Origin of the sequence: Ferrimicrobium acidiphilum DSM 19497, from assembly GCF_000949255.1 — a bacterium.
GTDB classification, from domain to species: domain Bacteria; phylum Actinomycetota; class Acidimicrobiia; order Acidimicrobiales; family Acidimicrobiaceae; genus Ferrimicrobium; species Ferrimicrobium acidiphilum.
The window spans coordinates 1-44,995 of record NZ_JXUW01000026.1 but is presented as its reverse complement, the minus strand read 5'-3'; the positions used below and the strand labels follow the sequence as shown (position 1 = coordinate 44,995).

Sequence of the window (44,995 nt, the reverse complement as noted above, 5' to 3'; positions counted from 1 at the left end):
CCCCGGGAGACGATCCCCTCGTCATCGACATCGACTCTACTATCTGTGAGGTATCTGGGTATCACAAGCAGGGAGCAGCCTATGGCTATACCAAGAAGTTGGGCTATCACCCCATACTCGCGGTTCGCTCTGACACTGGTGAGGTACTTCATTGTCGAATGCGAAAGGGTTCAGCCAATACACAACGGGGAACCAAACGCTTTGTTCAAGAACTCATCGCTAGGTGTCGACGCATCGGTGCAACAGGCAAGATCACCATCCGCTTTGACTCTGGGTATCAATCAGATGCGACCTTGAAGGAGTTAGAACGTCTAGGCATCTCTTACACCATGGCGGTTCGTGCAAACGCCAAGGGGATAAAGTCGCTGGTAGAGGAGATCAGTAAGGACTCCTGGGTAGCTATTGACTACACCGAGAACGGTGAGGCCCAAGTAGCCGAGACCACCTATAAGGGCAGACGTCTCATTATCCGTCGTACCCGCCTCATTGGTGACCAGGCAGAGCTCTTTCCTAACTGGAGATACTTCGGGTTTGTTACTGACTTGGAAGGTTCAGCTGTTGAGGTGGATCAGTTCCATCGGAACCGAGCACGGATTGAACTCTCCATCAAAGATCTCAAAGAGGGGGCAGGACTAGAACATATCCCCTCTGGTAAGTTTCATGCCAATGGAGCATGGCTAGCCCATGCGGTCCTTGCCCATAACCTCACCCGTCAGGTGAGCTACCTTGGTACCATTACCCCTCGAGAATCCATGGTCATAGCTCGTAGCTTTCGTAACCACTTCATCTCGCTTGTCGGACGACTCGTCAACCGATCGGGAAAGATGATACTGCGTACTCCGGCTCGTTGGCCATGGGCCAAGGCCTTCATAAGAGCACTCATCACCCTTAGGGCACTCGAACCGGTTCCCATCTAGGGAACTACCTCCGACTCGAAAGCGCGGTCGGGCAACACTCTCCATGCGCCCCACAAATGAAACACCAAATCAGATCCTTAACCCACCACGCCTAACTCTGGGTCAGAACCGATCCAGAACCCCGGGTTAAATCAACGGAACGAAATCACAGCCCAAGGGCCACCGCCACGCCCCGACACCGGGGTGCGTCGGTGGATTCAGGTTTAGTAGAGAATCATGATTTCCGGTTTTCATGATTTCATGGCCGGGCTGCTTGTGTTCTTTGCCAGAGCTGCAATGCGCTAACTGTGCCGAGTGTTTTGGATCGTGTGAGGGCTGGCGACGAGCGGGGGGGGGGTGAGCCTCGCGAGAAATTGCGTGATGAACTGGCAAAACTGTATCGGATCAAAAAAAGGCGGAGCGATAGGGTTGCCAGGTGTTATACTTGTATATAACTAATTCAATGGAGGTGCGTAATGCACACGACAAATCTTCGCAGGGTTGGAGGCTCAGTCATGCTGGCCGTTCCTCCTGCTATTCTCGATTTGCTGCACCTACACGCTGGTGCGACGGTCGGAATTGGAGTAGATAACGGGCGGATGGTAATAGAGCCAGCACCACGAGCGCACTACACCTTAGGCGACCTACTGGCCCAATGTGATATGTCACATGAACTATCTCAGCAAGACCGGGAATGGCTCGATGCAAAACCTGTCGGCAATGAGTTGCTTTAGTGGAGCGTGGCGATATCTACCTCGTGTCGCTTAACCCGACATCGGGGCACGAACAGCAAGGCACGCGTCCAGTACTGGTGGTGTCGGCGACCGCGTTTAATCGGCTGACGCGGACTCCTATCGTGTTGCCGATCACCACCGGAGGTAACTTTGCCAGGACTGCGGGGTTTGCCGTGTCGCTCCAGGAAGCGGGCACGAAAACCACCGGCGTAATCCGCTGCGATCAGCCACGTGCGATCGATTTAGGAGCCCGCAATGCCCGCAGGCTGGAAAGTGTACCAGCGCTAGTTATGGACGAAGTGTTGGCGAGGCTAATCCCGATATTCGAATGATTCCCGGTTATCATGATTGACCTACCATCCTTGCCAGGATAACGCAAGGCGTAGCCTTGCGGCGGCAGCGTGAGCGTAGCGAGCGGGGAGACAGTTTTCAACAAGTTCGGCTACCTAATACTAGGTTTTTAAAACCAATAGGAGTAGATATATAGGCGGTCGCGATTTGTGCGCTGTGAGCTGGGAGAACACAGGGACAGGCGCTAGTTCGTATGCGCACGGGGCGCTAGTTCGTATGCGTGCCCTGAGCTGGGATTTGTGTAGGTTTTTGGCAAACTTACTGGGGCGCTAGTTCGTATGCGTGGATAACTGTGTTTCACACAGCCCATCGGTGGACAACTTGTCATGCGTCGAGCACGATCTTTCTGGTAACTGGTAAAGGCGAAGGCTTTAGAACCAAACCGCCTGCGGACGGCGAGACGTTGGCCTCGGGGTAGGCGAGGTGCACGACTGGGAGTGCCTTGATGACATTGGCCTTGAAGTTTCGCACACGACCGTACTGCGATCCAAACTGTTCAGAGAGTAAGATCCACGGAACCGTTGTAGTGCGGCGGATAGAGTAAAATCGATGCGCGAGCCAGGTATAAAGATCTAGGGCTAGGAGCGTGGGTCAGAATCCCTTCTTTGATCATGTTAGGGAATGCAATTCGGATCCCAATTATGGCGTTTGAGCTGGACTTATGGGTCATCTTATGCTAAAATAGTGGCTATGAGCTGCGATGATGTCACTATGGTACCGACTCAGGAACAGCTAGTCCCTCGGGGCAAAACTCGGATTCGTTCTACCAAGACCTTCCGCTCCTATGACCAAGACCAGATGCTCCTCATGCCTCCCTCCCTTGATGACTGGCTTCCAGATGATCACACTGCACGTTTCATCTCAGAGGTTGTCGATGAGCTCTTGGATCTCTCTGATATCTATGACTCTTATGCCGAGGCCTCTGGTGCACCACCCTATGACCCGGCAATGATGTTAAAGCTTCTCCTCTATGCCTACTCGACTGGAGTGACTTCCTCAAGAGAGATGGAGAGGAGATGCTGCGTTGATATCGCCTTTCGATGGCTCAGTGCCAACACGACTCCTGACTATCGCTCCCTGGCTCGGTTCCGTCGTCGCCACGAGGCCGCACTTGGTGATCTCTTTGGCCAGGTACTGGTTCTCTGTTGTGAGGCAGGACTCGTTACCCTTGGTAGGGTTGCCCTCGATGGGACTAAGCTTCGAGCCCGAGCGTCTAGGCGTAAGTCCATGAGTTATGAACGTCTTGGACCGAGGATCGAAGAGATCGAGGCCCAGGTAGCTACGATGCTCGCTGAGGCTGAAGCTACCGACTCAGCCGAGGATGAGGCCTATGGGGTTGACAAGCGAGGTGATGAGATCCCAGAGGAGCTTCGTCGTCGCGAGACCCGGATCGCCAAGATGCGCCAAGCAAAGGAGGCTATCGAGGCTGAGGCCCGTGTTAAGGCCGATAGGCACACCAAGGCCACGACCAGCAAGAAGGCAGAGCTCAACAAGCAGGCCCCAACCAACACCGTTGCCAAGACAGAGACCACTGTTGTTGATGATGATGCGAAGGTCGCCGGCTCAACCAAGGCCACTACCGAAACCGTTAGCCCAGCCAGCACCGATACTGATGCTACACAAACCCCAATACGACCAAACCCAAAGGCCCAACGCAGCTTCACTGATCCCGATTCTCGGATGATGAAGACTAACGATGGGTTCCAGTTCGCCTACAACGCCCAGGCAGTGGTGGATGAGGGCTCTCAGGTGATCGTTACAACCAAGGTAACCCAAGCCGCCACAGACGTCAACGAACTCATCCCTATGATTGAGGCGACTACGACAAGTCTCAAAGCAGCCAACATCACCCGTTCCCCACGGGTCTACCTAGCTGATGCTGGCTACTGCTCGGAGGCCAACCTTGGCCACATCACCAAGTTCGACATCAACGCTCTCGTCGCAACCGGACGCATGAAGCACAATGAATGCGTGAGTGATTCTCCACGCGGGCGGATCCCAAAGAACGCAACGCGAAGAGAGCGCATGGCCCGTCGCCTTCGAACCAAGTCTGGACGCATCGACTATGCAAGACGCAAAGCTATCGTCGAACCAGTATTTGGACAGATGAAAGTTAGACAGAAAGCGGGCCACCTACGCCTTCGAGGACTACAAGGAGCCGAGACTGAGTGGACGCTGCACTCAATCTGTCATAACTTACGAAAGCTCTCCAATGCAAGAGTGAATGCAGGGTTGGCGATGGCCTAGAGCGCAGCGAATCGGCCCGACTTGGGATCATTGACCCCAATTGAGAACCGAAACCGAGAACTCAAGACCACAATCCCAATTTTGGCAAATTTTAGGGCCCCACCACCGGATCTGGAAGGTGATTCAGACCCACGCTCCTAGCGGGCCTGCCTTAGCTTGCTGGACAAGCGCTAAGCCACGAGTGTCGAGCGGTACGGACGACACCTTGATCGAATCGCGGAAGGCGGGAGATATGGTGATTGTGTTGGGCCACAGGGTGTCGCTTTGGGTGGGCTTATCCGACCACCACAGGTCTACCTCTGAGCCTAGAACCACCGACGCACCCGGAGAATTGGTCCCCCAAAACTGAAGAAAGTGCCCCCTGAGCTGGTAGAATGGAAGTTAGAAAGCAGCCAAAACGACCAACCAAGGAGAACACTTTCTGTGACACAATCTTACCACACGCCAGAGGCTATCGAGGTTGCCTTTGACGACGAGAATCTGGTCGCCAATGCGGGACTCCTTCTAGTCTCCACGCTTGCTTCCAAGCTTGGTCTAGATGCTCTCATCTCCGAGCGGGTCGATCTCACCGGTCGAGTGGGTGGAGCCAATCCGGCGAGTAAGTCATTGACCCTCATTCATGCGATGGTGGCGGGAGCCTCTCACATCGACCATATAGATATGTTGAGAGCCGGGTCATCTTCGAAGCTGCTTCCCTTTCGGGTAGTAGCTCCCTCAACCCTTGGTACTTATCTGCGCTCCTTTACCTCATGTCACGTTCGTCAATTAGATGAGGTGATTGAGGCAGAGCTTGCAAAGGCTTGGTCCTTTGGGATGGCCCCGGGAGACGATCCCCTCGTCATCGACATCGACTCTACTATCTGTGAGGTATCTGGGTATCACAAGCAGGGAGCAGCCTATGGCTATACCAAGAAGTTGGGCTATCACCCCATACTCGCGGTTCGCTCTGACACTGGTGAGGTACTTCATTGTCGAATGCGAAAGGGTTCAGCCAATACACAACGGGGAACCAAACGCTTTGTTCAAGAACTCATCGCTAGGTGTCGACGCATCGGTGCAACAGGCAAGATCACCATCCGCTTTGACTCTGGGTATCAATCAGATGCGACCTTGAAGGAGTTAGAACGTCTAGGCATCTCTTACACCATGGCGGTTCGTGCAAACGCCAAGGGGATAAAGTCGCTGGTAGAGGAGATCAGTAAGGACTCCTGGGTAGCTATTGACTACACCGAGAACGGTGAGGCCCAAGTAGCCGAGACCACCTATAAGGGCAGACGTCTCATTATCCGTCGTACCCGCCTCATTGGTGACCAGGCAGAGCTCTTTCCTAACTGGAGATACTTCGGGTTTGTTACTGACTTGGAAGGTTCAGCTGTTGAGGTGGATCAGTTCCATCGGAACCGAGCACGGATTGAACTCTCCATCAAAGATCTCAAAGAGGGGGCAGGACTAGAACATATCCCCTCTGGTAAGTTTCATGCCAATGGAGCATGGCTAGCCCATGCGGTCCTTGCCCATAACCTCACCCGTCAGGTGAGCTACCTTGGTACCATTACCCCTCGAGAATCCATGGTCATAGCTCGTAGCTTTCGTAACCACTTCATCTCGCTTGTCGGACGACTCGTCAACCGATCGGGAAAGATGATACTGCGTACTCCGGCTCGTTGGCCATGGGCCAAGGCCTTCATAAGAGCACTCATCACCCTTAGGGCACTCGAACCGGTTCCCATCTAGGGAACTACCTCCGACTCGAAAGCGCGGTCGGGCAACACTCTCCATGCGCCCCACAAATGAAACACCAAATCAGATCCTTAACCCACCACGCCTAACTCTGGGTCAGAACCGATCCAGAACCCCGGGTTAAATCAACGGAACGAAATCACAGCCCAAGGGCCACCGCCACGCCCCGACACCGGGGTGCGTCGGTAGATTCAGGCTTAGGGCACGTCAACGGGTGTGGAGAACGTGGCTTGGGTTGGCAGATGCTGCCAAAGCCAAAGCGTGGACTCGTCGACGGCTAGCGACACCTCTCCAAGGTTGCCAGAATTAACGTCGAGCCAAGCTGGATCATGTCGTCTTGGATGTTGCAGAGCGTGTTTAACCGGTGGCTGCGGGCGCGGTTTTTCACGGAAACGTGAACGCAATATGTCAGTCGCGAATGGGTGGTGGAGAAGTAGCGCCGGTCTGCTGGGACGAGGAAGATCTCCTAACGTAGACTGGGAATGACTGCGATGGAGGAATGATGAAGTTAGCTATGCAGGTCAACTATGCGGGCGATATTCTTGAGACGGTCGAGCAGGTGGTGACCTATGAGCAGGCAGGGCTTGACATCGTCTTTGTTGCAGAGGCCTACGGGTTTGATGCGGTGTCCATTCTGGGGTATTTGGCGGCGAGAACGACTCGGGTGGAGCTTGGACCTGGCATCCTGCCGATCTACTCGCGGACGCCTGCGCTGATTGCTCAGACGGCAGCCGGACTTGACTACGTCTCTGGGGGTCGTGCGGTTCTTGGGCTCGGGGCTTCTGGCCCACAGGTTATCGAAGGGTGGCACGGGGTCGCGTATGATCGGCCGATTGCACGGACACGTGAACTCATCGAGATCTGCCGGAAGGTTTGGCGTCGCGAACGTCTAGAGGCCGATGGGATCTATCAGATTCCGTTTCCAGGTGGTACTGGTCTGGGCAAGGCATTGAAGTTGATCACACAGCCGGTTCGTCCTCGGCTGCCGATCTATGTCGCAGCGATCGGTCCAGCGAATGTGGCTCTAGCTGCAGAACTAGCCGAGGGTTGGCTCCCGATATTCTATCTGCCCGAACAGGCGGAGGCTGTGTGGGGAGAGGCGGTCAAAAAGGGTTTGGCACGGCGTGATGGCAGTCTTGCCAACTTTGACGTTGTGGCAGGTGGCATGCTAGCGATCGGAGACGATGTCCAGCAGTTGTTGGAGCTTGCGCGCCCTCATATCGCCCTCTACGTAGGCGGAATGGGTGCAAGGACAAAGAATTTCTACAACGACCTCTTCCATCGTTATGGTTATGGAGACTTAGCGGAGCAGATTCAGGAACTGTACCTGGGCGGTGAACGTGAGAAGGCAGCGGCATGCATACCATTGGATCTGCTAGAGCGTCTCAATCTGGTAGGTGATTCGGGATTCGTGGAGGATAGGGTCAGGGCTCATGCTGGGGCAGGAGTGGGCACGCTCATGGTATCTCCTGTTGGGAATGATCCGTTGGGATCGTTTCGTCGACTGCGAGAGATTGTCGATCGGCTCTAACCTGTTTGCCAACATCGCGGTGACGTGGCCGCTCTTTATAGTCGTCGGCGAGGTCTATTTCGCGTGGAGGCTTTTCTCTGCTCGCTTTAGGCTTGTGACAGCAGATGATTGCGACCCATTGGCAGGAGTTGAGGTCGTCATCCCAGCCCACAACGAAGCTCTCCTCCTGCCGAGACTTCTTTCTGCGCTGGCTCACCAACAGGGTGTGGACTTCGAGGTGACGGTTATTGATGACCGCTCGACTGACGCCACCGGTCAGATAGCACTCAGCCATGGAGCCCGAGTCCTGCGTCTTGATCGGCGTCGCGGCAATAATCCGAAGGCCGGCGCCTTGAGTGCGTGGAGCCCCAGACCAGGCGTTGAGACAGTTGTATTCATGGATGCAGATGTCGACCTCGTGGCGGAGGATGCATTGGCGAAGCTGGTCGGTTTGGCTAGAAGCCACCCAGATGATCTCGTCAGTGTGCAACCCTTTCACCGCATGTTCAGGTGGTATGAGCAGTTTGCGTTCTATCCAAACCTGGTGTCATTGATTGCTTCGGGTGCGTTTAGCGCTCTAGGGCCCGGATCTTCGCGGGCCACTTTCGGGCCAGTTCTTTGTTGCCAGGTGGTGCGCTATCAGGAGGTCGGAGGGCATGTAGCGATTCTTGAGTCAGTCCTTGATGACCAGGCACTGGGTGAGCGATTTTGGAGATGGGGCGGTCGTACCATTCTGCTGGCTGGGCGTGGATGGATCGAGTTTCGGATGTATCCAGCAGGTTTTGCATCGTTGTTTGAGGGGTTCCGTAAGAATGTCGCACGTGGAGCACTCATGGTGCGTGGAGCTGGAGCTGGGGTGGCGATCTTGATGGTTGCGGCTCAGTTGTCGGCTCTGGTGGTGATCGCGACCTCTGCTTCGAAAGTTTTGCTATTGGCTGTAGCAGTGCTAGCTGTAACGTGTGCATCCAACACCCTGGTTGCACGTCGGATCGGGACGTTCTGGTGGTCGAGTGTGGTTCTGCAGCTCCTCTATCTTCCAGTCTTTGTCTGGATAGTGGCAACTTCTGGATTCGATCTTGTCCGTGGGCAAACCAAGTGGAGGGGTCAATCGATGAGGACCAGGCGCTAGATGTCCAATCTTGTAGCGGTGGCTATCGCGGTAGTGTTCTGGGTGGGCGCGAGTCTGTTGATCGGTCTCGTAGGATCGCGGCTATCGCTCGGGACTTTACGCTCTATCGCACGTGTAGCTTGGTGGTTAAGGGGACCATCGGTTGGCTGGTATCGCCGTCAACTTCAAATCGAGACCTGGAAGGACAGACTGCCTGAGGCGGGAGGATTCGGGGGCGGTATGTCAAAACGACACCTTTTGACTCGTCAACGGTCCGCGCTCGAGCGCATGTATCTCGAAACCGTTCGAGCGGAGCTGGTCCATACTGGCTTACTAGCGGTGCAATGGGTGCCCGTGTTGTGGCTGCACGCCGGCTTTCGCGTGCTGCCGGTAGCGTACGCAGTGATTGCGAATTTGCCGTTCATTGCGGTGCAACGTTATAACCGTCTACGACTCTCACGTATTGTCAGAGCTGATGATCACTGGAGCATCGACGAATAGATGTTCGCGGTAGAACTGCAACTCAGCGATGCTGTCGCGAATGTCATCTAGTGCGCGATGTGAGCTATCTTTGTTGGGAACGAGCTCGGTTAGCCCTGGGTACCATCGCTTTGCAAGCTCTTTAATGCTTGAGACATCAACCGAACGGTAATGTAGCCAGTTCTCTAGTTCGGGCATGTATTTAACGAGAAATCGACGATCGGTACCGATGGAGTTACCACATAGTGGCACCTGACGTGCGTTAGGGCAATGGCGTTTCAGAAAGGCTAACGCTTGGGCGCTGGCCTCGGCGAGTGTTGTCGTTGAGCTACGCACGTCGGCAAGCAGTCCGTTGGTCTCATGCATCTTGCAAACGACCTTTTCCATCTCCGCAAGTTCGGCTTCACTTGCATGAATGACGATTGGGCCAAACTCCTCGATTGTATTAAGATCATCGTCGGTAACAATCATCGCGATTTCTATGATCACGTGGCGCTCAGGGAGCAGGCCAGTCATTTCAAGATCCATCCATGCCAACATGACAGCCAGGTTACTCGCTGTGTATGCTGAGTGGGGTACCATTGATGTACGTCGAACAAGAAGGGACATATGGGTCGGACGGCGTCAGAGCACCCTTGGGTGATCGTTCCAACGTACAATGAGGCTAGCAACGTCGTAGATATCGTCTACGCGGTGCGTGAGGCCGTGCCTTCGTCGACTGTACTCGTGGTTGACGATAGTTCACCCGACGGCACAGCTGACCTGGTGGAGAAGGTTGGCGTGGATGACCCGCATGTGCGAGTGCTTCGCCGCCCAGAGAAGGATGGACTTGGCGCAGCATATCGTGCCGGATTTCACGAAGCTCTAGTTTCTGGAGCAAGCGCAGTCGTTGAGATCGACGCAGACTTCTCACATGATCCAAAGCTTATCCCGGAGTTACTTAATGGACTTGATGCTGGCGCTGGGCTGGCTATAGGGTCGCGTTATGTTGCTGGTGGCTCTTCAGAGGGGCTTCCCATGCCACGGTTGTTGATCTCGCGCCTTGGAAACCTATACGCTTCGGCGATGCTCGGTATCAGTGTGCGTGATGCTACCGCCGGATTCCGAGCCTACGACTCCGAGGTCCTTAAGTTGATCAACTTGGACGAGATTCGCGCCGACGGCTATGGTTTTCAAGTCGAGATGGCGTATCTTGTTTCGCAACTGGGCTTTCGTGTTATTGAGGTTCCTATAACCTTTCACGATAGGCGATCGGGTAGTTCAAAAATGTCTAGCCATATCGTGATTGAGGCGATGATGCTCTGTACGGTTTGGGGAATTGGTCGTCGTTTTCGTTGGCTGCGCCAGGGATCGCGGCAGGATAGATTGATCGATCAACTTGAGAAGCTGATCCGGATCAACAGGTGACCAATGTCGCTGTAAAGCTGCTTCACCCGAAGGCGCAGGTGCCGGTTCGGCAGCTGCCAGACGATGCTGGTGCGGACCTTACCCTCGTTGAGCCCCTAACGTTGCTCCCTGGTTCCAGAGGGCTAGCTAGAACTGGAGTTGCACTCGAGTTGCCCTCTGGGACAATGGGCTTGGTGATGCCGCGAAGTGGATTGGCGCTCAACCATGGGATCACAGTGTTGAATGCCCCTGGTCTCATCGACGCTGGTTATCGCGGTGAGGTAAGAGTGCTTTTGGTGAATTTAGGTGGTGAAACCGTAGACTTGGATCCTGGAGTTCGTATCGCTCAACTCGTGGTGGCGAGCTATTTGGGGGTTGATTACTTGGTGCGGGATGAATTGACTGAGACGCTACGCGGGACTGGTGGTTTTGGGCACACTGGCCACCGCTGACCAGGTTAAAACCGATCACCTTTCGACAACTGGGTGTATGTCGTTGAGATGAGCAACCCGACTCCAGTCATCGGTTATACTGTAGCTCGTAACGCGGACGTGGCTCAGTTGGTAGAGCATCACCTTGCCAAGGTGAGGGTCGCGGGTTCGAATCCCGTCGTCCGCTCCAGGAATAGTTCAGGTCTTGGACTCGATCGAGTTTCTTGTTTTTGAGGCTTATTGCCACAACAGTCTCCTCGGGTTCGCGGCCGAAGGACAGCCGTCGCGGGGTTCTGGTCGGCGGGTTACCGTGCTGATGGTATAGCGAACAGCTCTTGCCAACTATCACGCGGATCGAGACGCTGTGGCCCTCGTATTAGCAACTCGGGCTGGCGTCTAACGACGGGCGTGGCTGCCATCGAAGCAGGGGCGCTGGCCACTCTGACAGGGTGCTGACAAGTAGCTCGAACAGAGTCGGTCACCCGTAGCATCTGCGTGATGAGTTGTGAGTCCACTCACGGAGATGCACCCCCTTTGCAGAGCTCTCATCTTCGACTCCGCTCTAAGCAGTACAAGAGCTGTTTTCGCATTTTCGAGCATTGCCGGTATCACCAGCTCTGTCCGGATGATGACTCATTCCATCATCTGGACTCTCGCTTTGGACAATCCAAGAACCAACGGCGCACCCTCAAACCGGTTCAAGCAAGATGCCGCTTTGGCGATGCTCCGATCCTGCATGGGATGATCCTCTGGACGGATCCCACTCGATGCGTTTTGGCGCACGCTGCAATCGTGCAAGGAGCTTCCCTGTTACTGGGACTTCGGATTTAAGTGGGGAAATTAGTCGGGTATAGCCACGCACTAGGGGTGAGTTTGGGAGGGTCACAGGGGCTCTGCCAGAATGGGATTAGTAACAACTCATCACTGGAGGACCCCTGTGGAACAAAATCCTATCCGCATTGCAGAGATCTTGCTCGGTCTAAAGGATGTCAATTTGATTGGTGTCGAGGATCTGGGTAACGAAGATTCAAAGACACCCCTTCGGGTCCATATCGAGTGTCGAGGCGAGCGGCCAAAATGCCCAGTCTGTAATGGGATGAGTTATTCCAAGGGAGGCTCACTAGTAGAGCTGATTGATCTACAAAGCTTTGGCCGTCCCGTAAGGCTCATCTGGCACAAACGCAGGTGGGTGTGCAAGGATGAGACCTGCATCGCCCCGTCATGGAGCGATGTGGACACTAGGATCGCAGCCCCAAGGCTAAAGCTCACCGATAGGGCAGCTAGATTCGCAACCCGAGTGGTTGGTAGAGACGGGCGATCGGTGTCATCGGTAGCCAGAGAACTCGATTGTGACTGGCACACGATCAATGATGCTGTGATTGCCTACGGGACTCCCCTCGTTGAGGATCCAAATCGCTTTGGCAAGGTTCGTGCACTTGGATTAGATGAGACCCTGTTCTATCGCGAGGGTCGCTATCACAACCAGAAGTGGTCTACCTCAATCGTGGACGTTATGAGCGCAACCCTTCTCGATGTAGTTCCTGGTAAAGGAGGAGCGGAGCCAAAGAAGTGGATAGCTAGTCACTCCAGGGAGTGGCGTGATGATATCAAGTGGGGAACCCTTGACCTGGCTGGTTCCTATAGAGCGGTATTTAAAGAGGCGTTACCCAATGCTGTCCTGGTGGCCGATCCATTTCACCTCATAAAGCTCGCCAACACTCGTCTTGATGAGACGAGAAGACGAGTACAACAGAACATCCTTGGTCACAGAGGCAGAGGCGGGGATCCGCTCTATCGCATCCGGCGACTCCTGAATATGGCCAAGGAGAAACTTACCGAGGGTGCCAACGCCAAACTTACTCACCTACTTGAACTAGGTGACCCAGACAACGAGGTAGCTACCAGCTGGAGAGTCAAGGAGTCCCTACGAGAGCTCTATACCTATCGTGACCCAGATCTCGCCAGAGACCACCTCGATGCCCTTATCAGTGACTTCACCGATAACCAACGACCACCCGAGGTCCAGCTACTTGGGAGAACCTTGAAAAGCTGGCATGATGAGATCCTGGCCTGGCATAGGTCCTTTGTGACCAATGGACCGACAGAGTCGATGAACAACCTCATTAAGCGGATCAAGCGCATCGCCTTTGGGATGACGAACTTTGCGAACTTTCGCATTCGAGTACTCCTTAGCGCTGGTAAGCCTGACTGGTCACTGCTAGCTACGGTTACCCCGGTGACAACGCATATCTCTAGCGCACTTGGTTCGTAACCCGAACCAACTAACCCAATAAGTAAGACACCAGGGAGAACCCCTTGTCCCCTCTTGCCCGTTCACGGGTTGTGTAGTTTAGAACTCTCCACATGACGGTCCCAATCTGGCCAATCACCTCAGATGCGCTCAACGACTTATCGATTCCTGGTCGATCTTGGTGCCGGATTACCGCTGATTTCCGAAGATCCCTGTTACTTACCTCAACGTCGATCTTGGCACGGCTCGGGCTCAAGGTGCTGTCCACCTGCACCTTCTCGCTGGGAAGCTGCGAGGACAGCCTTTTATGCCGAGAACCGTGAGCGTTCAGAGTTGCCCATACGAGTCTCGTTTCACGTTCCTGATCGCGCTTACCTCGATTATGACGCGCGATGCGATCGTGCTCAACGGGCTTCCGCCTACCTGCCGTTGCATCTGTGTGATAAATGGTGAGTCACTCACTTAGATGCACCTTTTACAAGGTTCTCGTCTCGGACTTCATGCTCACTCGTCCAAGAGTCGTTCTCGCCTCGCCAAGCACGGCCAGTATTGCTACCGGTCTTACATGCTCTCTCCAGGTGATGAGTCAACCCATCATCTGAACTGCCGCCTGTACCAAATGGCCTGGGAACGAACAGGGCGCTGGACTCAACTAGCCCACAACTGATAACCGACCAGTCACAGATATTCAATGAAGCAATGTCATCTCTGTCTGCCTCAACGTGGCACCTATCACAGCTCAGTCTCTTGGCGAGCTTGGCTCCGACCAACCTGGTGGTGCAGCCGTGATGTAGTTGAGATGAAGGGAGGTAGCGATCAACTACTACCTTGACGTTGGCACGTTCTGTCTTGTAGTGAAGCGTTTCCAGTCGAGGGGGTGCGTTTACCCATACTTCGTTCATGGCTGCGATATTGAGGTCGGCAATCTTTATTTCGCCATAGGTGTCCAGCAGTTGACGAGTCACCTGATGGACGTTTTCACGGCGCAGAAACGTGGTTGCATGGTCTTGCGACAGAGGCGATTGAGCTTGGTTTTTGCCTGCTCGTATCCATGTGATCTAGGTATACGCCGTGAAGGCTCTCTCTGAGTCCGTCTAACTTCAGCTATTGATGCTCTGAACGGGGTTGGATTCGATCTTCATCGCCGTTAGTGAGAGCAACTAACGATTCTGAGTCCGAAGTCAACCTCGGCGTGCACGGTTGGCTTCGGGGGGCCTCGTTGGTTGGTGAGGCTATCTTGTCTGCGAGCCGACAGGAGATGAACAATCGGCGCCATCGTTTTAGAGATCGTACAGTTGAACAGCCTGGCGTTGTTCTTGGCTAGGGCCTACGCGATGAGTCGGCGCAGGTATCTTGCCTGTCCTATACCACCTATATGCCGTCTGCAGGTCTATACCTTGGGACAGTGCCCACTCATGTAAGTTCATCAGTATTTATTATGGTACATCTGTTCGTTGACTGGTGTGATCCTGTCCTTTAAAGAGTGGTACGGGTCATTCGACTTGTAGTAGTGCTGTAAGACGGAGCCAACGGGCAGTTCGCCGCTTTGTTAGTTAACGGTCGGTTGATGCCAGCTCCGGACCGGCATAGAGCCCAGCGGTAGCCGGAAACATCGATCGAACAATTTTGAAGTTTGAGACATCAACGGTGGCATCCATGTGAAGGTAGACGGCTGCATCGCGGAAGTACTTCTCGACACCAACTTCTAGCATGGCTCCATAGCCCCCATGGAGCTCAACGGCGTGTTGGCATACCTTGAATATCTCCTGTGATGCAAATACCTTTACCATATCGCAGAGGGTTTGAGAGTCTGGGGAACCCTCGTCCACGGCAAGGGCTGCATGGCGAAGCAGGGAGGCTACGGCCTCGAGCTTGGTTGCCATCTCTGCTATACGTATTGCAACTGCTTGATGCTTGATCAGGACGCGGCCCCCTTGTACGCGTTCGTGTACAAAGGCGACCGAGTCTTCATAGGCGGCAATGCCAATCCCCAGGTTTTTTGCGGCTTGGATAATTTTGCCTGGTTTGAAGTAGACACCGGCCTTGCCTAGCGCATCATTATGCGCGAGCAGGTGGTCGTTGGGTACTCGGCAGTCATCGAAGACAATTTCTCCGTTATTCATGAACCGGCCGCCTATAGTTTCGTTACAGCGAGTCACCTCTAGGCCCGGCGTATCACGGGGTACTAGAAAGCTCGAGGTCCCTTGTAACATGCCAGCAGACGAGTCTGTATTTGCATAGACGACATAGAGGCTCGCGTCGTATCCGTTAGAGATGAACTGCTTGCGGCCGTTGATCTTCCAATGGTCACCCTCCAGAACTGCTCGAGTGTCCATTGCCGCCTCTGGGACGTTGTAAGGCAACCACCTGTCTGATGCTCCTCTGGGTTCTGTCAAGCAGTGTGCCATCAGGAACTGAGGCTCTGCCATATAGCGAGAGAACCAATGTTCTTGCAGATGGCGGGGCGCGAGTTCGCGGAGAAGGACAGAGATTTTCCAGTTCTGAACAAGCTTGTCAGCCACACCCGAGTCACCTCGGGCTAGCTCTGTGGCTATAATGGCGAAGGTTTGAGACTCCGTTGTGGGATCGAGCGCTATGCCTCCAAACTCCTCTGGAACACCGAGTGAGCGCAGCCCTACAAGATCCGCCTGTTCTAGGATGTGAGGAGAGAGCCGTGTGTTGGGGTCGAACGACCACTCACGCTCTCTATTTTCACGGATGAACGGTGCGAGAACGTCATCGACATAGCGTTTGCAGGTGTCACGCATGAGTAGCTGCTCCTGCGAAAGATATCTCTCCTGGAAAATCAACTTTCCCCCTTGGTAGCGTGCACCGCCTCCGAAATACTATAGCTAGCTGCTGTCGGCTATTCAGCTGGTGGCGCCGTGCCTCCAACCCTCAGCCAAGTCTGTATCCTGAGTAGAGGTTGTGCGACGGCTGCGATGATCTGATCGCAACGTTGACCGAATGCGCTGTACTGGATTGGTTGCTAGGTATTAAGTACGTAGCAATCCGGAGTGGTGAGGAGCGTCGGGTTGCTCGGGTGCCGTCCGGTGTTCACATGCTATTGAAGCTGTGCACATCTATTTCCAGCCAGCTGTCATGACAATAAACGAATGGGCGTACCTGTGGCGAATGCGGCGATATCCTCGATCACCTGCTCAAAGAAGGTAGAGTAGTTGCGCTCGGTGACGTAGCCAAGGTGTGGAGTGGCGATCAGGTTGGGTGTGCTCCTGATTGGATCGTCTTTGGCGAGTGGTTCGTGATCAAAAACATCGAGTCCCGCTCCGGCGATTGTGCCCATCTGTAGAGCTTCGATCAGTGCTTGCTGGTCGACGATGGCCGCTCGAGACGTGTTAATCAATAGAGCAGTGGACCGCATCTGATTGAGTTCATGGCGGCCTAACAGGCCGTAGGTACCCTCTCCGAGAACAAGGTGTATGCTCACTATATCGCTAGTCGCAAGGAGTGCCTCTAGCGATTCCATCAGACTTGCGCCAGCTTCACTTGCCCGGGATTCCGTTAGGTGTGGGCTCCATGCGACGACCTCCATGCCGAATGCAGCACCAACACGGGCAACTCGGTTGCCGATCTTGCCTAATCCAATCAGTCCAAGACACTTACCGTACAGATCGACACCGAGGCTCGTCTGCCATAGCCCGTTGTTGCGTACCGATGAGACCTCCTCGACAATGTGCCTGCTAAGAGCGAGAATTAAAGCCCAAGTCAGTTCCGCTGGTGGTTCGGAATGACCACTGGTACCACAGACGACGATTCCCAATTGATTGGCGGCAGCGACATCGATCGATGCGTTACGCATTCCGGTGGTCACGATTAGCCGTAAGCTGGGAAGGCGCTCCAAAAGAGACTTGCGGAGCGGTGTGCGTTCGCGCATGACAACCAGGATCTCGTAGGGATATAGACGCGAAACCAGTTCGTTCTCGCTCTCTAGATGATCGTGGAAGGGATCGACTGATATAGTCGCCTGTAAGGAGGTCCAGTCCGCAGTTGAGACCGCCACATTTTGATAGTCGTCTAGAACGGCACAACGCATGGTGGAATCTCCTGTTCCTTGTCGAGTACAACCGGTCAACTACAAGCAGCGGTTGTGGCTTTGCTGTGGTTCGGCTTTGACCACGATCCTAGTCGACCCGCTGCTAGGCGTTCGAACGTGGCTGGGCTCAGGAAGCCAGAGGTAGCAACTGCTGAGGAATGATGTGCCATGATTAGATGTGATGAACCTGTTTGACCAACCGGGAGCGCAAGCCCCGTCTGCAAGGGTGGGGAGGATGTCACTTGCGACGTTCAGAGACGACCAGATCGTTCTTGCCGGTCGATGGCGGGGTACCCAGCGCCGCTGCAGTTGCCGTTCAGCTATAACAACTCAAGCCGTCGTCTATGCGTGTGCAGCACTCGGATGTTCCGATCTCACAAGATCTGTCGCCATTGTGGATCGGCCACTGAGTGATTAGCATGCCCTGCCACAAGCTACCGCATTCCATGATGCTATGCAGCATTTGAATTATGAGTCATTTTCGCCCAGCTCTTGAGAGGCGTGTTGTGGACGCGCCAATATAGGCCCACCCTGATCGTGCTCGCTCGCTGTGCCGTCTTCGGTTGCATCCTTCCAAATAAGGTCTCGATTGTTTGAGTGTGGAGGGTCTGATGGCCCGATTGAGGCGCCAAAGGCTATAGAGTGTAGCGCACGGGCCGTTGGCGCAGCTGGTAGCGCACTTGCATGACGCGCAAGGGGTCAGAGGTTCGAGTCCTCTACGGCCCACCGCTTGACACCGTCAAAGTATGTCGGTTCTGTACTGCTTGTTCTAGGATTCCTAGATTCGAGCTCCATGAACAGCTATTTTTGTCGAAGCTCGGCGCACTTCAGCTCGATAATAAAGATTTCGGAGCCCGATGTGTACTCTGGGTGCGGCAGAGGATCTATCGGTAGGGTTTTCTGAGCATGTTGTTGTGGGTTCTTGTAGCACAACTGCGCCCTCTGCCATTGGTATAATGCGCCAGTAGAGCAGATTCAGACAAGTATTTCCACTTCCGGGCCGACTAGTTGGTGCTAACGGTCGTTAACAGATCTGGATGAAACTTTGGGTTACTTGCAGTGTCGGTTCATTTCCACCGTGGATCGAGGATGTGCGATTACTGTTCCAGTAACATTGCGATGTGCGACACGCACGATATTCGATAAACATCATGCAACGAGAACTATGCGATTCGCAGAGCCGTGGATAGGTTGAGTGCACTTCAATCATTTCCGTGGCGTTCCCGGGTTGTCGGAGTGGGTCGTAGGTGGAGATCGGCGTCAGCCAGACGATCGGGCAGCTCGGAGAGATCCTGCTCCGCTATGCGTCAGTTTGCTTTGGGCTAGTCCGGCTGAGGTGGTAGAGAAGAAATGCATATGCAAATAGGGCAAGCGTGAATCCGAGTGCCATAATCAGCGAGAGTAGGTTTGAACGTCCGCCTCCGTTGACAAAAGCGAGTCCAGCGGCAATTGCAATAATAATACCTGCCACACCTACGATCGTATGGCCAAGTGCACCGGCCTCTGGCTGCTCGAGAGAGGCGTTGATCATCATGATGCCGTTGATCAGAAGGGCCAGTCCGATAATGACGTGGATGTAGAGCACGGCGATGGGATGAGAGGCACCCCAGGGATTGCGTGGCGCAATTGTGACGTACAATACATTCGCCGTTCCGAAGATGAATTCAATGAGTAGAGCAACAATCGAGGTGAAAGACAGTAGTTTCAGGTCGAGTGTACGTTTGCTCATGGGGCTAAATCCTAGTGGCTTAGGTCACATCTGGCAAGTCGGTCGCGACGATTTATACAGCAAAATATGGGGGTCCACGCTCAGGGCGGTGGATCTAGTACAGACCTGCTGTTGGCGCATCCCCGCGTGTTGCTTCATTGACTCGATAGATGGTAGCGAGGATGAACTCGACGTCGTACGGCTTAGTTAGACAGACAGTTGTGGTTTAGCACTTATGGATGAGATCGAACGTTTGTTCAAAGATGCCATCTTCTGAGCCGCAGAGCGTTGGTTACCACGATCAGGGATGAACTCGCCATCAGTGCTGCCGCGAGCATGGGATTCAAGATGCCAACTGCTGCCAAAGTAATGGCGACGACATTGTATCCGATGGCCCATGCAAAGTTTTGATGAATGTTACGAAGTGTGGCACGAGCTAAACCAATAGCGCCAGGAACCTTTAGAATGTCGTCACCGAGGATCGTGATGTCAGCGCTGGCCTTTGCGATGTCGGTACCGCCAGCGAGTGCAATACCTAGATCGGCCTGAGCGAGAGCAGCTGCATCGTTGATGCCGTCTCCTACCATTGCTACACGTTTCCCGAGAGCCTGGGCGTCTCGGATTGCTGCAGACTTTTCTGCCGGTTGTACATTGGCGCGGATTGTGTCTATCCCTAACGCTCTTGCTAGTGGCTCCGCATTGTTAAGCCGATCTCCAGTCAACATGACGATCTGGATTCCGTTGTCTCGCAGCGCTTGCACAAGGTCGGTAGCACCGTCTCTTAGGGTCTCACGTAGGGTAAATATCATGGGAGGCTGATCGTCGATCTGACACGCGACTGTTCTTGGTCCGTCGCTTGTTTGGATATTGAAGAACTGAGGTGTTGCTATGGTGATCGTGTGGCCATCTACTGTCCCGACCATGCCGGAACCCGGGAGTTCCTTCACGGCCTCCACGCTTAGCTGGGTGGTCGATAACGTGCCAAGAGCGCGTGCTACTGGATGTGTTGAAGCCTGGGCTATAGCGGCGATGCGTTCGCGTTCGATGGGTGACAGTTGAGCTGGTAGATGATCGAATGACAAGGTTGCATCGGTAAGCGTGCCGGTCTTATCGAGGAAAACGGTGTCGATTTTTGGTACCTGCTCGAGGACGGTAGGACTTTGGATCAGGATACCAGATCTGGCAGCTCTAGAGGTGGCGACAAGGAATGCTATTGGTGTGGCGAGACCGAGGGAGCACGGACATGCGACAACGAGAACGGCTATTGCTGCCACCAATGCCCTAGTCGCAGACCCTTCGGCTAGCCAGGCCAAGAAAGTAGCGATTGCTATCAAAATCACGATCGGCACGAATACCCTGGAGATACGATCACTTATACGCTCAAGATTGGCCTTCCTGGCCTGTGCTTGAGCCACCTGTAGGGTGAGCTGTGAGAGGAAGCTGCGCTGAGCACTGGTGGTCGCAACTCCCTCGAGAAGCTGGTCTCGGTTCAAGGACCCTGCCAGTACGTTGATCCCAGGTGCTACTGGGGTAGGGTCGGATTCTCCCGTGATGATCGCAGTATCAACCGTTGATTCTCCGATGGTGACCGTTATATCGGTTGGGACTACTTGACCCGGGCGCACTGTCACAACGTCCTCACGTAGAATCTCACTCGCTGGGACGATCATCTCGACACCTTGACGTTTGATCATGACATCACCAAGTATCTGCGCTTGCAGATCGTTGAGATCGGATCTCGCAACCGTTTTGGCCCGATCCTCGATCCATCGTCCGAGATAGATCACCGTCGGAACGATCGCTGCTGCATCAAAGAAGATCGGTTCGTGTCCAAGGCCGGCAAAAGTGACAGCCGTTGACCACACAAATGCAGTTACGAACCCCAATGAAACGAGAGAGTCCATGCCTCCTGTTAAGTGGCCAAGATCGCGTATAGCGGTGACCAAAAAGTCTCGTCCGACCAAGAGGACGACTACGGCCGCAAGGAGGAATGCTATCGGTCTGGAGATTGACCAGATCGATAGATCACTACCTAGTAGTATCGCGCTCAGAGCTGCACTGATTGCGAGCGGCCAAGTTGGGTGGTGAGTTTTCGGTGTTGGCCCTGCTTTGTCTTTCTTGACTGCGTCGTAGCCAGCCTGCCTAACGGCATCGACGATGTTATCGATGTCGAGTGCGTTTGGATCATAACTAATAGTTGCCTCTTCGAGTGCATAGTTAACCGTCGCATTTGCGCCAGGTAGGCGGTTTAGCTTGCGTTCGATTCGAGATGCACAACTCGTGCAGGTCATCCCGAAGAGATCAAGGTCGATCTGTTCAGTTGATGAGCTTGGCATCGTAACCAGCCTCATCGATAGCAGCGAGTAGCTCGTCAACCCCGAGGTCATCTCCTTCGACCTTCACCGTCTTGGTCTCAAGATCGACATCGACGGACTGCACGCCTGGAAGTTTGCTGACCTCTCCCTGGATCGCCAGCTGGCAATGATGGCAACTGACGGTGGGCACGCTAAATTGCATCATCTGGTACCTCAACTTTCTGTTATTTCTAGTCTATCCTTGCCGTAGTTGGTGGATGTAAGGAGCTGTTGGTGGAGCGTCCAAAGGCCGGTCTTCGGCGTATTGAGATCAGGGTTGTTCTGACGGCTTTTGGCCTGTCACTCGCAGCCGCGACGTCGCTTGGGTTCGCTCGATTTGCATACTCACTCTTATTGCCAACCATGCGTCTGGCGCTCCATTGGAGCTACTTTGCAGCCGGCGCGATGAACACAGTGAATGCGCTCGGATACCTTACAGGAGCGATCTTTGTCACCCGCATAACTGATCGTTTTGGTAATCGACGCTCTTTTGTTCTAGCAGGCGGTGGGATAGTTGCCTCACTTGCATTGACCCCTGCGAGTCCTCACCTTGTTCCGCTATTGACTCTTCGACTCGTCTCTGGTTTCTGCGGGGCGGTGATCTTTGTGGTTGGGTCCTCTCTTGCACAGCAGGCCACTGTCGGGCTGACAAGGACTGGGGCGGCAGCCATACTAGGCATCTACTTCGGTGGAGCTGGTCTTGGAACCGCGATCAGTGGCGCGATTATCCCTTCAATTCATGGATCCCCAGCCACCTTGTGGCGTCTCGACTGGGGAGTCTTGGCGGTTATAACTCTTGTGGCGATGGTTGGAGCTACCTATGCATCGTTGCAGGTAACCGATCCTCCAGTTCGATCGTCTGGGGAACGCCACCTTGGCCACTACAAAGCGCTCCTTCCAGCGCTCATCGCCTATGGGCTATTTGGATTCGGTTACCTCGCCTTTCTGACCTTTCAAGTTGCACTGATGGGTCATCTGGGACTCGCATCTTCAAGAGTGGTGATCTCCTACCTCATCTTCGGAGTCGTGGCTGTGGTGAGTGGCTTTGTGTGGTACCGGCCACTTGCCGGCCGCCACCCTGGGCGTGTAACCGCGCTTATTTACTTCTCCGGAGCGCTTGGGGCTGCCCTCTTTTTAGTATCAACCACCCTGCTTGTCGAGTCAGTGGCTGCAGTTTTGTTTGGACTCGCATTGATGAGCTGTTCGACTGCCTTCGGGGTCGTGACGCGTGCGGTGCTACCGCCCTCGCTCCAGACAGGTGCCATGGGGGTTGCAACTGTCGCTATCGCTCTTGGACAGAGTTTGGGACCACTCGTAGCTGGCCAGATTGCTGACTCACATCTTGGATTGACATGGGCTGTTGGTGCCGGCGCTGCTGTCATTGGCCTTGCCGCGATCGTCTCGCTCTTCCAGCGCACTGCAGCTGCCTAGCTGCTTTCGTGAGCCGCCTCTATGCAGGCAAATGCAGAGGAGTGAGAGGCTGTTCACGTCGGCTGGCATGACCGAAATGCGCGTCTGAGTTGTAACCTCCATTATCTGGACTTTTTCACCCGCTAGCTCTGGCAAGCACCAAAAATGGAATAGCGGATTGTACGTGAATTTGGCACATTACCTTAAGGATGTAGAGGTTGTTGCCTACAGCGCTCATCCGGTTATGCCGATAAGTTAGTTGGCTGACGGTGCTTGTAGAGTCGGCGAGTTGGGGATTATGTCCCCTCGAAGTGGTGGTGCGTCGATGAGTTGTCGGTTAAGTGGTTCTGAATACATCGACTCTGCCCAGTTGCCAACAAGACTGGTGACTGGTGTCGAGAACGTCGAGAGATTGAATGGTGTAGATAATCTTCAACTGTCAGGTCATTTGGGAGACAAGGACTTTGATGCGATAGTTGCATCGCTGGGAATTGGCTGTCATGTTCCTATAGCTGTTGTGAATATCGTAACTCCAGGCAAGCAAACGTATGCTGCCGAGATCGGAGTAGGGGAAAGTTCCACTAGCGTGCCTGACGAAGAGTCCTTTTGTGCTGAAGTCGTCAATACCGGACGGAGCCTGGTTGTGGCCGATGCCGCGACGCATCGGGTCTATCGAGCCAATCCGTTAGTGCGTGACCATGTGGTTGCTGCCTATGCGGGAGAACCGCTGGTTGACAACGGGATTGTCATCGGAAGTGTCGCGATCTTTGATTCTCAGCCGAGGGAGTTCACCAGCGATGAGCTAAGTCTTCTTCGCCATCTTGCTCAACTTGCATCTGCAGTCCTGGGGCTGCGGCGCGCCGCGATGACCGACTCGCTAACTGGTCTCCCAAATCGTGCCTGGTGTGTTGAATACATACAACGAGCCGTTGCGCAGCTGTTGGGTACCGGGCAGCTGCTCGCCGTGCTCTTTGTCGATCTCGATGGCTTCAAAGAGATTAATGATCACTTCGGTCATGCCGTTGGAGATCATGTCTTGAAGGTGATGGCTGCCGCGATGAGGAGTCATATCCGGCCTACAGATTCGCTCGCGAGACTCGGGGGTGACGAGTTTGTTATCATCTGTCCGGATCTTGGTGAACCGAGCGATGCGGTGCGGATTGGGGAGCGTTTGTTACGCGCGGCGGATGACTCTATGAGTTTTGAAACCGGTGCCGCCGCCAATATCTCTTTGAGTGTAGGGATTGCGGTGACTGGTGATCCGCATGAGAGCGTAGACAACCTCTTGCGGCGAGCAGATGGAGCCATGTATCGGGCGAAGCTCAGACTAGGTTCGGCGGTGGAGCTCGCGGTCGTCACTTAGCGATGTTAGGTTCTAGGCTCATTGACCGCATCCGTTCTGGCGAGGGCGGACGCTGATGAACAGAACAACTGGAGGCGGCGAGCGGATTCGAACCGCTGTGCAAGGCTTTGCAGGCCTCTGCCTAACCACTCGGCCACACCGCCAGTAATCTATAGGAGACTAATCGGGTCAGCAATATGAACCGATCGGGTTGGCTAAGTCCTTCAGATTGGAACAAGATAGAGCGTGAACAGACGTAGGGTGATAGGTTGGACGGTCGGAGTCGGTGCAATCGTTGTTGTGAGTATCGGAACATTGGCTGCGATTCCAAGTGGGGGTCAGAGGCCAGCGCAGATCCCTATTCCGACGTCGGCAACGACGGCGATGCCGCAGCTCCTGAAGCTGGGCCCAGCAGGCGAGATTCCCAAGAACATTGCAGAGACGGTTCTCATTCCGGTTGGCATGGTCGCCAAGGCTTATGAAAACCTAAATGCTGGGGGCGCTAATTTTGATGGTTATATCCTTTACCAGTCTAAAATGCGGCCGCGACAGGTTCTCGCGTTCTTTAAGGCATCACTTCCGGATGCAGGCTGGCATCTTTATGATGCAAGCGTCACCAAGGGTCAGGATGTGATCCTGGCCTCAAAGGCAGGGAACAACGGGTTCTACTGGGAGGTCGGCATAAAGGATCCCTATCCTGCCAAAAGTAGTGCTTCTGAACTTCAACTCCGGATCCTGCAGGTCAGCTTCTCGTGAGGATTCTCGTAGCTGGAGCTGGGCCAGCGGGATCGCTAGTGAGCATACTTTTAGCTAGAGATGGACACGACGTAGTGCTCGCAGATCGAGCCCAATTTCCTAGAGATAAGGCTTGTGGAGATGTGATTGGCCCACTCGCTCTCGCGGTGCTAGAGCGAGTGGGGGTCGATCTTGGTGCTGATCGGCACCACATTGGGTCGATGTGGCTCGGATTCGAGGGGCGTGAGATGTTGATGCCAGCTCGTCCTGGGCTTGGTCATCGGGGATTTGGCTTGACCATTCCCAGGCGCGACTTTGACGACCTTCTCTACAGGCAAGCTCTCTCTGAAGGTGCCGTAGCTAGGAATGGAGTAGTCAGCGGGGTTGCGAGACTGGGTAATCGACTTCGTGCGCGGATTTCCGATCAGAACGATGAGTTTGATGTAGTTATTGGGGCCGATGGTGCAAACTCAAGCGTTGCGCGCTCTATGAACATGACCGACCAGGGACGGATCCTCCTCGGTTTCGCGTTGCGACGCCACGTCCCAGGTTCTGCCAAGGCCGATAGGGTTGACCTGCTGCTTAGGAACGGCCCAGCTGCTACCCCTGGGTATGGATGGGTCTTCGATCAGGGAGACAACCAGCTGAATCTTGGTATTGGTATCGGTGTTGGCTCTGACCGTAGCCGTGCAAAGGGAGCGCGGGAGCTATTGGATCGTTATCAGCAGGATCTCGTTGATCGTGGTGTTGTAAAGCTCGGTGGTGGTCACCAGGAGATGGGAGGCTGGTTGAAAATGGGACTCGTCGGGACTCGAGTGGCTACCGATGGCGTCTATTTGGTTGGGGATGCAGCTGGACTCGTCAATCCATTGCAGGGAGAGGGGATCGCAGCTGCACTCGTTAGCGCTTCGTTATGCGCTTCGGTGGTCGACCGATCTGGTCCGGACGGAGCGGCAGCCTATCGATCTGCGATCCACGAACACTTCGGCGGCTTTCTCTCTACCGGCTATCTTGCCCAGAGCATTGCGCTCGGCCACCCCAAGGTCGCTGATTTAGCTATGCGGTCGCTGGTTCGCGCTGGCAGCCACTCTGAGCGCATCGCGAGCGCCTGGGGGATGTTTTGGAACGACCTAACCCAGTATTCTGGACCGCAACCAGGCTCTTTTGGCGCTTGGCTTGCATTGACCGCCGGTATGAGATTAGCCAGAGCGACCCGAGCGAGACTTAGTTGGGATGATTAGATCTGCGCTCAGAGGTGGCCGCAGTGGGTCGGATTGGCCCTGCCTGCTTTACCTTTTCGGGTTACAGCTTTGCTCTGAGTGACATCCTCCACCCTTACGAACGGGGCTTCCTAGGCTGCTCATGCAGCTTCGGCTGGTTGGCGCTTCACTGGGTCTGGGTGCTTGTTAGCGTGCGATGTCCCTCCACGTCCTTTAACCACACTTAGAACAACGTAGGCTCGTGTATGTGGGGTTGATGGCGATAATTTCTACTGGGGTTATGGCATTGGGGTTATGGCATTGATAGCTTTGTCAGTGAGCCGTCTGTGGAACATACCCCAGCCCTGTTCGAGGATAGACCTGTTGAGTCCGGACTTCTGAGCAACGTTCTTGCCTGGGTTCTTGACCGTGCCCGTGGTCGAACGGGTCATGTCCCTTGACCCCCAAATCCTCTAGGGCAATCAGGTCGTGGTCCACTCGATCCAGTCTTTGCGTTGATCGGTCTCCTTTGCTGATAGCTAGCTTTGTGGCATTGCGACGGTTGGAGCCTTTGGTCTGTCTAGCTAGTTTGCGTTGTAGTCGCCTCTTAGGTTGGCGCTCTCGGTTGGTGAGTAGTTTCATATCGAGAAACTTGCCCTTGGATGTAGCCACCGTATGAGTGACACCCATGTCCAGGCCGACTATCTCGCCGGTAGGCTCGCGTTCAATCTGTGGAGCTAGACGGGTGAAGCTCACAAACCATCGTCCGGCGCGATCTTTGGTAACTCGTGCGGACAACGCTGTCTCTATATCACGCCACTCACAGGTGACGCGGAACTTAACCCACCCACACTTAGGGATGAACGCCTGGCCCCACTTGCGGTTGAGCCGTCGAATAGACAGATCCCGTATTACAAAGCCTTCATTGATACCGGCTTTAGGCCAAATGGGGTGCCCGAAATGGTCTGGTCGTTTCCACCAGTTTTGAAATGCTTGATTTAGGTCTCGAAGAGCCTGTTGTTGAATTGTGGACGAGCCTTCTTTGAGCCAAGTTAGCTTGCGAGCCTCAGCGAGTTCTAGCATCTTGAGAATGGGTGGTGATCCTCTGTGATCGTCGGCGTCTCCATGAGTTGCGTTGTTCAAGTGCTAGATTCCAGACATAGCGAGCATCGGAGCAGTGACGCACGAGAACGGATAACTCCTGCTCTTGTGGATAAAGTCGCTCACGAATACTCATAGTATTGGTAGGGAGTCTGACAGACTTGACTCTGGGATGTAATCGAGGTCGCTCGACCCAGCCCTTACAGACGGGGCTTTGCGCTCCGGTTTGGTCAATTTATGGGATTGCCGGCAGGCCATCGATGCTGCGGGTGTTGTGGCGCTTTCGATAGGTCTTCAAGTCCTCCTCCCCTTTGGCGGCAATCCAGTTCTCAAGCCGTTCACGTTGACGCATCTGTGCCGCCATCGGTACTCCATAACCACAAGAGTTCGCGATGCTCGAGATCGTGATCAAGATAATGGCTCGAGCACCTTGACGACTGGGAAACTTGGTGATCAGCGAGTCATATCTTGAACCGCCGGGAAGCAGCGGTTGACCGCTACCGTAGATCCGGAGGATGTTTGGCACCCCGGCAAAAGAACAGAACATCAAGGTGATTCGCCCGTTTTCTCGAAGATGAGCGATCGTCTCCGCACCCGAGCCGGTCAGATCCAAATAGGCCACGTGACGAGGATCCGGAAGATAAAGGGTATCACGCAAGCCTTTGGGAGAACAGTTGATGTGGCCATGGTCGCTAAGCGGTGCTGTCGCAACAAAAAACAACTCCTGACTGTGGATGAAGTCTATGTCATCTTTTGTCAGCTCAGCGTGCGTAGTCATCTTCTTGACTTTAGCTATCGGCTGTGACCATGTGGGCTTACTCTGGCGAATTTTCCCAGTGAGAGGAGGCTGTGCAGGTTAGAACGTCTAGCTGCTAGCAGTGTCCACCGCGCTGAGGTAGGGGAGATCTGGCCCAAGTTGATGGCTGTTTGTATGGACCTCTCTTCGACGAGGTCTCCCAAGATCCTGGCTGTGATTGCGTTCCTTGATGGTGCTCACAGGCTGGCTGTTGGCGACGGGAGTCTTCTCGTCCTAGGCTTGAGGGAACAGCGCACACATGAAGGAGGGTTTCGTTGGTACAGAACCGTGAACAGCCTATGATCTGTTTCGCTGGACCGCTGGGCAGTTCCGACCATCGAGTCATCGAGCTTTTTGGGTTCACAGAGTTTGATCCCTTACCGATGCCATCGGTAGAGCAGGTCATCTTTACGGTATCTACCACACCTGGACTCCTGGGCGTGCTCCCTATCGAGAACTCCACGGAGGGCGAGCTAACTCTAACGCTCGATCGTCTGATATTTGACGCTGAGGATGCGATGATCGTCGGTGAGGCGGTTCTCGCCGAAGAAATTTGGGGTTTTTCCTTAAATGGCGAGGCGTCTGTGCATACAGTTATCTCTCATTCAATGATTCTGGACCTCTGTGCGGACTTTATTCGTCATCGTGGGATGAACGTACGCCACGCAATCTCAACCAAAGCAGCCTGTGACGAGGTCGTTAGTGCACGAGATGCGGGGCTCATGGCACTCGCACCACCGAGTGTTGGCGCCCAAGCGGGGCTTAATGCCGTTGCAACTGAGGTGGCTCAGGTGAGTGAGCTTAGAACACGGTATGCCTTGATCGCGAACACCCTTCCAGCACCTACTGGTTCTGACCGCACGATGCTGGCTATAGTTCCGCGGTTTGATGCTGTAGGTGCATTGAGTGAGATCGCGAGTCAGTTCAAGAACCATGATGTCAACATGACCTCAATTCTTTCGCGCCCACTTGCGGGTGAACGAGATGTCCACTGCTTTGTCGTCGTGGCTGATGGACACGCACACGTGGATCCGGTGCGTTCATTACTCCGTTCGCTCCTGCGAGCCGGGCACCAGGTTAAATTGATGGGTTGCTATCCTCGTTGGGCGGAAAAAGAGGTAGTGACACCTTCAACACAGCTACCTCGTGGAGTATTACTTTACGAAGATACCTCTCCGCCTGACGCTTAGATGGGAGATGTACGGTGTCTGTAGAGCCTCTAGACCGGGTTGGAATTGTCGGTCTGGGCCACATGGGTGCTTCTCTTGCTGGCGCACTGGCACCGCACGTCGCAGTGGTCGGGTATGACCTCAGCACAGCCTCGGTTGACTACGTGCGACGGCAGTTTGAGGTAGAGGTAACCAGGTCGCTAGAGGACCTTGTTCGTGCGAGTGATGTCGTTGTCATTGCATCACCTACACCATCGGTGCGACAGATCCGCGATGAGATCGACCGATTAGCGGGTGCCATGGGGCGACGTCCTGTTGTCTGCGATATAGCCTCGGTGAAGCGTGAACTAGCGCTCGATAGTCCTATGCCATCAACAATACGCTACGTGAGCCTGCATCCAATGACAGGGCGCGAAGGGAATGGAGCCAAGAGCGCAGACCCCTCTATTTTTGTCCACGCCAATTGGGCGCTGGTACTCACCGGCCATGAGGAACCAGGCGCGCTGGCGCTAGCGACTCGGGTACCTCTGATGCTGGGCAATGGAGTCGTCCCAATCGAACTGACGGATCATGATCGTGCCATTGCCATGGTGTCAACGTTGCCACATGTTAGCGCGGTGGCGCTTGGGCGCCTGGTGGGAGAGGGCGAAAGCCATGCTCTCCTTCAACTTTTGGCGGCGGGTTCGATTCGCGACAGTGTTCGTGTGGCGCGCACTGAACCAACTCGCATTGTCGAGATGCTCTATCCGAATCGCAGCCAGCTCAAGGCGGCGATTGACGCTTTGATCTCGGAGCTCGAGGCGTGCCGAGATAACTTGGATGATGAAGCCTGGCTGCTTGCTTGGACTCAGTCGGGTCATCGGGGAGCTGAGGGTCTGCTGCCCCGTAACGACTCCAAGAGAATGCATCGCGTTCCCCTTCCCGAACTGGCTTCGGAGTTCCAAAGGATGGCTCGAGTTGGAGGCGTGGTCGTAGAGCTCACCCAGTCAGCGGAGACGATCATGATTGTCTCAGTCGGTGGCGAGACGAGTGGAGACGAGTTGTCTTAACTCCCTGCCCAACCGACAGAATTCGTTGACGGTAGCCGAGTCGTTGTCAAGGAGCAAGCGCTGAGCGAGCAGATGCTGAGCTTGGTGCAATCTGATCAGATCCGGATCGACCAGCGTATCGGTGATTATGCACTCAGGGGCCAGATCGGCGGTTGCGCCTTCACTCGCGGCTAGCGAGAGCACGGCGCGTTCCCATCGGAAAACCTGAACCGCAGCCGCTATCATGGAGTGCGACAAGTCGGTGGTCAAAGGCAGTGGATTCGTGAGCGCGAGTACATCGGCCATGGACAATGGACGGCTGAGCGCATAACCTTGAGCGAGTCGTGCACCCAAGGTCCGTAAGACCGGGATAACTCTAGGGTCTTCTATTCCCTCAATGACGAGGTCGAAATCCATCAGCTGGCTCATGTCGATTGCTACCGTCATGAGCGGGAGGCCAACGTTGAGCAGATCTATTGGTTCAGAGAAGGCTCGGTCGAGTTTGATCTCGTCGAACGGGAAGCTCATAATACGCGATAGCGAGGCGTATCCAGCTCCGAAATCGTCGAGCGCCAAACGATGTCCAGCTGCCTTGAGTAGCGCCAAAGGTCCATAGGCGAGTGACACAAGGTCTTGCGTCTCAGTGATCTCAATTGTTAGCAGATGAGCTGGTATGCTTCGTGCTGCCCAACTGGCAATGATGGACTCTGCATAACCATCTTCGGAGACAAGGTCGGGCTCGATATTGACTGAGATGGGTAATGACACGTCGTAGTCTTGGATGTCATCGGCTACTTGGGAGAGGACAACCTCAAAGAGTGTGCGCCGCTCATCGCGTGCGAGCGAGTCGATAAAGTCCTCTGGGCCTACAATCCCTGCATGTGTCTTCAGTCGAACAAGTGCCTCTAGGTGGGCTATAGATCCAGTGGTGAGATCAACGATTGGTTGGTAACGCACCTCGAGATGGTTCCCGCCATCGCCGATTGGTGAGTATACACCAGTCATCGGTCTCGACTCCTGGAGTTGGCGAGATGATGCTAAGGCTAGGTTGAGGCCGGGTGTAGCGTTCATCGTGCGTGCCTCAACTAGAGCGGCCTCGGCAACACTTAGAAGTGCTAGAGAATCGGTACCATCGTGAGGGTAGACCGCGAGGCCGGCATGCCATGTCGGCGGGCTTGGTTGGCCAGCCAACGAAGCGCTAAGCTCAACCCCTCTCAGCTCACGTTCGACTATGGCGAGCATCTCGGTGCGCTCACTATCGCCCTCGACAAGGAGTGCGAAGGTTGCGCCACCGAGACGGGCGATGGTATCGGTCGATCGAGTGAGCGAGTCAAGTTGTCTAGCCAACTCCACTAGTAGCCGGTCACTGTCTCGAGGATCGCGTTCGGAGCTCGCCATTGTTAGTGTTCCGAGATCGAGGATGGCTATAGCGACGGTGGAATGTGATCGTTGTGCTCTTTGCAGACTAGCAGACATAGCATCAACAAAACCACGCCTATTCATTAGGCCTGTGAGTGGGTCATGGTGGCTTAACGCGAGGGCGGATTGCAACTCAGCACGTTGACGCCGGTGCAGGGAATCGACGGCACGAGCCTGTAGACGCTGACGTTGTCGTTCTATGGTCGCTGCTTCATTGGCAGTTCCATGTTTAGCTACCAAGTGCGCAAGTGACTCGATGAGGGCGAGGCTGACAGAGGGGGAGTAGCCAAGGCGTTGGAGGGTTACGGCTGTGAGCTCTGCACTTTTGCGGCTCGCAACCGGGTCTAGTAAGGAAGGTGTCAGCGCGAGGATTAGCGGGGTTGCCACTGTAGCTGCGAGTTGTGGCTCCAGTTGGTCCAGATTGGCGATCGTGGCCGTGATTACCTCTTCGACGAAGGCTGGATTGCCGAACCATGGCTGCAGTGGGTGGGTTCTATGCATATCACTCTCGATCCTTCTTGGTGGGTCATGCGGCCTATTAAAACGAGAGGGCAAGCCCTGCAAGCTAGAAGTGTGACATCATCCCGGTCCTTACGTTCCCGATTGATCAACGTATCTACGCCGGTTTTGTTAGCCCTTGCCCGATAGTCGCCATTCTACTTCGGCATTCCGAGAGGCGGCCATATGGAATCTGAAATTGTGGTCTTGTGTGTAGTTGGACAAGCTGTTACGGTGCTTGCATGCCTTAGCATCCATATGCCTGGTAGATCCGGCAGGATTTTGATAGGCTGCTCTTTGGGATAGGAAGGGGATGCTGATGGAATCGACCATGCAGCAAGGTGCACTAACGGTCGCGGGGATACTTCGGTATGGGTTGCATGCATTTCCGGAAGCGGAGGTGATCACCTATGACGGTACGCATGGAAGTCGAATAAGTTTCAAAGAGGTAGCTCAGCGGGCGGCGCAACTTGCCAACGCCCTAGCTGGTATCGGCATTCAGCCCTCAGATCGGGTGGGGACTTTTTGCTTTAATCATCACGAACACCTGGAGTCGTATCTCGGAATCCCAGCATCGGGTTCGGTGATCCATACTTTGAATGTACGTCTAGCCCCTGATCAGCTTCAGTTCGTCATTGACGATGCCGGCGATCGGGCGATCATCGTGGATGGCATCATACTTCCAATGCTGGCACAGGTGCTCGATGGATGTCCATCTGTTGAAACCCTGATCGTGGTGGGTGCGGTTCTAGATCAAGCGGTGCGAGAAGAGCTCAGCAAGAAGTTGCGAGTTCTAGACTACGAGGAGTTTTTGAGCGGCGCAGAGCCAACCTTCGAGTGGCCCGATATTGTCGAGACCGACGCCGCCATGATCTGTTATAGCTCGGGGACGACCGGGAACCCGAAGGGCGTGGTTTATTCGCATCGCTCCACTTACCTGCATGCGATTAGCGCGTTGCCCCTCTATGGCCAGCGCAGTTGGAACATCTTAGGTTCTAAGGGTGATATTGCCCTTATCGTCGTTCCTATGTTCCACGCCGCGGCATGGGGTGCGCCTTATGCTTGCTGGTTCACAGGATCGACCATGATCATGCCAGGCCGCTTTCTTCAGGCAGAGCCACTCGCATCTATGATCGAGATGTTCCGGCCAACGGTTTCATCCGGAGTTCCTACTATCTGGAATGACTTGCTTCACTATCTGGAGGAACATCCGACAGATGTATCAAGCCTGCGGATGCTTACCTCAGGAGGGTCTGCGACGCCTCGGTCTCTAATCCAGGAGTACCTTGATAAGTACGGTATCCCGGTAGTGTCCGGTTGGGGCATGACGGAGACCTCGCCGGTATGCACTTTGGCGATCCCACCATCGGGGACCCCTCGTGAGCGCTTGGTTGACTATCTAGAGACCGCTGGCAAGGTTGTACCCGGTGTTGAACTGCGGATCGTTGGAGAAAATCAGCAGGTGCAACCCTGGGATGGGAAGGCACTCGGGGAGATCGAGGTGCGAGGACCGTGGATCACGGCCGGTTACTTGGGTGGACATGGAGTTGAGAACTTCGATGATGGTTGGTTGCGCACTGGGGACATTGCCACCGTAGACCCCGAGGGCTACGTGCGGATTGTCGACCGCACCAAAGATGTGATCAAGTCGGGTGGTGAATGGATCTCCTCGATCGAACTCGAGAACGCCATCATGGCCCATCCCGCCGTAGCTGAAGCTGCTGTCATCGCGGTTCCCGATGATCGCTGGTTCGAACGCCCGCTAGCTTTTGTAGTTGTCAAGCCTGGCACCGATCTAGAGGTGGCTGAACTGAGAGAGTTCCTCTCCACTAGGGTGGCTAAGTGGTGGCTACCCGAGCGTTATTCATTTGTAGATGCCATTCCTCGCACCTCGGTGGGTAAGTTTCATAAAAAGGTACTTCGAGAGGGATATCAGTCCGGCGTCTATTCGATCCATGAGGTGGATCGATCAGAAGGATCGCGTTAGCAGTGCCGGCAGATGAGAGCCGAGATCGCATGCTCGCGGGCATTGACGATCTGCTATCACAGCTCGACGACGTCAGCTTCTCACAGCTGTTGCGCTTTAGGCGTCTCGACCAGACAAGGGTGAAGCAAGTACAGCAGGAGCTCGCCAAGGTGCGTCGTGCACTGATCAAAGCTCATCAGGTCTTAAGCCAGCTGGATTTGGAGATTGAGGAGAACTAAGCGTGACTCAAGTTGGTGATATTTTATGGCGACCTACCGACGAAGGTCTGTCGAGCCCATTGGGGCAATTTTTCGCAGCCGAGGGACCTCGGCTGGGAGTAACCAGCCGTTCCTATGACGACCTGTATCGGGCGAGTATCACACAGTTGGGTCCTTTTTGGCGCTCGGTCGCTCGCTTCTGTGGGTTTACGGGCGAGCTTGGCGATCGTGATCTGATTGGCCGATTGCCTGATTCAGTCTTTTTTCCTGATGGCAGCTTGAACTATGCCGAGGAGGCTTACGCGCGGTTCCGTGATCCAGCAGAGCTCCTATTAGCGGACGAATCCGGTGCACTCGAACACGTCGACGCCAGCGAATTTTGGCGCGCAGTCGCACAACTGGGTGTCTCCTTGAAGGCGGCAGGCGTCGAGGTGGGGGACCGGGTGGCAGGCTATCTTCCCAACATCTATGAGGCTGTGGTTGGACTTTTTGCGACTGCGAGTATCGGTGCAGTATGGTCGTGCACGTCGCCTGACTTTGGTGTTGGGGCGGTGGTCGATAGGTTCCGACAGATCGAGCCGAAGGTAGTCCTCGCCGTCAGCGAGTACCGTTATGGAGGTCGTCTGATCGACCGACGGGAGACGCTCGGGGCGATCCTAAGGGAGCTGCCAACGGTCACGACCGTCATATTTGCTGGTTCGTCTTTGAACCCTCCGCAGGGTAGATGGAAGGTCGTCACCTTTGATGAGGCCATCGAAGGTGACCACCCACTTAGCTTTGCTCGCGTGCCCTTTAATCATCCTTTGTGGATTCTGTACTCCTCTGGAACTACCGGCATCCCAAAAGCGATCATCCACTCCCACGGTGGAATAGTGCTGGAGCACAAGAAAGTGCTCGAGATCCAGAATGGGATCGCTGAGGGGAGTAGATTCTTCTGGTTCTCATCAACAGGTTGGATGATGTGGAATTTTTTGATGGGTGGCCTGCTGGTTGGTGCATCCATCGTTCTCTACGATGGTTCCCCAGGTTACCCTGATCTTGGTCAACTGTGGCGATTAATCGATCGAGCGGAGATCAACTTCTTTGGGGTCTCGGCTCCGTTTTTGCGAAGCTCACAGGTTGGCCACGTCGATCCTCAGTCGTTGATCAACGGAGACTCACTTCGTGCCATTGGTTCCACCGGCGCTCCGTTGACCATAGATGGGTTCGACTGGGTATATCAGCATGTTCGCGGTCCTGTACAGCTGATCTCAGCCTCCGGGGGCACCGATGTCTGCACAGCGTTTCTTGGGAGCTCTCCGATGCATCCGACTAGAGCCGGGCTGATAGCGGCACCCGCGCTCGGCGTAGCTGTAGCCTCTTTTGACGAACAAGGAGAGCCGGTGGTGGGCAAGATGGGTGAACTCGTTATCACCGAACCGATGCCCTCCATGCCGATTGGATTTTGGAATGACCAGGATCGGCACCGATACCATGACGCCTATTTCGCGCAGTATCCGGGCGTCTGGCGTCATGGAGACTGGGTGACGTTTTACGAGGATGGCGCCAGCGTCATCTACGGTCGTTCTGACTCGACATTGAATCGGGGTGGGGTTCGCATGGGAACCGCGGAATTCTATCGAGTAGTTGAAGCCATCGATGGTGTCAAGGAGTCATTGGTGGTTGACACGTCTGCGATCGATCACAGTGGTGAGCTCATTTTGTTCCTAGTCACAACCGACAGAGCGGATGATGAACTCGTCCAAACGGTGCGTTCTGCAATTCGTGAGCAGCTATCACCCCGGCATGTCCCCGACCGAATCTTCTTCGTATCTGACATACCAAAGACTTTAAATGGTAAGAAGCTTGAGGTTCCCATTAGGCGTCTGTTCCTAGGGGCTCGCATGGCAGATGTCGCCTCTGCTGATTCAGTGGCAAACCCCGCAGTGTTGGCTGAGTTCGAGGCACTCGTGGAAGGACGATTGCCGTGATCGCTGGCTGACATCGTCTAGCTTGACGATGCCCATGCGCCATCCGACCTCTGCGCTTGCGGACGCGGCTCACCTCCGCTTTCAGGCAACACCCTCTCGGCCACCGCGACGGCTGTGGGTTGGTTGCAGTGCCGATAACGCAGACTCCAACTTGGGCGTCGATGCGAGTGCAGCACGATGGTAACGCCAGCATGGAGCGGTGCATACTGCCGCGGTGTTTTTCTTGCTGACTATTGTAGCGAGCTAATTGGGTGTCAAGAGCTCATAGGTACGGGTAAAGGCAGGTAGCGAGCTGGACTCAGCTATGGCCATCTCGATCGGCGCAGTGAGGGCTTGGAGCTCTCCGAGCTCTGCGTCAGTGACTGCGTCGAACAGCGTCGCCATTAAGAGGTTTGTGCGTAGCTCCAATTCGCTTCGGAAAGCTCTTCCTTCTGGCGTGATGTTTAGGTCCTGGTCGATCAGGCCCCTTGCTATCAGCTCTTCGGAGCCTTCCATCCACTCAGCATCGGTATATCCACGCGATTTCTGTGCAGCCGAGCGTTCCTCAGCTCCGATGGCGACCATCAGAATGTGTGCCTGACATCCACCAATTTGGTTGACGGCTAGAAGATTGTTGTGACAATCGCCACGATACTCGCGGATGAGGGTCGCCGCATGGAAGAGCTTCGATACTGGGTCATCTAGTGGTTGCACCGACAGGTTTGCTGCGTAGAGGGGATGTCCAGAGGTATCACCGTTGTTTGCAGCCTTATCCGCGATCTGGCCGGCTCTGACTACAACCTCTTGATCTGGTGCTAGCGGTGATTGGTTCATGATTCGGTCCCAGGCGGCCATGAGGCCGTGAAAACGAGCCTCGACAAACTGATCCGGTGTGGCGGTCTCCCAAACGCTAGGGATGGCGGCGGCGACGTTACGGCCTGCAAAACTGTAAAAAACCGCGGTAACTATCCCGGGCTCAACTCTACCCAGAGGAGCTGCCCTGCCGCCGAAGTATCGAGCCCAGGAATCGGCAACGCCAAGTTGCTTGTAACTTGCACGACATTCTTTTGCGAAATAGGTGAGATCATGTAGACTCTCCAGTTGGGCCCAGGTCTGCAGCGCGCTTGCAAGTCGTTCATTACGATCCATGCTGCCTACGCTAGCAGCCAATGTCGGACATGGGCAGCGATCTTGGATTCTGAGTTGGTATTGAGCAGTGGTTGCAGGTGTTTTTCGATATCCTGGGTACATGCCTATATACAGTCTTGGTGGTCAAGTTCCAGAGATTGCCTCTACGGCCTTCGTACACCCAGATGCGGTGATTATCGGTTCGGTGGTGATTGGAGAGCAGGCTTCGGTATGGCCAAAGGCTGTCTTGCGCGGAGACTATGGGCGAATTGAAGTAGGAGATCGGACCTCCATTCAGGATGGTAGCGTCATTCACGCCACCGCAGAGTTGCCGACGGTGGTGGGAGCCGAGTGCGTCGTTGGCCATCTGGTACACCTTGAGGGCTGCATAGTTGAGGACCACTGCCTGATTGGTTCCGCATCTGTGGTACTCCACCGTGTGCGTGTCCATGAACACGCGCTGGTAGGTGCAAACGCAATGGTCACCAACGACACCGTAGTTCCATCGTTTGCGATGGCTCTTGGTGTTCCAGCTACGATTTTCCCAGATCGGGTGTCAAAGGGAGCTTTTGCCCAAGCGGTCGCACTCTATGTTGCCAACGGTCAGCGCTATCGGAGCGAGCTAGTTCGTTTGGCCTAGCCAGCCTTGCTGTAGGTTCGAAGCTAGCCTCCGCCATTGGCACGGAGCGGCTCGACTGTTTCGTCTAGCACATACTGGTAGATGGACATAACGGCTCACACCAGCGAGCTGTATGAGCGGTCAGCGACAGGGTTGTTGCTTTGGCGGCCGAGTTCTAGTTCGTGCGAAGGGCGGTTGCAATCCGACGCCCGGCGAGGTTATGCACTTCAATTGGATGATCGAAGGCTTGAGTTAGCGTCTCAGAGGTTAGTACGTCGTCACTGCTGCCGTACCACTGCCCGCTTTCGCTCATGAGCAATGCATGAGTTATAGAAGGAGGCAGGTCTTCGAGATGGTGAGCGACCATGACCAAGGCTCCATCTTGATGATGTTCATCAAGGATTCGTTCGAGTGCCTCTATCATCTGCTCTCTGGCCACTAGATCAAGATGTGAGGTAGGTTCATCAAGAACGGTTAGGCGAGGTGTCCCACTGAAGGCACGAGCGAGCATGACGCGCTGTCGTTGCCCGGTGGAGAGCGAATCTAGTGTGCGTCTGCCGAAGTTGGCCAGACCCACGAGGGTCAGAAGATGGTTGGCCTCCGCGTGATCGTCGTCGTCGAGCTTAAACCATTCGCTGCGGAGGCCAGAGAACTTTCCAAGGGCCACAACTTCGAGTGCAGTCATATCCGGCGACAGCCGCGTTATGAGCTCGTCAGAGAAGTATCCGATCTTTGGACGGAGTGCCCTGATGTCGGTGTTGCGTACGTCGATACCCAAGAGTTCCAGGGTTCCCCTGCTGAGCCGAAGGCGTCCGGCCAGCACCATGGCAAGCGAGGTTTTCCCAATGCCGTTAGGTCCCAAGATGGCTAGTCGTTGACTCGTATGAACTGTGGCTCTAAGGCCGCTAAAGACTGTTGTTTCACCGCGAACTAATTGAGCATTTTCCATGCGAATCAATGCGGTGTCGGTGGGCGCGTTCATAGTGTTATAGAGGCTATGGCGACAAGTGCGACAACCAGGCAGTTGAACTGGCGTCGATGGGTCGAGATCTTCTGAATTATTGGAATGGGCATAGCGATGTCCCATGGTGAATAATAGCAATAAAGATGAGTTTCGAGATACTTGAGTCCGCCGGGGTGGTTGACAAGAGCGTTGGCTTTGGCACTGTCTCGAAGCCAGGAGAGGAGGTGGCGGATAAAAAGCAGTCAGATATCGTGGACGGGCCATGAGTACCACCCAAAGGACAATACTGCTATAGCGGCTGGGTGGATACGGATCGTAGTACGCTGCTGGTGAGAGTATGTCTGGTGCCGAGATTGCCTTGTTCAACGTCATGCGGGAGATCGGATTGCCGGTCAAAATTAGTTTTAAGGCCATCGAGGGAATTACCGATACAGTTCGCGAGGGGTTGGTGTAATGCAGCGATCAAGTTCACTCAATATAGGCGTGCTGGGCAATAGTGGCGATACCGCGCTCGCGAGCCTTCTGGAACAACTAATGATAGCAACTGGTGCAATGGGCGTTATGGTGGCGCGCAAGCTCGAGTCGAAGTACATGATCGAGAGGGTTCGGGTAGTTCCAAGGATTCTGCGCGAGGGCGATATTATCGAATTCGAGAATGCTGTGGATCTTTCGGGTCCTGTGCCTGCCGATGCTGATGGCCCTGGGCGAATTTTCTCTGACTACATTGGGTTCTCGCCGTTGGCATCACTCTATCTAGTTCCATTTGAGGCGACGAGAGACGGAAACCTCACGACGGTTATCTTCTCGAATCGTGAGCTACGCTGCCCTAGGACTACTCTGATCGCTCTATGTAGGATGATAGAGATCACGATGAGTATGGGAGTTGACTACGAGCGACAGGTTCGCTCATTGGCCGACCAGCTTGCGATTTTAGGAGAACAGGCGTCGAATGATCCTCTCACTCAGTTGCTCAACAGACGCGGCTTCCTAGAGGTACTCCAACGTGAAGCGAGTCGGCTCGCCCGCAATCCAGCACCTATGGCGATCTTGCTTTTTGACCTCGATGGACTCAAGTCAGTTAACGATCTCTACGGTCATGAGGCGGGCGACGATTACCTGATCAAGTTCGCAAGGACATTACGAGATAATTTACGTGCGATGGATGTTGTTGGTCGTCTCGGTGGTGATGAGTTTGCTCTCCTTGCACCGCAGACCGATAGAGCTAACGCTGAAGAGTTAGCGCGCCGTCTAAGGCGACTCTTCGATGCGCGCCGGCTTCCGGTCTCTATTGGAGTTGCTGCATCCGAGGGCGAGAACATGTCTTTAGCCGCCTTGCTTTCCCAGGCCGATCAGGCGATGTATGCCGATAAGGCACAACGCAAGGAGGCGACGGGCACCCAGGAACGATTGACCATCGATCTGACAGCGCTAGAGAACCGGCTAGAGACTCGGGTTTAGTCTTACCACTATCCTGCCGCGTACCTCTCCATGCAGTATGCGATCCGCATATGTGGGCAGGTCGTCTAGTCCAATCTCGGTTATCATACTATCGAGAAGCTCGGCGTCGAGAAGTTCCCCGATTCGCTGCCAGGCTGTCTCTCGTGCACTAAGAGGTGCGTTTACCGAGTCGATGCCGACGATGGAGACGCCGCGCAACAAGAATGGCATCACTGATGAGGTAAAGTTTGCTCCGCCAGCTAGCCCCACGGCGGCGATCGCTCCGGCGCTTTTGGTCTGCGCTAGCACCCGCGCAAGGGTTTGGCCGCCAACTGAGTCGATGCAACCAAGCCAACGTTCTGACTCGAGCGGACGCTCTGGACCAGTATCGAGGTCGCTCCGGGCAACAATGAATGAAGCTCCCAGATGTTTCAGATACTCTGCCTCTGTTGCTCTCCCGGTCGAGGCCGCCACTAGGTAGCCAAGCTTATGAGCTAGGGCAGTGGCTATAGAGCCGACACCGCCCGCTGCTCCGGTGACGAGGAGTGGATCTTCGGATCCCGGAAGTACGTTCATCGTCTCTAACCCCATTATCGCGAGCATGGCGGACAGACCAGCGGTGCCGATTCCCATGGCACGTCGCGGAGGGATTGTAGTGGGTAGCTTTAGCGCCCAGCTGGGGTCGAGCCATGCCTCTTCGGAGTACCCTCCCCAGTAGAGTTCTCCGATACGAAATCCTGTTGCGATGATCCAGTCACCTGGTGTGAAGGTGCCGCTGGTGTCTGAGACAACCTCGCCTACGAGGTCGACACCGGGTACGTGAGGGTAGCTACGTACGAGTCGTCCTATCCCCTTCATGACCATTCCGTCCTTGTAGTTCAACGTTGAGTAGCCGACACGTACCCTAAGAGGTCGCTGGACGAAGTCTGAGTTATCGAGTTCTTCAATAGCGAGTGTGGGTTGATCGCTAGACTCTCGGACAACAAGTGCTCTTACGGATGGCATCGCTAACGTCCTTTCGGCTGCTTCGGGCTCCTAAGGTAACTTAGTCCACGACTGTGGTCTATCGTTCCTTGCGGGTCGGGACACTTTCTGCTAACATAGCCACCATGGCTACGCGGTGGTCAACTCGTAGAGCGAGAACACTGGTGTCGGCGGACTAATTGGGGCCTGGGCCGGAACCGGTTGAGAGCATGTCGGTTGTGAATGCCTTGGTTGGTGAATGCCTTGGTTGTGCTGACTTTGGTCTGGCTTGCTCTCCTAAATTGAGTTGCGAGAGGCTCGTAGAGGAGCGTGCGTCAATGTTGCAACTGTCCCATGGGCGCAGCTGCTCGGCGGGCTTTGGGTTCCGAGTCCCGTTTTGGATGCGAGAGAGATGGAGTAAGGGTGGGGGCTGAAGCGCTATCTCAACTATTTGTGGAGGCATTCGCGCGTTTTAATGCTGCCGTTGCGGAGGTGAATGCCGATAGCTCCACCGCGCCAGACCCTGAGACCGGCGAGCAGTGGGATCTAGCGCACCTACTTGGCCATGTCTCTGAGATGCTTGAGTACTGGCTTGTAGAGGTGCTTCGTGTGTTGGCTCACGGTCCGGATGAACCCTTTGGACGCCTGAAGCGATCACCAGAGCGACTGATTCGAATAGATCAAAGTTCGCGGTTGACGGTGCCCGAACTCCGACAGGAGATTGACCTTCGAGCCGCAGCCTCAATTGACTTGTGTCGCATCCTCACGCCAGCGCAACTCAATAAGCGCGGCGACCATCCGAAGCGCGGCTCCATGACCGTTGAGGCAATTATCACTGAGTTTGGGATAGAGCATCTGAAAGAGCATGCGGCACAACTTCAGTCGCTACGTTGAGCTGGCATCATCGGTTGTACCCATAGCTAGAAGGAGGAGATTGGATAGATGAAGCGACAGTTCCCAGACATGGTTGCCTTGAGATCTCTGCTAGCACCGCGCGCGCCTCGCCTGGATATGTGGAAGGCTAGGGTAGAGCGTGCCCAGACGGTTGGTGATCTACGAACGCTTGCACGCATCAGGACACCGCGTGCCGTCTTCGACTATACCGATGGCGCTGCCGACAGCGAGGTCACGCTTGCTCGATCACGCGAGCTCTTTGGATCGCTCAGCTTTCATCCTCGTGTCCTCAAGGATGTAGGAGACATAGACACCTCGATTGAGCTCCTCGGAGCAAGCTCTGCGTTGCCATTCGCCTTTGCACCCACAGGGTTCACGCGCATGATGCGTGCTGATGGAGAACCGGCTGTTGCGAGGGCTGCAGAGCGGGCTGGAATTGCTTATGCCCTCTCCACCATGGGAACTACCTCGATCGAGGAGGTGGCTCTTGCTGCACCGAGGCTGCGAAGGTGGTTCCAACTTTATCTGTGGCGAGATCGGGAGGCGGGACTCGACTTTCTTCGGCGCGCACAAGCCAGTGGGTACGAGGCCCTTGTGCTCACTGTAGACGTCCCGGTGGCGGGTAATCGGTTGCGCGATGTCTATAACGGATTGACGATCCCGCCGCAGATTACAGCCAGGACGTTCATAGACGGCGCCATGCATCCCGGATGGTGGTTCGATCTCTTGACTACACCAGCTCTGGAGTTTGCCAGCATGAACTCCTACGGGGGCACCGTTGGTGCCCTGATCAACCAGATGTTTGATCCGTCGGCAACCATTGATGACCTTGCTTTTCTCCGCGAACACTGGAGCGGCAAGCTGATCGTGAAGGGAATTCAACGCCTCGAGGATGCCGTGTCGCTTGCGGATATTGGAGTGGACGCGATAGTACTCTCCAACCACGGCGGTAGACAGCTCGACCGTGCGACGGTTCCGCTGCGACTTCTTGGTACCGTCGTTGAGGAGCTTGGTTCTCAGATGGAGATCTACATCGATGGGGGTGTTACCCATGGCGCGGACGTCGTCGCCGCAATCGCCCTTGGGGCGAAGGCGGTACTCGTCGGTCGTGCTTACCTCTATGGGTTGATGGCGGGCGGAGAGGCGGGAGTCGATCGTGTAATCGAGATCCTCACGAGCCAGATACGGCGTACGATGGCTCTCCTCGGTGTGCGCACTCTTGCTGAACTTGACCCCAGTTACGTTACCCTTCCATAGGGTTGTCGTGCTGGACCGTTGGCTCCTCGGCGTTCGACTGCTGGCTGCCCTCCTCCACCTGGCGCCCGAGCTTGCTGCCGATGGCTGCGTTCATAGAACCCAGCGCGAAGAGTCCTCCGAGCCAAATGTAGGCTAGGCCATGTCCCACCGCTTCGGTGGCGGTCACTGGTCCAATGACGTTGGCCAGAGCTCGTGAAAACTGACTGAGGCCGAAGTAGCGTCCACGCAGGCGTTTTGGTGCCAGAGCGAGAAGTACAGGGGTTCTAATCGGAGAATAGCACATCTCTCCAAAGCCGAAGATGGCTGCGAACACCGCCAGATCGGCGAGGACGAAGACTGTGGTGTGCGCAAACACGGTTACTAGAGGGATGAGCCAGGCTATGCCAAACACTAGCGCCGTGAGTTTTAATGCTCGACGAAAGCCTATCTTGTTGATTAGCCCGTATACCGGCCGCTGCAACAAGACGATGAGCACCGGGTTTATGACAAACCCTATCGCGATCACCTGTGGTGATTTATGTAATGCTATCCCGATTAGTGCAGGGATCCCGGTGTCAAATGAGGCGTAGCTCGTAAATGAGAGGAAGACCGCGAAGACTAGGAAGAGTCTTAGCCGTGGATCGGTCAGGGCCTCGCGATAGCTTGGCTCCACAGGGTGATCGCTCACATGGCGGTCGTTGGGGAGGAGGACGAAGGCGAATGCTGCGAGGATTCCACACCCCATCCCCAGCAGGAGAAGATCAAGAAATGTGGACGGACGATGAAGGTTGATAAAGAGACCCCCTGTCAAGGTGCCGACGGCAAAGCCAGCGTTGGAGGCCATGAAGTCGTAGGAGAAGAACTTTGCGGCTGGGAGATCCGCCGGCAGCGCATTGGCGGTGGCGACGTTGCGAGCAGAGTAACGAATGTTCGAGAAGCCAAAGACGAGTGATGCGACAAAAAATAGCGGGGGTGTCCGTGCTAGGAACACAAGTAGGTATCCAATTACTTCGACGAAAGTCCCTAGAGTAGCCGTATTTCGCGCTCCAAAACGGTCGACTAGAACACCACCTACGAGTGCCCCACCGAGGGTAGCAACTCCCTCCATGGCGACGACGCTCCCAGCTAAGGGGGTCGAAATATTCCGTGAGAAATGGAGGTAAAGGATCAGATACGGCCAGACAGCACCGCCAGCGGCCGAGAGAAGGCCAGAGGTCACGGGCTCTATTGACATTCATGTGGATAGATTTGGCCTGGATCTGATCCATAGCCCCAGTTCAGTGGGGGTATTTGAGGCTGAAGTAGCCACATAAGAAACGCACACGGTTTCTGAGCTCTAAATTTGGTGTTGGAAACCCATCAAAAAGGAGTTCAGAACCGTGCGCGCTACCTCTCTAGTTAAGCAGATGCTGGGCCTTCGCAGTGTCACCGTCATCGAGGTTTTAGTTCGTCCACACGAACTGCTGGTAAAGCTCAGGCTTACCCGATCGCGGTTGGTATGCCCTAAGTGCTCCTATACGACCCGGTCCTGTTATGACACGAGAACGCTCGACTCCCGATGGAGACACCTCGACATCGGGATTCACCAGACGTGGCTCTCGTGCCAGCTGAGACGACTCCGGTGTCCAACCCCACGGGGTGATCACTGAGGCAGTACCATTTGCCCGACCAGTT

The 44,995-nt window shown here is 54.8% G+C and carries 43 protein-coding genes and 3 tRNA genes; 28 read left to right on the top strand and 18 right to left on the bottom strand.

The window, feature by feature from the left end:
• The 3 genes from FEAC_RS11240 to FEAC_RS16455 form a co-directional block, all read left to right on the top strand.
• On the top strand, positions 1-917 hold a 917-nt coding region (locus FEAC_RS11240; protein ID WP_152623207.1), incomplete at its 5' end, for an IS1380 family transposase.
• A 455-nt stretch (positions 918-1,372) separates the two neighbouring features.
• Positions 1,373-1,630 carry an AbrB/MazE/SpoVT family DNA-binding domain-containing protein gene (locus tag FEAC_RS11235; protein WP_035392264.1) on the top strand — a complete coding sequence of 86 codons (258 nt, stop codon included), beginning with the start codon at positions 1,373-1,375 and terminating at the stop codon, positions 1,628-1,630.
• Positions 1,630-1,962, top strand: coding sequence for a type II toxin-antitoxin system PemK/MazF family toxin (locus FEAC_RS16455; RefSeq protein WP_035392267.1), 333 nt, complete (start codon positions 1,630-1,632; stop codon positions 1,960-1,962). The genes FEAC_RS11235 and FEAC_RS16455 overlap by 1 nt, the downstream gene beginning before the upstream one ends.
• A gap of 343 nt (positions 1,963-2,305) precedes the next feature.
• On the opposite strand, the gene FEAC_RS15630 is transcribed toward FEAC_RS16455, so the two are convergent.
• The gene (locus tag FEAC_RS15630) at positions 2,306-2,452 is read right to left on the bottom strand and encodes a hypothetical protein (protein ID WP_160290388.1); all 147 of its coding nucleotides are present in this window, start codon (positions 2,450-2,452) and stop codon (positions 2,306-2,308) included.
• A 240-nt stretch (positions 2,453-2,692) separates the two neighbouring features.
• Between FEAC_RS15630 and FEAC_RS11225 the strand changes: the two genes are divergently transcribed.
• The 5 genes from FEAC_RS11225 to FEAC_RS11205 all read left to right on the top strand — a co-directional run bounded on the left by FEAC_RS11225 (position 2,693) and on the right by FEAC_RS11205 (position 9,087).
• A complete protein-coding gene (locus FEAC_RS11225; protein ID WP_052566278.1) occupies positions 2,693-4,228 on the top strand; it encodes an IS1182 family transposase in 1,536 nt (511 codons plus the stop codon).
• 423 nt (positions 4,229-4,651) lie between these two features.
• Positions 4,652-5,962 carry an IS1380 family transposase gene (locus FEAC_RS11220; protein WP_052566277.1) on the top strand — a complete coding sequence of 437 codons (1,311 nt, stop codon included), beginning with the start codon at positions 4,652-4,654 and terminating at the stop codon, positions 5,960-5,962.
• 508 nt (positions 5,963-6,470) lie between these two features.
• Positions 6,471-7,499, top strand: coding sequence for an LLM class F420-dependent oxidoreductase (locus FEAC_RS11215; protein ID WP_035392137.1), 1,029 nt, complete (start codon positions 6,471-6,473; stop codon positions 7,497-7,499).
• Positions 7,402-8,607, top strand: a complete 1,206-nt coding sequence (locus FEAC_RS11210) for a glycosyltransferase family 2 protein (RefSeq protein ID WP_081901299.1) — start codon at positions 7,402-7,404, stop codon at positions 8,605-8,607. The genes FEAC_RS11215 and FEAC_RS11210 overlap by 98 nt, the downstream gene beginning before the upstream one ends.
• Entirely contained in the window at positions 8,608-9,087 is a 480-nt protein-coding gene (locus FEAC_RS11205; RefSeq protein ID WP_052566276.1) for a glycosyl-4,4'-diaponeurosporenoate acyltransferase CrtO family protein, read from the top strand.
• Here the strand turns inward: FEAC_RS11205 and orn are convergent.
• Positions 9,043-9,594: an oligoribonuclease gene (orn, locus tag FEAC_RS11200; RefSeq protein WP_269078275.1), complete on the bottom strand. Its 552-nt coding sequence runs from the start codon at positions 9,592-9,594 to the stop codon at positions 9,043-9,045. The genes FEAC_RS11205 and orn overlap by 45 nt on opposite strands.
• Before the next feature lie 81 nt (positions 9,595-9,675).
• Here orn and FEAC_RS11195 point away from each other — a divergent pair, with 81 nt between their 5' ends.
• From FEAC_RS11195 to FEAC_RS11180, 4 genes are all read left to right on the top strand, one after another.
• Positions 9,676-10,473: a polyprenol monophosphomannose synthase gene (locus FEAC_RS11195; RefSeq protein WP_081901300.1), complete on the top strand. Its 798-nt coding sequence runs from the start codon at positions 9,676-9,678 to the stop codon at positions 10,471-10,473.
• A complete protein-coding gene (dut, locus tag FEAC_RS11190) occupies positions 10,470-10,904 on the top strand; it encodes a dUTP diphosphatase (protein WP_035392141.1) in 435 nt (144 codons plus the stop codon). The genes FEAC_RS11195 and dut overlap by 4 nt, the downstream gene beginning before the upstream one ends.
• A 93-nt stretch (positions 10,905-10,997) precedes the next feature.
• Positions 10,998-11,073: transfer RNA gene (locus tag FEAC_RS11185), tRNA-Gly, on the top strand.
• A 711-nt stretch (positions 11,074-11,784) separates the two neighbouring features.
• A complete protein-coding gene (locus FEAC_RS11180; protein ID WP_082055647.1) occupies positions 11,785-13,155 on the top strand; it encodes an ISL3 family transposase in 1,371 nt (456 codons plus the stop codon).
• A gap of 10 nt (positions 13,156-13,165) precedes the next feature.
• Here FEAC_RS11180 and FEAC_RS11175 read toward each other — a convergent pair whose 3' ends face one another.
• From FEAC_RS11175 to FEAC_RS11160, 4 genes are all read right to left on the bottom strand, one after another.
• Positions 13,166-13,402 (bottom strand): hypothetical protein, encoded by a 237-nt coding sequence (locus FEAC_RS11175; RefSeq protein WP_035390689.1) that lies wholly within the window; start codon positions 13,400-13,402, stop codon positions 13,166-13,168.
• A 190-nt stretch (positions 13,403-13,592) separates the two neighbouring features.
• Positions 13,593-14,036, bottom strand: a complete 444-nt coding sequence (locus tag FEAC_RS16450; RefSeq protein WP_371525070.1) for a zinc ribbon domain-containing protein — start codon at positions 14,034-14,036, stop codon at positions 13,593-13,595.
• A 651-nt stretch (positions 14,037-14,687) separates the two neighbouring features.
• A complete protein-coding gene (locus FEAC_RS11165; RefSeq protein ID WP_152623206.1) occupies positions 14,688-15,944 on the bottom strand; it encodes an acyl-CoA dehydrogenase family protein in 1,257 nt (418 codons plus the stop codon).
• Between the two features lie 290 nt (positions 15,945-16,234).
• Positions 16,235-17,188: a D-2-hydroxyacid dehydrogenase family protein gene (locus tag FEAC_RS11160; protein ID WP_035390697.1), complete on the bottom strand. Its 954-nt coding sequence runs from the start codon at positions 17,186-17,188 to the stop codon at positions 16,235-16,237.
• A gap of 653 nt (positions 17,189-17,841) precedes the next feature.
• Here FEAC_RS11160 and FEAC_RS11155 point away from each other — a divergent pair.
• Positions 17,842-17,914: transfer RNA gene (locus FEAC_RS11155), tRNA-Val, on the top strand.
• Positions 17,915-18,488: 574 nt separating this feature from the next.
• Here FEAC_RS11155 and FEAC_RS11150 read toward each other — a convergent pair.
• The 3 genes from FEAC_RS11150 to FEAC_RS11140 all read right to left on the bottom strand — a co-directional run bounded on the left by FEAC_RS11150 (position 18,489) and on the right by FEAC_RS11140 (position 21,413).
• Positions 18,489-18,917, bottom strand: coding sequence for a hypothetical protein (locus tag FEAC_RS11150; RefSeq protein WP_035390700.1), 429 nt, complete (start codon positions 18,915-18,917; stop codon positions 18,489-18,491).
• A 236-nt stretch (positions 18,918-19,153) separates the two neighbouring features.
• A complete protein-coding gene (locus FEAC_RS11145) occupies positions 19,154-21,232 on the bottom strand; it encodes a heavy metal translocating P-type ATPase (protein ID WP_052566274.1) in 2,079 nt (692 codons plus the stop codon).
• A complete protein-coding gene (locus tag FEAC_RS11140; RefSeq protein WP_236684645.1) occupies positions 21,213-21,413 on the bottom strand; it encodes a heavy-metal-associated domain-containing protein in 201 nt (66 codons plus the stop codon). Before FEAC_RS11140 ends, FEAC_RS11145 begins: the two co-directional genes overlap by 20 nt.
• A 71-nt stretch (positions 21,414-21,484) precedes the next feature.
• Here FEAC_RS11140 and FEAC_RS11135 point away from each other — a divergent pair, with 71 nt between their 5' ends.
• Together FEAC_RS11135 and FEAC_RS11130 are read left to right on the top strand one after the other, a co-directional pair.
• Positions 21,485-22,681 (top strand): YbfB/YjiJ family MFS transporter, encoded by a 1,197-nt coding sequence (locus tag FEAC_RS11135; protein WP_035390706.1) that lies wholly within the window; start codon positions 21,485-21,487, stop codon positions 22,679-22,681.
• Between the two features lie 304 nt (positions 22,682-22,985).
• Positions 22,986-24,023 carry a sensor domain-containing diguanylate cyclase gene (locus tag FEAC_RS11130; protein WP_052566273.1) on the top strand — a complete coding sequence of 346 codons (1,038 nt, stop codon included), beginning with the start codon at positions 22,986-22,988 and terminating at the stop codon, positions 24,021-24,023.
• Positions 24,024-24,092: 69 nt separating this feature from the next.
• Here FEAC_RS11130 and FEAC_RS11125 read toward each other — a convergent pair.
• Positions 24,093-24,166, bottom strand: a tRNA-Cys gene (locus FEAC_RS11125).
• Positions 24,167-24,248: 82 nt separating this feature from the next.
• Here FEAC_RS11125 and FEAC_RS11120 point away from each other — a divergent pair.
• Positions 24,249-24,758 (top strand): hypothetical protein, encoded by a 510-nt coding sequence (locus tag FEAC_RS11120; protein ID WP_152623205.1) that lies wholly within the window; start codon positions 24,249-24,251, stop codon positions 24,756-24,758.
• Positions 24,755-25,978, top strand: a complete 1,224-nt coding sequence (locus tag FEAC_RS11115; protein ID WP_052566272.1) for an NAD(P)/FAD-dependent oxidoreductase — start codon at positions 24,755-24,757, stop codon at positions 25,976-25,978. Before FEAC_RS11120 ends, FEAC_RS11115 begins: the two co-directional genes overlap by 4 nt.
• Before the next feature lie 291 nt (positions 25,979-26,269).
• On the opposite strand, the gene FEAC_RS11110 is transcribed toward FEAC_RS11115, so the two are convergent.
• From FEAC_RS11110 to FEAC_RS11105, 3 genes are all read right to left on the bottom strand, one after another.
• Positions 26,270-27,079 (bottom strand): RNA-guided endonuclease InsQ/TnpB family protein, encoded by an 810-nt coding sequence (locus FEAC_RS11110; protein ID WP_052566271.1) that lies wholly within the window; start codon positions 27,077-27,079, stop codon positions 26,270-26,272.
• Positions 27,003-27,173 carry a helix-turn-helix domain-containing protein gene (locus tag FEAC_RS16445; RefSeq protein WP_081901195.1) on the bottom strand — a complete coding sequence of 57 codons (171 nt, stop codon included), beginning with the start codon at positions 27,171-27,173 and terminating at the stop codon, positions 27,003-27,005. Before FEAC_RS16445 ends, FEAC_RS11110 begins: the two co-directional genes overlap by 77 nt.
• 99 nt (positions 27,174-27,272) lie before the next feature.
• On the bottom strand, positions 27,273-27,815 hold the full coding sequence (locus FEAC_RS11105; protein ID WP_035390709.1) for a pyridoxamine 5'-phosphate oxidase family protein: 543 nt from the start codon (positions 27,813-27,815) through the stop codon (positions 27,273-27,275).
• Between the two features lie 293 nt (positions 27,816-28,108).
• On the opposite strand from FEAC_RS11105, the gene FEAC_RS11100 reads away from it, so the two are divergent.
• On the top strand, positions 28,109-29,023 hold the full coding sequence (locus FEAC_RS11100) for a prephenate dehydratase (protein ID WP_152623204.1): 915 nt from the start codon (positions 28,109-28,111) through the stop codon (positions 29,021-29,023).
• A gap of 14 nt (positions 29,024-29,037) precedes the next feature.
• Positions 29,038-30,051: a prephenate dehydrogenase gene (locus FEAC_RS11095; protein ID WP_152623203.1), complete on the top strand. Its 1,014-nt coding sequence runs from the start codon at positions 29,038-29,040 to the stop codon at positions 30,049-30,051.
• On the opposite strand, the gene FEAC_RS11090 is transcribed toward FEAC_RS11095, so the two are convergent.
• Positions 30,013-31,950, bottom strand: coding sequence for a bifunctional diguanylate cyclase/phosphodiesterase (locus FEAC_RS11090; protein WP_035390712.1), 1,938 nt, complete (start codon positions 31,948-31,950; stop codon positions 30,013-30,015). The genes FEAC_RS11095 and FEAC_RS11090 overlap by 39 nt on opposite strands.
• 316 nt (positions 31,951-32,266) lie before the next feature.
• Between FEAC_RS11090 and FEAC_RS11085 the strand changes: the two genes are divergently transcribed.
• From FEAC_RS11085 to FEAC_RS11075, 3 genes are read left to right on the top strand one after another with little or no spacing between them, the layout of a single operon-like run.
• Positions 32,267-33,934, top strand: coding sequence for a long-chain fatty acid--CoA ligase (locus FEAC_RS11085; protein WP_035390713.1), 1,668 nt, complete (start codon positions 32,267-32,269; stop codon positions 33,932-33,934).
• Between the two features lie 2 nt (positions 33,935-33,936).
• Positions 33,937-34,152 (top strand): hypothetical protein, encoded by a 216-nt coding sequence (locus FEAC_RS11080; RefSeq protein WP_035390714.1) that lies wholly within the window; start codon positions 33,937-33,939, stop codon positions 34,150-34,152.
• A 2-nt stretch (positions 34,153-34,154) separates the two neighbouring features.
• The gene (locus FEAC_RS11075; RefSeq protein WP_035390715.1) at positions 34,155-36,101 is read left to right on the top strand and encodes an acetoacetate--CoA ligase; all 1,947 of its coding nucleotides are present in this window, start codon (positions 34,155-34,157) and stop codon (positions 36,099-36,101) included.
• A 243-nt stretch (positions 36,102-36,344) separates the two neighbouring features.
• On the opposite strand, the gene FEAC_RS11070 is transcribed toward FEAC_RS11075, so the two are convergent.
• Positions 36,345-37,229: an SCO6745 family protein gene (locus FEAC_RS11070; protein WP_035390716.1), complete on the bottom strand. Its 885-nt coding sequence runs from the start codon at positions 37,227-37,229 to the stop codon at positions 36,345-36,347.
• Positions 37,230-37,329: 100 nt separating this feature from the next.
• Between FEAC_RS11070 and FEAC_RS11065 the strand changes: the two genes are divergently transcribed.
• Complete coding sequence (locus tag FEAC_RS11065; RefSeq protein ID WP_035390723.1) at positions 37,330-37,848, top strand: gamma carbonic anhydrase family protein; 519 nt, start codon at positions 37,330-37,332, stop codon at positions 37,846-37,848.
• A 154-nt stretch (positions 37,849-38,002) separates the two neighbouring features.
• On the opposite strand, the gene FEAC_RS14825 is transcribed toward FEAC_RS11065, so the two are convergent.
• Positions 38,003-38,809 carry an ABC transporter ATP-binding protein gene (locus tag FEAC_RS14825; protein WP_035390717.1) on the bottom strand — a complete coding sequence of 269 codons (807 nt, stop codon included), beginning with the start codon at positions 38,807-38,809 and terminating at the stop codon, positions 38,003-38,005.
• A gap of 125 nt (positions 38,810-38,934) precedes the next feature.
• Between FEAC_RS14825 and FEAC_RS16130 the strand changes: the two genes are divergently transcribed.
• The gene (locus tag FEAC_RS16130; RefSeq protein WP_269078274.1) at positions 38,935-39,057 is read left to right on the top strand and encodes a hypothetical protein; all 123 of its coding nucleotides are present in this window, start codon (positions 38,935-38,937) and stop codon (positions 39,055-39,057) included.
• Between the two features lie 187 nt (positions 39,058-39,244).
• Positions 39,245-40,249: a GGDEF domain-containing protein gene (locus tag FEAC_RS11055; RefSeq protein WP_052566269.1), complete on the top strand. Its 1,005-nt coding sequence runs from the start codon at positions 39,245-39,247 to the stop codon at positions 40,247-40,249.
• Here FEAC_RS11055 and FEAC_RS11050 read toward each other — a convergent pair.
• Entirely contained in the window at positions 40,232-41,233 is a 1,002-nt protein-coding gene (locus FEAC_RS11050) for an MDR family oxidoreductase (protein WP_035390718.1), read from the bottom strand. The two genes, FEAC_RS11055 and FEAC_RS11050, sit on opposite strands and share 18 nt — an antisense overlap.
• Positions 41,234-41,614: 381 nt before the next feature.
• Here FEAC_RS11050 and FEAC_RS11045 point away from each other — a divergent pair, with 381 nt between their 5' ends.
• Positions 41,615-42,085, top strand: coding sequence for a DinB family protein (locus tag FEAC_RS11045; protein ID WP_160290387.1), 471 nt, complete (start codon positions 41,615-41,617; stop codon positions 42,083-42,085).
• 48 nt (positions 42,086-42,133) lie between these two features.
• Positions 42,134-43,342 carry an alpha-hydroxy acid oxidase gene (locus FEAC_RS11040; RefSeq protein WP_035390720.1) on the top strand — a complete coding sequence of 403 codons (1,209 nt, stop codon included), beginning with the start codon at positions 42,134-42,136 and terminating at the stop codon, positions 43,340-43,342.
• On the opposite strand, the gene FEAC_RS11035 is transcribed toward FEAC_RS11040, so the two are convergent.
• Positions 43,329-44,555: an MFS transporter gene (locus FEAC_RS11035; RefSeq protein ID WP_035390721.1), complete on the bottom strand. Its 1,227-nt coding sequence runs from the start codon at positions 44,553-44,555 to the stop codon at positions 43,329-43,331. The two genes, FEAC_RS11040 and FEAC_RS11035, sit on opposite strands and share 14 nt — an antisense overlap.
• A gap of 145 nt (positions 44,556-44,700) precedes the next feature.
• On the opposite strand from FEAC_RS11035, the gene FEAC_RS14820 reads away from it, so the two are divergent.
• A complete protein-coding gene (locus FEAC_RS14820; RefSeq protein WP_082055645.1) occupies positions 44,701-44,970 on the top strand; it encodes a transposase family protein in 270 nt (89 codons plus the stop codon).
• Positions 44,971-44,995 lie beyond the last annotated feature (25 nt).

Bases quoted from the DNA above. Each gene is read 5' to 3' on its own strand.
- FEAC_RS11235 (WP_035392264.1), top strand. From the start codon at position 1,373: ATGCACACGACAAATCTTCGCAGGGTTGGAGGCTCAGTCATGCTGGCC.
- FEAC_RS11225 (WP_052566278.1), top strand. From the start codon at position 2,693: ATGGTACCGACTCAGGAACAGCTAGTCCCTCGGGGCAAAACTCGGATT.
- FEAC_RS11215 (WP_035392137.1), top strand. From the start codon at position 6,471: ATGAAGTTAGCTATGCAGGTCAACTATGCGGGCGATATTCTTGAGACG.
- FEAC_RS11210 (WP_081901299.1), top strand. From the start codon at position 7,402: ATGCTGGGGCAGGAGTGGGCACGCTCATGGTATCTCCTGTTGGGAATG.
- FEAC_RS11205 (WP_052566276.1), top strand. From the start codon at position 8,608: ATGTCCAATCTTGTAGCGGTGGCTATCGCGGTAGTGTTCTGGGTGGGC.
- orn (WP_269078275.1), bottom strand. From the start codon at position 9,594: ATGGATCTTGAAATGACTGGCCTGCTCCCTGAGCGCCACGTGATCATA.
- FEAC_RS11195 (WP_081901300.1), top strand. From the start codon at position 9,676: ATGGGTCGGACGGCGTCAGAGCACCCTTGGGTGATCGTTCCAACGTAC.
- FEAC_RS11180 (WP_082055647.1), top strand. From the start codon at position 11,785: ATGGGATTAGTAACAACTCATCACTGGAGGACCCCTGTGGAACAAAAT.
- FEAC_RS16450 (WP_371525070.1), bottom strand. From the start codon at position 14,036: ATGAACGAAGTATGGGTAAACGCACCCCCTCGACTGGAAACGCTTCAC.
- FEAC_RS11160 (WP_035390697.1), bottom strand. From the start codon at position 17,188: ATGCGTTGTGCCGTTCTAGACGACTATCAAAATGTGGCGGTCTCAACT.
- FEAC_RS11150 (WP_035390700.1), bottom strand. From the start codon at position 18,917: ATGAGCAAACGTACACTCGACCTGAAACTACTGTCTTTCACCTCGATT.
- FEAC_RS11145 (WP_052566274.1), bottom strand. From the start codon at position 21,232: ATGCCAAGCTCATCAACTGAACAGATCGACCTTGATCTCTTCGGGATG.
- FEAC_RS11140 (WP_236684645.1), bottom strand. From the start codon at position 21,413: ATGCAATTTAGCGTGCCCACCGTCAGTTGCCATCATTGCCAGCTGGCG.
- FEAC_RS11130 (WP_052566273.1), top strand. From the start codon at position 22,986: ATGAGTTGTCGGTTAAGTGGTTCTGAATACATCGACTCTGCCCAGTTG.
- FEAC_RS16445 (WP_081901195.1), bottom strand. From the start codon at position 27,173: ATGAGTATTCGTGAGCGACTTTATCCACAAGAGCAGGAGTTATCCGTT.
- FEAC_RS11105 (WP_035390709.1), bottom strand. From the start codon at position 27,815: ATGACTACGCACGCTGAGCTGACAAAAGATGACATAGACTTCATCCAC.
- FEAC_RS11090 (WP_035390712.1), bottom strand. From the start codon at position 31,950: ATGCATAGAACCCACCCACTGCAGCCATGGTTCGGCAATCCAGCCTTC.
- FEAC_RS11085 (WP_035390713.1), top strand. From the start codon at position 32,267: ATGGAATCGACCATGCAGCAAGGTGCACTAACGGTCGCGGGGATACTT.
- FEAC_RS11070 (WP_035390716.1), bottom strand. From the start codon at position 37,229: ATGGATCGTAATGAACGACTTGCAAGCGCGCTGCAGACCTGGGCCCAA.
- FEAC_RS11065 (WP_035390723.1), top strand. From the start codon at position 37,330: ATGCCTATATACAGTCTTGGTGGTCAAGTTCCAGAGATTGCCTCTACG.
- FEAC_RS14825 (WP_035390717.1), bottom strand. From the start codon at position 38,809: ATGAACGCGCCCACCGACACCGCATTGATTCGCATGGAAAATGCTCAA.
- FEAC_RS16130 (WP_269078274.1), top strand. From the start codon at position 38,935: ATGAGTTTCGAGATACTTGAGTCCGCCGGGGTGGTTGACAAGAGCGTT.
- FEAC_RS11055 (WP_052566269.1), top strand. From the start codon at position 39,245: ATGCAGCGATCAAGTTCACTCAATATAGGCGTGCTGGGCAATAGTGGC.
- FEAC_RS11050 (WP_035390718.1), bottom strand. From the start codon at position 41,233: ATGCCATCCGTAAGAGCACTTGTTGTCCGAGAGTCTAGCGATCAACCC.
- FEAC_RS11040 (WP_035390720.1), top strand. From the start codon at position 42,134: ATGAAGCGACAGTTCCCAGACATGGTTGCCTTGAGATCTCTGCTAGCA.
- FEAC_RS11035 (WP_035390721.1), bottom strand. From the start codon at position 44,555: ATGTCAATAGAGCCCGTGACCTCTGGCCTTCTCTCGGCCGCTGGCGGT.